This is a genomic window from Paracoccus binzhouensis, from assembly GCF_016446475.1.
Classification (GTDB): domain Bacteria; phylum Pseudomonadota; class Alphaproteobacteria; order Rhodobacterales; family Rhodobacteraceae; genus Paracoccus; species Paracoccus binzhouensis.
Map to the genome: position 1 here is coordinate 1 of NZ_JAEHFP010000027.1, position 42,737 is coordinate 42,737.

37 protein-coding genes are annotated in these 42,737 nt (G+C 68.1%); 23 read left to right on the plus strand and 14 right to left on the minus strand.

Features of this window, described 5'->3' with window-relative positions; all coding sequences use genetic code 11:
- From I9P22_RS08690 to I9P22_RS08700, 3 genes are all read left to right on the plus strand, one after another.
- Positions 1-378: iron chelate uptake ABC transporter family permease subunit (locus I9P22_RS08690; RefSeq protein WP_199259125.1), on the plus strand; the 378-nt coding region annotated here is incomplete at its 5' end.
- A complete protein-coding gene (locus I9P22_RS08695; protein ID WP_199259126.1) occupies positions 375-1,142 on the plus strand; it encodes an ABC transporter ATP-binding protein in 768 nt (255 codons plus the stop codon). The genes I9P22_RS08690 and I9P22_RS08695, both read left to right, overlap by 4 nt.
- Before the next feature lie 20 nt (positions 1,143-1,162).
- Positions 1,163-2,863 carry an ABC transporter ATP-binding protein gene (locus I9P22_RS08700; RefSeq protein WP_199259127.1) on the plus strand — a complete coding sequence of 567 codons (1,701 nt, stop codon included), beginning with the start codon at positions 1,163-1,165 and terminating at the stop codon, positions 2,861-2,863.
- Positions 2,864-2,953: 90 nt separating this feature from the next.
- Here I9P22_RS08700 and I9P22_RS08705 read toward each other — a convergent pair whose 3' ends face one another.
- Positions 2,954-3,172 carry a helix-turn-helix domain-containing protein gene (locus I9P22_RS08705; RefSeq protein WP_199259128.1) on the minus strand — a complete coding sequence of 73 codons (219 nt, stop codon included), beginning with the start codon at positions 3,170-3,172 and terminating at the stop codon, positions 2,954-2,956.
- Between the two features lie 417 nt (positions 3,173-3,589).
- Here I9P22_RS08705 and I9P22_RS08710 point away from each other — a divergent pair, with 417 nt between their 5' ends.
- From I9P22_RS08710 to I9P22_RS08720, 3 genes are read left to right on the plus strand one after another with little or no spacing between them, the layout of a single operon-like run.
- Entirely contained in the window at positions 3,590-4,399 is an 810-nt protein-coding gene (locus I9P22_RS08710; RefSeq protein ID WP_199259129.1) for an ABC transporter ATP-binding protein, read from the plus strand.
- Complete coding sequence (locus I9P22_RS08715) at positions 4,396-5,175, plus strand: ABC transporter permease (protein WP_199259130.1); 780 nt, start codon at positions 4,396-4,398, stop codon at positions 5,173-5,175. The genes I9P22_RS08710 and I9P22_RS08715 overlap by 4 nt, the downstream gene beginning before the upstream one ends.
- A gap of 14 nt (positions 5,176-5,189) precedes the next feature.
- Positions 5,190-6,191 (plus strand): ABC transporter substrate-binding protein, encoded by a 1,002-nt coding sequence (locus I9P22_RS08720; RefSeq protein ID WP_199259131.1) that lies wholly within the window; start codon positions 5,190-5,192, stop codon positions 6,189-6,191.
- Between the two features lie 48 nt (positions 6,192-6,239).
- Here I9P22_RS08720 and I9P22_RS08725 read toward each other — a convergent pair whose 3' ends face one another.
- A complete protein-coding gene (locus I9P22_RS08725; RefSeq protein WP_199259132.1) occupies positions 6,240-7,172 on the minus strand; it encodes a LysR family transcriptional regulator in 933 nt (310 codons plus the stop codon).
- A 106-nt stretch (positions 7,173-7,278) separates the two neighbouring features.
- On the opposite strand from I9P22_RS08725, the gene I9P22_RS08730 reads away from it, so the two are divergent.
- Together I9P22_RS08730 and I9P22_RS08735 are read left to right on the plus strand one after the other, a co-directional pair.
- Positions 7,279-8,466, plus strand: coding sequence for a CaiB/BaiF CoA transferase family protein (locus tag I9P22_RS08730; protein ID WP_199259133.1), 1,188 nt, complete (start codon positions 7,279-7,281; stop codon positions 8,464-8,466).
- Position 8,467: 1 nt separating this feature from the next.
- A complete protein-coding gene (locus I9P22_RS08735) occupies positions 8,468-9,421 on the plus strand; it encodes a hydroxymethylglutaryl-CoA lyase (RefSeq protein WP_199259134.1) in 954 nt (317 codons plus the stop codon).
- 272 nt (positions 9,422-9,693) lie between these two features.
- Here I9P22_RS08735 and I9P22_RS08740 read toward each other — a convergent pair whose 3' ends face one another.
- The 6 genes from I9P22_RS08740 to I9P22_RS08765 are packed head-to-tail and all read right to left on the minus strand — an operon-like array spanning position 9,694 to position 17,187.
- Positions 9,694-10,833, minus strand: coding sequence for an alpha-hydroxy acid oxidase (locus tag I9P22_RS08740; protein WP_199259135.1), 1,140 nt, complete (start codon positions 10,831-10,833; stop codon positions 9,694-9,696).
- A gap of 12 nt (positions 10,834-10,845) precedes the next feature.
- Positions 10,846-11,736 (minus strand): dihydrodipicolinate synthase family protein, encoded by an 891-nt coding sequence (locus I9P22_RS08745; protein ID WP_199259136.1) that lies wholly within the window; start codon positions 11,734-11,736, stop codon positions 10,846-10,848.
- A 17-nt stretch (positions 11,737-11,753) separates the two neighbouring features.
- Positions 11,754-13,517 carry an ABC transporter permease subunit gene (locus I9P22_RS08750; protein ID WP_199259137.1) on the minus strand — a complete coding sequence of 588 codons (1,764 nt, stop codon included), beginning with the start codon at positions 13,515-13,517 and terminating at the stop codon, positions 11,754-11,756.
- Positions 13,517-14,599, minus strand: a complete 1,083-nt coding sequence (locus tag I9P22_RS08755; protein WP_199259138.1) for an ABC transporter ATP-binding protein — start codon at positions 14,597-14,599, stop codon at positions 13,517-13,519. Before I9P22_RS08755 ends, I9P22_RS08750 begins: the two co-directional genes overlap by 1 nt.
- Before the next feature lie 23 nt (positions 14,600-14,622).
- Positions 14,623-15,705, minus strand: coding sequence for an ABC transporter substrate-binding protein (locus I9P22_RS08760; protein ID WP_199259139.1), 1,083 nt, complete (start codon positions 15,703-15,705; stop codon positions 14,623-14,625).
- Between the two features lie 36 nt (positions 15,706-15,741).
- Positions 15,742-17,187 (minus strand): FAD-binding oxidoreductase, encoded by a 1,446-nt coding sequence (locus I9P22_RS08765; protein ID WP_199259140.1) that lies wholly within the window; start codon positions 17,185-17,187, stop codon positions 15,742-15,744.
- Between the two features lie 203 nt (positions 17,188-17,390).
- Here I9P22_RS08765 and proC point away from each other — a divergent pair, with 203 nt between their 5' ends.
- The 4 genes from proC (at position 17,391) to I9P22_RS08785 (ending at position 20,168) form a co-directional block, all read left to right on the plus strand.
- A complete protein-coding gene (gene proC, locus I9P22_RS08770; protein ID WP_199259141.1) occupies positions 17,391-18,197 on the plus strand; it encodes a pyrroline-5-carboxylate reductase in 807 nt (268 codons plus the stop codon).
- Positions 18,198-18,388: 191 nt separating this feature from the next.
- Positions 18,389-18,991 carry a helix-turn-helix domain-containing protein gene (locus tag I9P22_RS08775; RefSeq protein WP_199259142.1) on the plus strand — a complete coding sequence of 201 codons (603 nt, stop codon included), beginning with the start codon at positions 18,389-18,391 and terminating at the stop codon, positions 18,989-18,991.
- A gap of 624 nt (positions 18,992-19,615) precedes the next feature.
- Positions 19,616-20,023, plus strand: a complete 408-nt coding sequence (locus tag I9P22_RS08780) for a cupin domain-containing protein (protein ID WP_199259143.1) — start codon at positions 19,616-19,618, stop codon at positions 20,021-20,023.
- 4 nt (positions 20,024-20,027) lie between these two features.
- The gene (locus I9P22_RS08785) at positions 20,028-20,168 is read left to right on the plus strand and encodes a hypothetical protein (RefSeq protein ID WP_199259144.1); all 141 of its coding nucleotides are present in this window, start codon (positions 20,028-20,030) and stop codon (positions 20,166-20,168) included.
- Positions 20,169-20,979: 811 nt separating this feature from the next.
- Here I9P22_RS08785 and pdxR read toward each other — a convergent pair.
- Positions 20,980-22,446, minus strand: coding sequence for a MocR-like pyridoxine biosynthesis transcription factor PdxR (gene pdxR, locus I9P22_RS08790; RefSeq protein WP_199259145.1), 1,467 nt, complete (start codon positions 22,444-22,446; stop codon positions 20,980-20,982).
- Positions 22,447-22,508: 62 nt separating this feature from the next.
- Complete coding sequence (gene tpa / locus I9P22_RS08795; RefSeq protein ID WP_199259146.1) at positions 22,509-23,888, minus strand: hypotaurine--pyruvate aminotransferase Tpa; 1,380 nt, start codon at positions 23,886-23,888, stop codon at positions 22,509-22,511.
- Between the two features lie 344 nt (positions 23,889-24,232).
- Here tpa and I9P22_RS08800 point away from each other — a divergent pair, with 344 nt between their 5' ends.
- The 8 genes from I9P22_RS08800 to I9P22_RS08835 all read left to right on the plus strand — a co-directional run bounded on the left by I9P22_RS08800 (position 24,233) and on the right by I9P22_RS08835 (position 32,338).
- Positions 24,233-25,444: an ABC transporter substrate-binding protein gene (locus tag I9P22_RS08800; protein ID WP_199259147.1), complete on the plus strand. Its 1,212-nt coding sequence runs from the start codon at positions 24,233-24,235 to the stop codon at positions 25,442-25,444.
- Positions 25,445-25,510: 66 nt separating this feature from the next.
- On the plus strand, positions 25,511-26,365 hold the full coding sequence (locus I9P22_RS08805; RefSeq protein ID WP_199259148.1) for a branched-chain amino acid ABC transporter permease: 855 nt from the start codon (positions 25,511-25,513) through the stop codon (positions 26,363-26,365).
- Between the two features lie 2 nt (positions 26,366-26,367).
- On the plus strand, positions 26,368-27,339 hold the full coding sequence (locus I9P22_RS08810) for a branched-chain amino acid ABC transporter permease (protein WP_233253291.1): 972 nt from the start codon (positions 26,368-26,370) through the stop codon (positions 27,337-27,339).
- Position 27,340: 1 nt separating this feature from the next.
- The gene (locus tag I9P22_RS08815; protein WP_199259150.1) at positions 27,341-28,108 is read left to right on the plus strand and encodes an ABC transporter ATP-binding protein; all 768 of its coding nucleotides are present in this window, start codon (positions 27,341-27,343) and stop codon (positions 28,106-28,108) included.
- The gene (locus tag I9P22_RS08820) at positions 28,105-28,809 is read left to right on the plus strand and encodes an ABC transporter ATP-binding protein (protein WP_199259151.1); all 705 of its coding nucleotides are present in this window, start codon (positions 28,105-28,107) and stop codon (positions 28,807-28,809) included. The genes I9P22_RS08815 and I9P22_RS08820 overlap by 4 nt, the downstream gene beginning before the upstream one ends.
- 9 nt (positions 28,810-28,818) lie before the next feature.
- Positions 28,819-30,078, plus strand: coding sequence for a Zn-dependent hydrolase (locus I9P22_RS08825; protein ID WP_199259152.1), 1,260 nt, complete (start codon positions 28,819-28,821; stop codon positions 30,076-30,078).
- Positions 30,075-31,559 (plus strand): M81 family metallopeptidase, encoded by a 1,485-nt coding sequence (locus tag I9P22_RS08830; protein ID WP_199259153.1) that lies wholly within the window; start codon positions 30,075-30,077, stop codon positions 31,557-31,559. The genes I9P22_RS08825 and I9P22_RS08830 overlap by 4 nt, the downstream gene beginning before the upstream one ends.
- An 8-nt stretch (positions 31,560-31,567) precedes the next feature.
- The gene (locus I9P22_RS08835) at positions 31,568-32,338 is read left to right on the plus strand and encodes a FadR/GntR family transcriptional regulator (RefSeq protein WP_199259154.1); all 771 of its coding nucleotides are present in this window, start codon (positions 31,568-31,570) and stop codon (positions 32,336-32,338) included.
- Positions 32,339-32,412: 74 nt separating this feature from the next.
- Here I9P22_RS08835 and ssb read toward each other — a convergent pair whose 3' ends face one another.
- Positions 32,413-32,925, minus strand: a complete 513-nt coding sequence (ssb, locus tag I9P22_RS08840) for a single-stranded DNA-binding protein (protein ID WP_199259155.1) — start codon at positions 32,923-32,925, stop codon at positions 32,413-32,415.
- A gap of 209 nt (positions 32,926-33,134) precedes the next feature.
- On the opposite strand from ssb, the gene I9P22_RS08845 reads away from it, so the two are divergent.
- Positions 33,135-33,782 (plus strand): lytic transglycosylase domain-containing protein, encoded by a 648-nt coding sequence (locus I9P22_RS08845; protein ID WP_199259156.1) that lies wholly within the window; start codon positions 33,135-33,137, stop codon positions 33,780-33,782.
- A 49-nt stretch (positions 33,783-33,831) separates the two neighbouring features.
- Here I9P22_RS08845 and I9P22_RS08850 read toward each other — a convergent pair whose 3' ends face one another.
- Positions 33,832-34,434, minus strand: coding sequence for a lipid-binding SYLF domain-containing protein (locus I9P22_RS08850; RefSeq protein ID WP_408635175.1), 603 nt, complete (start codon positions 34,432-34,434; stop codon positions 33,832-33,834).
- A 72-nt stretch (positions 34,435-34,506) separates the two neighbouring features.
- Complete coding sequence (gene hemB / locus I9P22_RS08855) at positions 34,507-35,505, minus strand: porphobilinogen synthase (RefSeq protein ID WP_199259157.1); 999 nt, start codon at positions 35,503-35,505, stop codon at positions 34,507-34,509.
- Between the two features lie 162 nt (positions 35,506-35,667).
- On the opposite strand from hemB, the gene I9P22_RS08860 reads away from it, so the two are divergent.
- Positions 35,668-36,234, plus strand: coding sequence for a hypothetical protein (locus I9P22_RS08860; protein WP_199259158.1), 567 nt, complete (start codon positions 35,668-35,670; stop codon positions 36,232-36,234).
- Positions 36,235-36,276: 42 nt separating this feature from the next.
- A complete protein-coding gene (mfd, locus tag I9P22_RS08865) occupies positions 36,277-39,744 on the plus strand; it encodes a transcription-repair coupling factor (protein ID WP_199259159.1) in 3,468 nt (1,155 codons plus the stop codon).
- Positions 39,745-40,069: 325 nt separating this feature from the next.
- On the opposite strand, the gene clpA is transcribed toward mfd, so the two are convergent.
- Positions 40,070-42,391: an ATP-dependent Clp protease ATP-binding subunit ClpA gene (clpA, locus tag I9P22_RS08870; RefSeq protein WP_199259160.1), complete on the minus strand. Its 2,322-nt coding sequence runs from the start codon at positions 42,389-42,391 to the stop codon at positions 40,070-40,072.
- Positions 42,392-42,737 lie beyond the last annotated feature (346 nt).

Here is a 42,737-nt window from a genome sequence, read left to right on the forward strand (position 1 = left end):
GCGCTGCTCGGCGCGGCGCGCTGGCTCGAGATCCTGCCGCTGGGGGCCGAGGTCGGCCGCGCGCTCGGCCTGCCGCTGGCGCAGGTGCGGCTGGGGCTGGTCCTGCTGGCGGGGCTGGCCACCGGGGCGGCGACGATGCTGGTCGGCCCGGTCAGCTTCGTCGGGCTGATGGCCCCGCACCTGGCGCGCAGCCTGGGCCTGGCCCGCGCCGTGCCCTTCTGCGCCGGCAGCTGGCTGCTGGGGGCGCTCCTGATGCTGCTTGCCGCCTTCGGGGCGCGCACCGCCAGCTATCCCTATGACCTGCCGCTGGGCCTGTTCGCCACGCTGATCGGCACGCCCTGGCTGTTCGTCCTGCTGATGAAAAGGACCGCCGCATGACGCTTTTCACGCTTTCGGGCGTCACCTATGACGTGCCGGGCCGCCGGCTGATCGAGGGGCTGGACCTGCAGATCCGCCCCGGCATGGTCACCGCCCTGATCGGGCGCAACGGCTCGGGCAAGTCGACGCTTCTGAAGCTGATCTCGGGGCAGAACCGGCCCTCGGCCGGGCGCATCGCCTATGCCGGCCGCGACCTGGCGGACTGGTCGCCGCGCGACCTGGCCCGCGACCTGGCCTATCTGCCGCAGGTCACGCCGCCGGCCGAGGGGATGCGGGTCGAGGAGCTGGTGGCGCTTGGCCGCTTCCCCTGGCGCGGCGCGCTGGGCCGCTTCCGCCCCGAGGATCACGCCGCCGTCGATGCCGCCATCGCCCGCTGCCATGTCGGCCATCTGCGCCATCGCCTGGTCGACACCCTGTCGGGGGGCGAGCGCCAGCGCAGCTGGATCGCCATGATGCTGGCGCAGGGCGCGCGCACGCTGCTGCTGGACGAGCCGATCTCGGCGCTGGACGTGGCCCATCAGGTCGAGGTGCTGGACCTGGTGCATGGCATGTGCCGCGACGAGGGGCTGTCGGCCGTCGTCGTGCTGCACGACCTGAACATGGCCGCGCGCTATTGCGACCATGTGGTGGCGCTGGGGGCGGGCCGGCTGCTTCTGGACGGGCCCATCGGCGCGCTGATGACGCCCAGGGCGCTGCTGGACATCTACGGCCTGGCCATGCATGTCGCTGCCCATGAGGGCCATGCCTTCGCCCTGCCGCGCTAGAACCCCGGAAGGATCACCGAATGCTGCGCAAGTTCCTGGCCTATTACAAACCGCACAGGCGCCTGTTCTGGCTGGATTTCGGCTCGGCCGTGCTGTCGGGGCTGCTGGAGCTGTCCTTTCCGCTGGCGATCACCCTGTTCATCGACCACCTGCTGCCGCTGGGCGACTGGTCGCTGACCATCGCCGCCGCCATCGGCCTGCTGGCGGTCTATGCCTTCAACACCCTGCTGATGGGCATCGTGATCTATTGGGGCCACATGCTGGGCATCGAGATCGAGACCGAGATGCGCGCCCGCGCATTCAGCCACCTGACCCGGCTGTCCTGGCGCTGGTATGACCGCGCCCGCACCGGCAAGCTGGTCGCCCGCGTCACCCGCGACCTCGAGGAGATAGGCGAGGTCGCCCATCACGGCCCCGAAGACCTGTTCATCGCCGTGATGACCTTCGTCGGGGCGCTGGTGCTGATGATCGCGCTGCATCCCACGCTGGCACTGGTGACGGCGGCGATCGTGCCGCTGACCGTCTGGCTGGTGGTGGTCTACGGCACCCGGATGACCAATACCTGGCGCCAGATCTATGCCCGGGTCGGCAATTTCAACGTCCGCCTGGAAGAGGCGATCGGCGGCATCCGCGTCGTGCAGGCCTTCGCCAACGAAGCGCATGAGGCACGGCTGTTCGAGCATGACAACCGCGCCTATCGCGCCACCAAGCTGGACGCCTACCGGATCATGGCGCTGTCCTCTGCCATCCATTACATGGGCCTGCGCTTCGTGCAGGTCGTGGTCATGGTCGCCGGCGCCGGCTTCGTGCTGCAGGGCAGCCTGACCACCGGCGGTTTCGTGGGCTTCGTGCTGCTGGTCGGCGTGTTCTTCCGGCCGCTGGAGAAGATCGCCGCGGTGATCGAGACCTATCCGCGCGGCATCGCCGGCTTCCGCCGCTACCTGGAGTTGCTGGAGACCGAGCCCGAGATCGCCGACGGCCCCGAGGCCGTTCCGGCGCCGCCGCTGGCGGGGCGGATCGCCTTCGAGAACGTCTGCTTCGGCTATGACCCGGCGCGGCCGGTGCTGCGCGGCATCTCGCTGGAGGTGCAGGCGGGCGAGACCGTGGCCTTCGTCGGTCCCTCGGGCGCGGGCAAGACCACGCTGCTGGCGCTGGTGCCGCGCTTCTACGAGCCCGATTCCGGGCGCATCCGCATCGACGGGCTGCCGCTGGACCGCATGACGCTGGACAGCCTGCGCGGCCAGATCGGCATCGTCAGCCAGGATGTGTTCCTGTTCGGCACCACCCTGCGCGAGAACATCGCCTATGGCCGGCTGGGCGCCAGCGACGACGAGATCATGGCCGCCGCCGAGAAGGCCCAGCTTGGCCCGCTGATCGCCGGCCTGCCCGAGGGGCTGGACACGCTGGTCGGCGAACGCGGGGTGATGCTGTCGGGCGGGCAGAAGCAGCGCGTCGCCATCGCCCGGGCCTTCCTGAAGAACCCGCCCATCCTGATCCTGGACGAGGCGACCTCGGCGCTGGACCGCGAGACCGAGCGCGAGATCCAGGCGGCGCTGGAGGCGCTTTCGGCCGGGCGCACCACCCTGGTCATCGCGCATCGGCTGGCCACGATCCGGGGCGCCGACCGCATCGTGGTGATGGAGGGCGGCCGCATATGCGAAGCCGGCGACCATCACGGGCTGCTGTCGCAAGGCGGGCTTTACACGCGGCTGGCGGGCTGACCTTCCGGTAGCTGCCCCGCCCCGTCCCGCCAAGGCGCCCGGCGGCGCGCGATTGCGGGGGCGATGCCGGTCGGGGCCGGTCAGGGCCGGTCAGGGGCACCCGTCCGGCCTGACCAGATCCACATGGCTGACGCCAAGCGCCTGCGCCAGTTCGTGCAGCGTGATGATGGTCGGGTTCCGCCGCCCTTGTTCCAGCCCGCTGAGATACTGCTGGCTGAAGCCGGAACGGGCCGCGACCTCTTCCTGGGTCAGGCCCTTTTCCCGACGCAGGCGTGCAAAATTCCGGCCGACCAATGCGCGCATGTCCATGCGCGGCAACATCGCGGTTTACATATTATAAGTTTATCAACTATAGTATGTTTCGTTGCTCCGGTATCGGGTTCCCTGGTCAAAGGCCCGGGGGAGGTGGCCGGCGACGATCACCGCCCCCGAGTGCTGCCGCGCCGGAACCGCAACCCGGCCGCCGATCCGACCATGACCCCGGCTCCGGCCCCGATCCTGGGGCGGCGCCTGCAGCGCTGCCTGCCCGCCCGTGCGGGTCCTGGCCGGTGTTGGGACGCTTCTTTCCAGAAATTAGAACAAAACCTATGAAATTATATAATTGTGAGCATGGTTTGGCTTGGATACCGTGTGGGGAACCGCCTGAGGAGGCTTGCGGCGGGGCAATATTCGGTCACCGTGCAGCGGCGCCGGGCGGCCGGTCGCGGGGGCGGTTGGGGAGGATGAATGCAGCACGCGGTGCGTCTGGACAATGTCGACATCAGTTTCGGAGCGGCGGGCAAGCCCCTGTTCCGTGCGGTCGCGGGCGCCGATCTGGGCGTTGCGACGGGGGAGTTCGTGGCCATCGTCGGGCCGACCGGCTCGGGCAAGTCGACCTTGCTGAACGCCGCCGCCGGCCTGCTGAAGCCCTCGGCCGGGACCGTCGAGATCCAGGGCCGGCCGCTGGAGGGGCTGAACCGCAAGGCGGGCTACCTGTTCCAGGCCGATGCGCTGATGCCGTGGAAGACCGCGCGCGACAATGTGGCCATCGCGCTGGAGATCGCGGGCCGGCCGCGGCGCGAGGCGCTGGAACGGGCCGAAGACTGGCTCGGGAAGGTCGGGCTGAAGGGGTTCGGGCACCGCTATCCGCACATGCTTTCCGGCGGGCAGCGCAAGCGCGTGGCCATGGCGCAGGTGCTGATCCGCGACCCGGAGATCCTGCTGATGGACGAGCCCTTCGGCCCGCTGGACGCGCAGACGCGGCTGATCATGGGCGACCTGCTGCTGGACCTGTGGCAGCAGGACCGCAAGGCGGTGATGTTCGTGACCCATGATCTCGAGGAAGCCATCGCGCTGGCGGACCGGGTGGTCATCATGTCGACGGGGCCGGAGGCCAGGCTGATCGGGGATTTCACCATCCCGCTGGCGCGGCCGCGGGACGTGTCCGAGATCAAGCTGTCGGCCGAGTTCCAGGAGCTGCACCGCGACATCTGGCACCTGCTGAAGGAGCAGGTGCTCAAGGCCTATGGCAACCAGAACCGGGAGGAGCGGGCATGAACAGAGCCGTCCTGACGACCCTGCAGGTCCTTGTGGCGGTCATCGCCGTCCTGCTGTGGTGGGTGATCACCCAGACCGCGATCCTGGGCGATCCGGCGCGGATCCGGTTCTTCTTCTCGACCCCCGCCGACGTGTTCCGGCAGATCCTCGCCTGGTTCGAGAGTGGCGAGATCTGGCGGCACCTGTGGATCACGCTGGTCGAGGCGGCGCTGGCCTTCGTCATCGGCGCGGTGGCGGCGATGATCGCCGGTTTCTGGCTGGCGCGCCGGCCGAAGCTGGCGGCGGTGTTCGATCCCTATGTCAAGGCCGCCAACGCCCTGCCGCGGGTGGTGCTGGCGCCGATCTTCACGCTGTGGTTCGGGCTGGGCATCTGGTCCAAGGTGGCGCTGGGGTTCACGCTGGTCTTCTTCATCGTGTTCTTCAACGTCTACCAGGGCGTGAAGGAGGTGAACCGCACCGTGCTGCAGAACGCCCGGATGCTGGGCATGTCCGAGCGGCAGCTGCTGCGCCATGTCTACCTGCCCTCGGCGCTGAGCTGGGTGTTCTCCTCGCTGCATGTCTCGATCGGCTTTGCGGTGGTCGGCGCGGTGGTGGGGGAATACCTGGGCTCGGCGGCCGGGCTCGGCTACCTGATCGCGCAGGCCGAGGGCATGTTCGACATCGCCGGGGTGTTCGCGGGGATGTTCGTGCTGTCGGCCTTCGTGCTGCTGATCGACTGGGGGGTGACGCTGGTGGAACGGAAGCTGCTGGTCTGGCAGCCCGACGACAATCATTGAAGGGAGGAGCAAAGATGACGATGCTCAGGACTATCCTTGCGGCGGCTCTGGTGGCGGGGGCGACGCCCGCGGCGGCCGAAACCGTCAAGATCGCCATCGGCGGATCGAGCTGCATCTGCTACATGCCGGTGGTGCTGGCCGAACAGCTGGGCCTTTACGAAAAGCACGGCGTCGATGTCGAGCTGGTGGATTTCAAGGGCGGCTCGGCGGCGCTGAAGGCGGTGATCGGCGGCAGCGCCGACGTGGTCTCGGGCTATTACGAGCACACGATCACGCTGGCGGCCAAGCAGCAGGAGCTGTCCTCCTTCGTGCTGATGGGGCGGCTGCCCGGCATCGCCGTGGCCGTGGCGCCCGGCAAGGCCGGCGAGGTCAAGACGATCAAGGACCTTGCCGGCAAGACGGTCGGGGTCAGCGCGCCGGGCTCCTCGACCGATTTCTTCCTGAAATACATGCTGTCGCAGAACGGGCTGGCGCCGGATGCGGCCTCGGTCGTGGGCGTGGGCGTCGGCGCGACCGCGGTCGCGGCGCTGGAGCAGGGCCGCATCGACGCGGTGGTCACGCCCGACCCGGCCATCACCCAGCTGCAGCACCGCCATGCCGATCTGCCGGTGCTGGTCGACACCCGCAAGGCGGCGGATACCCATGCCCTGTTCGGCGCCGACTATCCCGGCGCGGCGCTTTACACCCGCACGGAATGGCTCGACCAGCATCCCGAAGAAGCCCAGGGGCTGGCCGCGGCCATCGTCGAGACGCTGCAATACATCCACGCGACCCCCGCCGAGGAGATCGCGGCGAAGATGCCGCCCAACCTGGTCGGCGCCGACCCGAAGGTCTATGTCGAATCGCTGAACAACAGCATGGAAATGCTGTCGGAAACCGGGCTGGTGGATGCGAGGGGCGCCGAAGCGGTGCAGGCGATGCTGAGCTTCAACCTGCCCGAGGTCGCCGGCGCCAGGATCGACCTGGGCAAGACCTATACCAACGCCTATGTCGAAAAGCTCTCGGCGCAGCAATGAGCCGGTGAAACCGATCCGAAAGCCCCGTCCGCCCGGACGGGGCTTTCGTCATTCCGCCTCGATCAGCCTTGCCGGCCAGATGCCGTTCCGGACGGCGCGGACGATCAGGTCGCGGATCAGGCCGCGGATGGTTTCCAGCGCGATGGTCGGCGGCCGGTCGGTCTGCTCGCACAGGTAAAGCGTCCTCGTCAGCGTCGGCGAGACGATCGGCCGCCAGTGCAGACGGCCGGAGCGGATCTCCTCGCCCATGAACAGCGTCGTGCCGATGGTGCAGCCCAGCCCCTCGCGCACCGCGCCCGAGATCGCATGGACCGAGTTCATCTGCAGCTGGCTGGTCGCGTAGATCTGTTCGAGCGTCTTGTGATGGTCCAGCAGCGCCCGCGCCGCCATGCCCTGGCGCAGCATGATGATCTTGAAGCCCAGCAGCTCCGCGACCGTGACCGGCCCGGATCCGCTGCCGATGACCTCGGGCTTGCCGATCAGCACCAGGTCCTCCTCGAGGATCGGCGTGGCCTTGAAAGTGCTGGTCAGCGGCGGGTTGTAGGCCAGCCCCAGATCGGCATCGGCCGAGGACAGGTGCAGCAGGGTGGTGCTGGACAGGCTTTCGATGATGTTGAGCTGCAGGTTCGGGTAATCCTCGACCACGGCCCGGGCCAGCTGGACGCCGATGGCCTGGATGGCGGAATAGGCCAGCGCCAGCGAGATCTCGCCCGAGACATCGTCGCGGAAGGTGGACAGGTCCCGCTTGGCTACCTCGACGGTCTTCAGGATCGACCGGGCATGCAGGCAGAGCCGCTCGCCCGCCGCCGTGGCCTCGAGGCCGCGCGCCTTGCGGATGAACAGCGGCGCGCCGATCTCGGCCTCGAGATTGGAAAGGTGATAGCTCAGCGCCGAGACGGCGACCCGCTCGGCATCCGCGGCCGCCGACAGGCTCCTGTTGTCGTAGATGCTGCAGAAATACCGCAATTGCTTCAGGTCCAAGGCCGCCTCGCACGCATGCTAATTTTTAGAACATATCTGTAAGTATTATATAATTGCAAGAATGATCGGGCAATCCTATCCTTCGGCCATGGAAATGGGAGGCCGCATGACAGCCGAGTTCAAGCCCCTTGCGGGGATCCGCGTCGTCGAGATGAGCCATATGGTGATGGGGCCGAGCTGCGGCATGTTCCTGGCCTTCCTGGGCGCCGAGGTGGTCAAGGTCGAGCCGCCCGGCGGCGACCGGACGCGGCAGCTGACCGGCATGGGCAGCGCCTTCTTCCCGCTGTTCAACCGCCGCAAGAAATCCGTGGTCCTGGACGGCCGCAGCCCGGCCGGCAGGAAGGCGCTGGACCGGCTGCTGGCCTCGGCCGACGTGTTCATCGACAATTTCAAGGACAGCACCCTGCAGGGGATGGGGCTGGATGCCGAGACCCTGCAGGAACGCTTTCCGCAGCTGATCTGCGCCAGCCACAAGGGGTTCCTGTCGGGCCCCTACGAGCGGCGGACGGCGCTGGACGAGGTGGTGCAGATGATGTCGGGCCTGGCCTACATGACCGGCCCCAAGGGCCGGCCGCTGCGCGTCGGCACCTCGGCCAACGACATCATGGGCGGGCTGTTCGGCGCCTTCGCCGTCATCGCGGCGCTGTTCGAGCGCGGCCGCACCGGCGCGGGGCGGACCATCCGCGTCGGCCTGTTCGAGAACTGCCTGCTGCTGGTCTCGCAGCACATGGTGCAGTTCGAGCTCGAGGGCAGGGATCCCGAGCCGATGCCCGAGCGGGCCTTCAGCTGGCCGATCTATGACGTCTTCGCCGATGCCGAGGGCGGCCAGGTCTTCATCGGCGCGGTCAGCGACGGCCATTGGACCCGGCTTTGCGCCCATCTCGGCCTCGACGACCTGCTGCAGCATCCCGCGCTGCAGGACCGGATGGCCCGCATCGGCGCCCGCTCCTGGGTGGTGCCGCTGGTGGCGGCGGCGGTGGGCCGGCGCCGCATGGCCGAGCTTCTGCCGGCGCTGGAGGAGATGGAGATCCCCTTCGCGCCGGTGGCCAGGCCCTCGGACCTGTTCCGCGACCCGCATGTCATGCGGCAGGGCGGGCTGGCCTTGTCGCAGACCGCGGACGGCCGGAGCTTCCGGGCGCCGGCCCTGCCGATCGAGGTGGACGGCGCCGCGCTGGCCGGCGGGGGCGACGTGGACGGCATCGGCGGGCACAATGCCGAGGTTCTTGGCGGCCTCGGCCTGACGCCCGAGGAAATCGCCGCGGCCGCCAGCGCCCCCTCGGGCGAGGCGGCGTGACATGACCGGCCCGGCATCCGCATCGGACAGGCAGGTCGCGGTGACCGAGGTCTCGCCGCGCGACGGCCTGCAATCCGAGCAGGCCTTCGTCCCGACCGAGGACAAGATCCGGCTGGTCGAAGGCCTGATCGCCGCCGGCATCTGCTCGGTCGAGCTGACATCCTTCGTCTCGCCGCGCGCCGTGCCGCAGATGCGTGACGCGGCCGAGCTGGTGCGGCATTTCCGCGGCCGGCCCGGCATCCGCTTCAGCGCCCTGGTGCCGAACCCGCGCGGCGCCGAGGCCGCCATCGCGGCGGGGATCGACGCCGTGGTGATGTTCGCCTCGGCCTCGGAAAGCCACAACCGGAAGAACCTCAACCGCTCGCGCGCCGATTCAATGGCCGGGTTCCAGAAAATCGCAAGAAGCGCAGAAGGGGCCGGGGTCGCGCTGCATGGCGCCATCGCCACGGCCTTCGGCTGTCCCTTCGAGGGTGACGTGCCCATAGGCCAACTGGTCGATCAGGCCATGCGGTATCGCGACATCGGTATCGCGCGGATTACCCTGGGGGACACCACCGGCATGGCGACGCCGGGCAACGTGCTGCCGGCGCTCGACGCCTTGCGCAAGGCGGTCCCCGAGGTCGCAATCGCGCTGCATTTCCACAATACGCGCGGCGTCGGGCTTGCCTGCGCCTATGCCGGCCTGCTGCACGGAATCCGCGATTTCGAGGCCAGCGTGGGCGGAATCGGCGGCTGTCCCTTCGTTCCGCGCGCGACCGGCAATATCGCCACGGAGGATTTCGTCTACATGTGCGAGGAATCCGGTTACCCGACCGGGATCGACCTTGCCAGGCTGATCGAGGCCGCCGGCACCGCCGAGCGGATCCTGGGCAGGGAATTGCCCGGCCAGGTCATGAAGGCCGGCCTGCGCCTGGCGCTTGCCGGCAGCGACACCGTCAGAACGGCAACAGGCTGAGACAGAAGACAAGGGCTTGGCCCGGCCTGTTGGCCGGAATGCGGGGTTGCGGATGCGGGACGAGAAGAATGCGATCCGCCTGGCCAATGACAGCGAATACGGCCTTTTGGCATGGCATCGGCGGAGGGGGCCTGTCCGCTAGCAGCCGGAGGGCTGGAGCAAGGGCTGCGGTGCCTGGGAAAGCTGTCCTCCGCGACGGGCTGACCTGTCCCTCCAGTTGGAAGGGAAGGGATGTCCGCGCGTTCGTTTTGCCGTCTCCGGCTTGGCCGGGTTCAGGTCTCGAAGGGGCAAGGATCGGCAGGCGTCTGCGCGCCAAGAAAGCCCATCGCCGTTCGCATTTCCGAAAGGACGATCGCCAGCAGCGCCGCGGCGCCGGCCTCGCCCCCGGCGGCAAGGCCCCATAGCGGTGCACGGCCCAACTGGACGGCGGTGGCGCCGAGGGCAAGGTATTTCAGCACGTCCGAGCCGCGCCGGACGCCGCTGTCGGCCAGCAGCTCGGGAACCGCGCCGGGATCGGCGGCGATGCGGGGCAGGGCCTCGGCGGTGGTCGGCAGGGCGTCGAAATTGCGCCCGCCATGGGTCGAGACCACGATGGCATCGGCGCCCTCGGCCTTGGCGCGCATGGCATCCTCGGGGGACAGCACGCCCTTCAGGATGATCCGGCCCCGCCAGCCGTCGCGCAGCGCGCGAAAATCCTGCCATGTCAGTGCCGGGTCCAGGCGCAGTTCCTCGGCCATCACGGGCGACAGCAGGCCGGCGCGAAACTCGGGCGGATAGTGGCCATAGCTGGGCATCCCCCGGCGCAGGCCCGGCCGCAGGATCACCGTCCACAGCCAGCGCGGATGGCACAGCATGTCGGCGACATTGCCGGGCGTGGGCCGGAACGGCACGCCGAAGCCGTTGCGCTGGTTGTATTCGCGCTTGGGCGGCATCTGCGTGTCCACGGTCAGCACCAGCGTGTCGCAATCGCAAGCCGCGACCCGGCGCAGCAGCTCGGCCGTGCGGGCGCGGTCCTTCCAGACGTAAAGCTGGAACCACAGCTCGGCCTCGGGGGCGCCGCGGCGGATGGCCTCGATCGGCTCGACCGATTGCGTCGAGACGGTGAAGGGGATGCCGAAGCGGCTGGCGGCGCGGGCGAGTTTCGTCTCGCCCCGATCCGCCACCATGCCGGCCAGCGCGGTCGGCGCGATGACCAGCGGGGTTGGGCGGCGGCGGCCCAGCAGGGTGGTTTCCAGCGAGGCCGGGCAGTCGCCGTTCAGGATGCGCGGCCGAAGCCGGACCCCGTCCAGCGAGGCGCGGATGCGAGAGAGCGCAACCTCGTCCTCGGTGCCGCGGTCGATATAGTCGAACAGCCCCTTGGGCAGGCGCTGCCGCGCGGCCGCGCGGAAATCGTCCGTGTTCAGCAGCGCCATCCCCGGCGATCCCTATGCGGCCAGCAGCTTTTCGACCTCGGCCCGCAGGCGGGCCGAGCGTTCGGGCTGGCAGGCATCCAGCGGCATCAGCACCTTTTGCGCGTCGATGCCGAACAGATCCAGCACCGATTTCATCGGGCCGGGATTGGTTTCGCCGAAAGCCGCGTTCATCATCGGCAGGGCCTGGCGGTGCAGGGCCAGCGCGCCGGCCAGGTCGCCCGCCGCCAGCATGTCGTGCATCCTGACCCAGAAGGCCGGCAGCATCGAGGCGGTGACGATGATCCCGCCCTTCGCGCCCGCGGCCATCTGCAGCGGGAACAGCGAATCCTCGCCGCTGAGGATGGCGAAGTCCTCGCCCACCCCGGCCGCGACCTGCAGGAAGTGATACATGTCGGTGTTGCAGGCCTTCATGCCGATGATGTTGGGGTGCCGCGACAGCTCATGCGTGACCTCGGGCGGGATGGCGATGCGGGTGCGATAGGGGATCTCGTAGAGCAGCACCGGCACCGGCGAGGCATCGGCATAGCGCATGAAGTAATCGCGCAGACCCGTCGGCGTCGGGTTGGTGTAATAGGGCGTCAGCACCAGCAGGCAATCGGCGCCGGCTGCGGCGTAATCCTTGCCCGCCTTGATGGCGTCGTAATAGCCGGCATCCAGCACCCCGGCCATGACGGTCTGCCCATCCTGGCTGCGTTCGGCGCAGACGGCCACGGCATCGACCCGCGTCGCATGTGGCAATGCGCCGTATTCGCCGGTGCCGCCGATGGGCAGCACGCCCGTGCAGCCGCCGGCATGGACGTGATCGACGAGTTTCGCCATGTCGCCGCGCGCCAGGCTGTCGTCGCCGTTCACAAGGGTCGGCAGGGCGGGGATGATCCCGCGAAGGTCTTTCGAAGTCAGCATTGTCTATCCGTTCAAGTTTATTTCTGGCGACGATTGAGCAGTCCGACCGCGACGATCAGCACCGTCACGAACAGGAACAGGCAGGTCGAGACCGCGGCCAGCAGCGGCGAGATCGACAGCGACACCTCGTCCCAAAGCTGCTTGGGCAGGGTCGCGGACATGCCGCCCGAGGTGAAAAGCGCGATGGTCAGCTCGTCGAAGCTGATGGTGAAGGCGAAAAGGAAGGCCGAGAGCATGCCCGCGCCGATGATCGGCAGCGTGACCAGCCGCAGGGTGCGGATCGGCGTCGCACCCAGGCTTTGCGCGGCCAGGTCCAGCCGGGTGTCGTAGTTGCGCAGCACCGACATGACCGTCAGCACCACATAGGGAACGGCGATGACCGTGTGGCCGATGATCAGGCCCAGATTGGTGCCGACCAGCCCGATCCTGGCATAAAGGTAGAACAGCCCGACCGACAGGATCATGTTCGGCATCACCACCGGCATCAGGGTAAAGGCCAGAAGCGCCGTCTTTCCCCGCATCCTGCCGCGCACCATCAGGAAGGCGACGGGCGTGCCGATCAGCAGCGCCAGGACCGCGGTGCTGAAGCCGACGACCAGCGAGCGGGTCAGCGCGTTCATCCAGATCGGCGAGCTGAAGATCTGCTGATACCATTTCAGGGTAAAGCCCTGCGGTGGCCAGTTCAGCCCGCTTTCCGCGAAGGACAGCGGTATCATCAGCAGCACCGGCAGCGTCATCACCACCAGCAGCACGATAACGAAGCCCAGCAGCGGGCGCGGGGCGCCTTCGCGCGCGCGGCGCCGCGGGAACAGTCCGATGATCGCGTCCGAGGCATGGCCCAGGCCGGTCAGAATCGCGTCACCGATGCGCGAGAAGATCCCCTTGCGGCCGGGCCGGCCTTTCCTGGCCGAGGATTCGCCGGTCATGGTCGAAAGCCCGACGGCGCGGTCGTAGAGCACGAAGACCAGCAGCACGACCGCCAGCAGCAGCACGGCGACGGCGCTGGCAAAGCCCCAGTTCATGGTCTGGATGATCTGCTCGATGATGATCTGGGTGATCATCGTCTCGCGACGGCCGCCAAGCAGGGCCGGGAAGATGAAGAAGCCGATGGCGGTGACGAAGACCATCAGCGCCCCCGAGGTCACGCCGGGAAAGGACAGCGGGAAGTAGATCTTCCAGAAGGCCATGCCGGGCTTGGCGCCCAGGGTCGAGGCGGCGCGGGTCAGGTTGCGGTCGATGTTCTCCATCACCGACAGCATGGTCAGCACCGCCAGCGGCAAGAGCGCGTGGACCATGCCGATGACCACGGCCGAGAAATTGTACATCAGCGCGATGGGCGCGTCGGTGATGCCCAGCGTCTGCAACAGCTTGTTCACGACGCCGTTGCGGCCCAGAAGGATGATCCAGGCGAAGGCGCGCACCAGGAAGGATGTCCAGAAGGACAGCAGGATCCAGAACAGGATCCGGCCCTTTTTCGCTTTCGGCAGGATCGAGATCAGATAGGCCACCGGATAGCCGGCGATGACGGCAAAGATCGTGGTCACGACCGAGATCTTCAGCGTCAGCATCATCACCGTCAGATAGACCGGCGTGCCAAGCAGGCGCTGGTAGTTTTCCAGCGAGAAGCTGCCGCCTTTCTGGAAGGACAGCAGGAAAAGCTGCGCCGAGGGGTAGATCAGGAAGGTCACCAGCAGCAGCACCATCGGCGCCGCCATCAGCATCTGCCTGCTCCTGCGGCTCATCGGCCTGCGGGTCGCGGCCGGGGCGGGGATGGCGCTCATCAGGCGGCCTCGTCGGCGGGGATGGCGACGGCATCGCGCGGATCGAAGCTCAGGCGATAGTCGCGGCCGGGCTCGGGGGCATGGGCGCTCATCGCGGTGGCGCGGGTGGCGATCAGCGGTTCGGAGCCGAGCGCCGGCGCGTCGAGGAAGAACTTGGTGCTGGCGCCGGTCACGCTCCAGCTGCGCAGCCTGGCATTCAGCCCCTCGCCGGGCGTGTCCTCAAGGCGGATGTTCTGCGGCCGCAGCATGACCTTGACCGCCGCGCCATGGCCCAGCGGCCGGGGCAGGGTGACGCGGATCTCGCTGGCATCGCCCAGCCGCACCACGCCTTCGCCGTCCGTGCCCGAGACGAGGCGGCCTTCCAGCAGGTTCGCCTCGCCCAGGAAATCGGCGACGAACAGCGATTGCGGACGGAAATACAGGTCGGCCGGGCTGCCCAGTTGCGCGATCCTGCCGCCGTTCATCAGGCAGATCCGGTCCGACATGGTCATCGCCTCTTCCTGGTCGTGGGTGACATAGACGATGGTGCCGCCGATCTCCTCGTGGATGCGCAGGATCTCGAACTGCATCTGGTCGCGCAGCTTCTTGTCCAGCGCGCCCAGGGGCTCGTCCATCAGGATGACCGAGGGGCGATAGATGGTGCAGCGCGCAAGTGCCACGCGCTGCTGCTGCCCGCCGGACAGCTCCTTGGGGAAACGGTCCGCGATATGGGGCAGGCGGACCATGTCCAGCGCCTCCTGCACCAGCCGCCTGATCTCGGATGCCGGCGTGCCGCGCATCTTCAGCGGAAAGGCGATGTTCTCGGCGATGGTCATGTGCGGGAACAGCGCATAGTTCTGGAACATCATGCCGATGTCGCGCTGATAGGGCGCGGCATGGGTCACGTCCCGGTCGTTCATCAGGATGCGCCCGCTGTCGGCCTCGGCCAGCCCGGCGATCAGGCTCAGCAGCGTGGTCTTGCCCGAGCCGGAGGGCCCGAGCAGCGTCAGGAACTCGCCCTTCTCGACCTTCAGGTCGGTCGGTGCCAGGGCGACGAAGTCGCCATAGACCTTGCCCAGGCCCTGCGTTTCCAAAGTGCTCATGTCGCGATCCGTTTCCCCGGGGCCTAGCCGATGAACCAGCTGTTGAAGCGCTCGATCACCGGGTCGGCGTTCTCCAGCCAATAGGCGGCGTCGATCTGCAAGCCGGTCTCGATATTGGCCGGATAGGTCGGGCAATTCCTGGCCACCTCCGCCGGGATGGTCTCGAAGGCCGCCGGCTGGACGATGCCGGCCGGGAAGAACTTGACCAGCTGCGCCATGCGCGCCGGGTCCGAGGCGAACTTGATCAGCTCGCGGCAGGCGTCGGCATTGGGCGTGCCCTTCAGGATCGACCAGCCGTCGCAGCCCCAGATGTTCTGGTTCCAGACGATCTCGACCGGAGCGCCGGCCGCCTGTGCCGATTGCGCGCGCGACACCCAGGTCGAAAGCAGGTCGACCTCGCCCGAGATCAGCAGCTGTTCGGCCTGCGCGCCGCTGGTCCACCAGACATCGGTTGCCCCCTTCGCCTTGTCCAGCCGGGCGAAGGCGCGGTCCAGGTCCAGCGGATAGACCTGGTCCGCCGGCACGCCGTCGGCCATCAGCGCCTGTTCCAGCGTGTCGTAGGGGTGGCGGCGCAGGGCGCGGCGGCCGGGGAACTTTTCGGGGTCGAACAGGTCGGCCCACGACTTGGGCGCCTCGCGCCCCTCGAAGGCGTCGCGGCGATAGGCCAGCACGGTGGTATAGACATTGGTGCCGACCTGGTATTCGTTGCGGAAATGCGCCGGGATCGACTGGATCACCGCTTCGGCATCCAGTCCGATGGGCTCAAGATACTTGGTCTCGCCCGTGGTCAGTTGCAGCACCGCCGGGACCGAGATCTTGCCCATGTCCCAGGTATAGGTCTCGGTTTCCACCATCGAGCGGATCTGCGCGGTCGGCTCGGCCTGGGCCTGGGCGGGCACGACCTCGATCCCGGTCGCCTCGGTGAAGGGACGGTAGAAGATCTCGGTATAGGCCTGGGTATAGATGCCGCCGTCGTCGCGCACCACGATGCGGGTGGACTGGGCGCGCGCACCCGAGGGGCGCCAGATCGCCGGCGCGGCCAGCCCTGCGGCCGCCCCCAGCAGAAGGGTCCGACGCTTGATCGTCGGCATGGTGGGTTTCGTCATGTCACGTCTCTCCTGTTGGTTGGTCTTGTCGGGTCGTCAGGCGGCCGGGCCGATGACGCGGTCGCGGTTCATCAGGCCGTCGGGGTCGATGCAGCGCTTCAGCGCGCGCATCAGGTCGAGCTCGGGGCCGGCCTTGTAGCGCTCCATCAGCCCGGTCATGGTCTGGCCGACGCCGTGCTCGGCGCTGAAAGTGCCGCCAAGCGCGATGGCGATGTCGTTGACCGCGTTGCGCAGCTGCGTCTCGATGGCCTGGCGGTCGGGCAGCGCCGCCCAGAGATCATGCGGGAACAGCGCGATGAAATGGATGTTGCCGTCGCCGACATGGCCCACCACGGTCACGAGGATGCCGGGATGGACCTGCATCACCGCATCCGTGGCGCGGGCGATGAATTCGGGGACGCGGGCCACCGGAACCGCCGTGTCCGAGGTGATGCTGACCCCGACCCGCGCATTCGATTCCGTCACGCTGTGGCGGATCGCCCACATCGCCTCGGCCTGCGTCAGGTTCTGCGCGATGCTGCCGTCAAGGACCAGCCCGGCCTCGAACGCCTGCTCCAGGATCCCGACCATCAGCGCGTCGAGATCGGCCGAGGCGGTATCGGCCAACTCGACCATCAGGTGCCAGCCCTCGCGCCCTTCGACCGGCGCGGCGTGGCTGCCGTGGTCCAGCACATTGGCAAGCTGCTGGGCGTTCATCAGCTCAAAGGCGGCCAGACTGCGCCCGGCCTGGCGACGGAACAGCTGCAGAAGCTCCAGCGCCTCGGCCGGCCCGGCGATGCGCAGCCAGCACATGCCGATCGCCGAGGTGGCGGGATAAAGCCGCATGACCGCGCCGGTGACGATGCCCAGCGTGCCCTCGGCGCCAATGAACAGCTGCTTCAGGTCGTAGCCGGCGGTGTCCTTGTGCAGCGCCCGCATCATGTCCAGCACCCGGCCGTCGGGCAGCACGACCTCCAGCCCCAGCGTGTTCGCGCGCGTGGTGCCATAGCGCAGCACCGCCGTGCCGCCGGCATTGGTGGCGATGGTGCCGCCCAACTGGCAGCTTCCCTCGGAGCCGAGGCTGACGGGATAGAGCAACCCCTCGGCGTCGGCCGCCTCTTGCAACTGGGCGATGGTGCAGCCCGCATCGGCAGCGATGGTCAGCCCGAAGGGGTCGACGGCGCGCAGCTTGTTGAGACGTTCGGTCGAAACGATCACCGGCAGGCGGTCGTCGGGCGTCGCCCCGCCGCACAGGCTGGTGTTGCCGCCTTGCGGCAGCATCGGCCAGCCATGCGCATGCAGCAGTTTGACCAGCGCCGCGACCTCGGCCGTGTCGCGCGGCTTGCAGACGCAAAGCGCGGGTGCGTGGAACTTGCGCCTTGCGTCGGTGCAATAGCCCTGGATCTCGGCCGGGTTCTCCAGCACGGCGCCGCGGCCGAGCAATGCGCGGATCTCATCCATCAGAAGCGTGCGAGAGGTCTCGTGCCGGGTCGCAGACGTCATATGATTTCCTCCAGACCCTTGGGGGCGACATCTTCGCGATGCTTCGTCCGCAGAATCGTTCCTTCTGTTCTCCTAGCTCAAATTCTCGAGCAATGATAGAAAAAATTATCGTATAGGAAAAATTAGGCACTTTAGTAGAGAAACTTTATCCGCTAGACAAGGAGCAGGGCTGTCGATGGTCCGCGGCACAAGGAGCGATCCCGATGAAAGATCTGAACGATGGCGGCGTGCTGGTGGTCGGCTGCGGCCGGATGGGCGGGGCGCTGCTGGACGGATGGATCGCGCAGGGATTGCAGCCCGCCAGCCTGTGGATCGAGGATCCGCGTGCCGGTGACCGGCTGCAGGCGCTTGCCGCGCAGGGCGCGCATGTCAACGCCCCCCGGCCCGCCCGGCCCGCAGTCGTGCTGCTGGCGGTCAAGCCGCAGATGATGGCGGGGGTGCTGGCGGATCTGGCGGCGCTGCCCGGGGACGTGCCGATTCTGTCGGTCGCGGCCGGGGTCTCGCTGCAGCAATATGGCGCGGCGCTTGGCGACCGCCCGATCATCCGGGCGATGCCCAATACGCCTGCGCTGGTCGGTCGCGGCATGACGGCGATCATCGGCAATGACCATGCCGGGCCCGGGCATCTGGCGCTTGCGGTGCGGATGTTCTCGGCGGTGGGCGAGGTCGTCGCCCTTGAGACCGAGGCGCAGATCGACGCGGTGACGGCGATTTCGGGCTCGGGCCCGGCCTATCTGTTCCATCTTGCCGAGGCGCTTGAGCAGGCGGCGCGTAGCCTGGGCCTGCCCGGGGCGCTGGCACGGCAGCTTGCCCGCGGCACGGTCGGCGGCGCGGCCGCGTTGATGGTGGCCAGCGGCCGCGATGCGGCCGAGCTGCGCCACGATGTCACCAGCCCCGGCGGCACCACGGCGGCCGCGCTTGCCGTGCTGATGCGGCCGGACGGCCTGTCGAAGCTGATTGCGCAGGCGGCAGAGGCGGCCCGTGACCGCTCGGTCGCGCTGGGACAATAGGTGCGGGGGATCTTGCCCGCGCCTTATCGAGGCTGCGCCGCCACCCTATGTTTACAGGGCATCAGGGCGCGGGAAAGTTCGGAGCGAGGGGAATTCGCGCGGGACAGGGATGCCGCGCAGCGGATAACGTGACGTCGGGAATGCAAGGCTGGAGAGACATGCCGATCGTGAACCAGATTGGTGACATCGCAATGAGGCAGCGCCGCACGGCCCGTCCCCGGAGGGAGCGGCCGCTGGAGCTTGGCCCGCGGCTGAAGGCGCTTCGCAAGGGCCAGCAGCTGACCTTGCAGGAGGTCGCGCGCCTGACCGGGGTATCGACCTCGGCCCTGTCCAAGATCGAGCGCAACGACCTTTCGCCGACGCTGACCACCCTGCAGCGCATCGCCAGCGGCCTTCAGGTCGAGCTGTCGGCCTTGCTGGGCGACGAGCCCGGTCACGCGCCCACCACCGGCCGCCGCAGCATCGCCCGGGCCGGGCAGGGCGACAACCTGAACAACGCCACCTGCAACAACAAGCTGCTTTGCGCGGATCTCAAGGACAAGTGCTTCACGCCCATCCGCACCGTGGTCAAGGCCCGCTCGCCCGAGGATTACGAGGCATGGGGCGTTTCGGACGGCGAGATCTTCCTGACCGTCCTCAAGGGGGAACTGGTCATCCACAGCCGGATCTATGAGCCGCTGGTCCTCTATCCCGGCGACAGCATGTATTACGATGCCTCGACCGAGCATTGCTGGACCTCGCAAGGCGATGTCGATGCCGAACTGATCTGGGTGCTGGGCACGCGGACGGCTTGATCCTCGCAGGCTCTGCCGCAGGCGCCGCGGCCGGGGCGGCCGGCGGCAGATTCCGTCATGGGCCAGCGCTCTTCAGATCGCCATGAAGGTGACCACCCCGCAGGGTGATGATGTTGAGGCGGGGTCCATGTGTTGCCGGTCGCCGGCATCAGGCGAGGAGCAGCCTTGGACGTTCATGCAAGCATTGACGTGCCTCTTGAGCAGAGGCGTGCTTGCATCGTGGAGGGTTCGGGGAAAAGCGCTCGGGAGACGAAAATGGCGAGCGGGCCGGAGGCGCGGTCCCGCCATTCTGCCGAACTCGGATTTCCGGTTGTCAGGATTGGTCTCGAGGCGGGTCCGCTGGCGTCAGTCTCGACGGCCGGCAGATCTGGTTCGCCAGCGGCGAACGGCTGGGGGCGCTCGACCCCGCCACCGGCGCGGTGTTGGAGCGGCTGGAGATGCCGGCGGGCACTGGGGTCTCGGGGCTGGAATCCGATGGTGGCGCGCGGTTCTTCTGCGGCGGCGGCAGCAGTGGCAGGCTGAGGGTCGTTCTGCGCAAGGCGGGCTCTGGGCGCCGGACCTGACAGTGGGGCCTCGGCAGGCTATGCTGTCGGGGTCCTTTCCACCAGCCACCGGGAGGCGGCGATGAGCGACGATCACACCGGCAAGGGCGTCCTGCATCTGCCGCCGGGCGAGGGACGGCGCTACGCCCTCGGCCGGATGACGGCGGTGTTCAAGGCCGACGAGGACGAGACGGCTGCGCGCTACAGCGTCTCGGAATGGTGGCTGGAGCCCGGTGCCGACGGGCCGGGCGCGCATGCGCATGAGGGCAATGACGAGATCTTCTACGTGATCGCCGGCACGGTCAGCTTCCTTGCCGGCGAGGACTGGCTGGACGCGCCGCAAGGGACGTTCCTGCGCATCCCGGCCGGCGTGACGCATGACTTCCGGAACCGCACCGCCGAGCGTGTCGGTGTCCTGAACGTCTTCATCCCCGGCGGGTTCGAGCGCGACATGCCCGCCATCGCCGACTGGTTCGGGGACAATCCCTAGGCCGATGCGCAGCAAGGCCACGCTCACGGCGGACCTTCGGCGGCTTGGCCTGCGGCCGGGCGATCTGGTGATGGTCCACGCCTCGCTGAAGGCGCTCGGCCCGGCCGAGGGTGGCGGGGCCGGGGTCGCGCTGGCGCTGCTGTGATCCACCCCTATCGAATGGGTCCGCCTTGAAGCATGGTTTGGGCCATGACAATTGCGCTTTGCATCTGATATGTGCCTGTCCTGCTGTGGCCGGATGCGCCCTTCGCCACAGCGACCATGCGATGGCGCGGGCGGGCTGGATCCGGCGCTGTGCCCTGTGGCTGGCCCTGCGGCGGCTTTCCTGGATGGACCATCGGATCAAGGGGGCGGGTGCGGCAATGGCGCGATGGCGGCGACTGCCATCATGGCGAAGGCCGGCGTGACCAGGGAAACATGGCGATGCCAGCCGTGCCTACCTGCGCGCCTCGTCTTGATCGCGGTCTCGAAACTGTCTTCGATCGCCCATCGGTGGTCCTCGATCCGCGCCCGTGTCTCCATGGGCGTGCCTTGCGGGCCGCCGGTGGAGAAGAAGGCCAGATCGCCATCGGCGATGCCGCGCCGGATCCACCGGTCTCGTGCCCGAGCTCGCCGGAAGGCAGCGCCAGGTCGGCGGTGGCAGGTCCGCGGCGATATGCTTCGTGGTTCCGGCAATGGCATGAGGCCTGTCCCAGGGGCCGAACGCATGCCTTGCGCCGACCCCGGGGCGCATATCCCCTGCCGGCCCGTCGCAGCGCCATCCCGATATCGCCGGCCCCGTAGACTCCATCGGCGGCTGGCCGGGAAAACGGCACCCGCAGCCCCGACTGCACGTCCCGATGCGACACAGCCCAAAGCTCCGGCATTTCCTCGACATGCCGTCCCGGCATCCCGGACCGCACCCACATCCTGGGAGCCCAGCCATGCGGAGGTCGGAAACAAGCGCCATCGCAAGGCTAGACGGCCGGGTCCCGCAGAGCCTCGGCGATGCGGCGGATGCCCTCGGGGATGCGCTCGGCCGAAATCGAGGAATAGGCGAGGCGGAAGAAGCCCCGGCCACGCGCCGGGTCCGCGAAGAAGGGCGCGCCCGGCTCGATCAGCACCTCGCGCGCCTTGAGCCGCGCTGCCAGGGCCGCGGAATCCACCCCCTCGGGCGCCGCCAGCCAGAAGCTCGAGCCGCCGGTCGCCTGGGGCGAGGCCAGCTGCAGCCCCTGCTGCGCGATGGCGGCCAGCATCACCTCGCGCCGCCGGGCATAGGCGCGGCGCATGCGGTTGGCCTGCGCGTCGTAATGGCCCAGCGACAGGAAATGCGCCAGCGTGCGCTGCATGTGGCCGGGCGGGTGGCGCAGCACCATGCCGCGCAGCGCCCGCGCCTCGGCGATGAAGCGCGGATCGGCCACCAGATAGCCCAGCCGCACGCCTGGGAACACCGATTTGGAAAACGAGCCGATATAGATCACCGCCCCGGCCCGGTCGATGGCCTTGAGCGCCGGCGAGGGCGCGCCGGCGAAGGACATCTCGAATTCGTAATCGTCCTCGACCACGGCGAAGCCCTGGGCCTGGGCGCGGGCCAGCAGCTGCTTGCGCCGGGCCAGCGGCATGGTGGAATTGGTCGGGCATTGGTGGCTGGCGGTGGTGAAGACCGCGGCGACTCCGGGCGGGATGGCGTCGGGCGGCAGGCCGCGCGCATCGACCGGAACCGGCAGGATGCGGGCGCGGCTGGCCAGCAGGATCTCGCGCTGGCCGGGATAGGAAGGATCCTCGACGGCGCAGGAGACGCCGGGGCGCAAGAGCACCTGCGCCACCAGCCACAGCGCGTTCTGCGCCCCCATGGTCAGCAGGATCTCGTCGCGCCCGGCGCTGATGCCGCGCCGGGGCAGGATCTGGCGAGCGATGTGATCGACCAGTTCCGGGTCGTCGGCGTCATAGAGATCGCCGGTCAGGCTGTCGAATTCGCGCCGCCCCAGCGCGCGCATGGCGCAGTCGCGCCACGCGGCATGGTCGACCAGCGTCGGATCGGCCTGGCCATAGACGAAGGGATAGGCGAAGCGGCGCCAGTCGCGCTCGCGGTCCGTGCGCTGCGCGCGGGCGAAGCGGCCTTCCAGCTGGCTGTCCCAGTCGAAGCGCGGCGTGTCCGGGGCGGGGGGCTCGGCCTCGAGCCGCCGCTCGATGCTGTCCGAGATGTAATGGCCCGAGCGGTCGCGGCTGGTCAGGTAATCGGTCGAGACCAGTTCCGCGAAGGCCTGCGCCACCGTCACCCGCGCCACGCCCAGATGCCGGGCCAGGGCACGCGTCGAGGGCAGCTTCTCGCCCGCGCGGAAGCGGCCGGCGGTCACCGCGGCGATGATCTGGCGGCGCAGCTGCACCTGCAAGGGCAGCCCGGCGGCATGGTCCAGGAAGAAGGCGTCGGGAGGGATGGGCATGGCTGATCCGCGGCGGCTGTCGGAAGATCACTCCCCCGAATGCCGCCGCGGATCAAGTCCCGTCAGCCAAAGACCTTGCTCAGCGCCCGGTCGATGGTGTCGGTGATGCGGTCGATGTCGTCCGCCGTGGCGATCAGCGCCGGCGACAGGCAGAGCGTGTTGTTGAAGCCCGGCAGCGAGCGGTTGGTCGCGCCGATGATGACGCCCTGCGCCAGGCATTCGGCGACCACGGCCTGCACCTTCTTCTCGTCCATCGGCTCCTTGCTGGCGCGGTCGGCGACCAGCTCGGCGCCGCAGAACAGGCCCTTGCCGCGCACGTCGCCGATGACCTTGTGCTTCTCCATCAGCGCGTTGAGGTTCGCCAGCGTGCGCTCGCCCATGGCGACGGTATTCGCCAGCAGGCCCTCGTCCTCGATGATGCGCATGTTCTCGATCGCCGCCACCGGCCCCGAGGTGCAGCCGCCGAAGGTCGAGATGTCGCGGAAGAAGCTCATGCCGTCCTCGGGCGCGTCCTTGAACATCTCGAAGACGCGCTCGGTGGTGACGGTGCAGGAGATCGCGGCATAGCCCGAGGCGACGCCCTTGGCCATGGTGACGAAATCCGGCTGAATCCCGTAATGCTGATAGCCGAACCAGGTGCCGGTGCGGCCAAGCCCGCAGACCACCTCGTCGATATGCAGCAGGATGTCGTATTTGCGGCAGATCTCCTGCACGCGCTGCCAATAGCCCTCGGGCGGGGTGATGACGCCGCCGCCGGCGGTCACCGGCTCCAGCACGATGGCGCCGACGGTATCGGGGCCCTCGCGCAGGATCACCTCCTCGATGGCGTCGGCGGCGCGCTCGCCGTAGTTTTCGACGTCCCATTGCTTGCGGTATTCAAGGCAATGCGGCACCCGCACGAAGCCGTCGGGGAAGGGGCCGTAGGCGATGGCGCGCTGGTCCTGGCCGCTGGTCGCCAGCGTGCCGATGGTGGTGCCGTGATAGTCGCGGTCGCGATAGAGGATCTTCCATTTCTTGCCGCCATGGTGGCGTGCCGCGATCTGGCGCACCATCTTGTAGACCTTCTCGTTCGCCTCGGAGCCCGAGTTCGAGTAATAGACCCGGCTCATGCCCGGCATCTTCTCGATCAGCTTCTGCGCGAAGATCGCACCCGGCACGGTGCCCGCCGCGCCGGCGTAATAGTTCAGCTTGACCAGCTGGTCGCGGATCGCATCGGCGATGCTTTCGCGGCCGTAGCCGACGTTGACGGTCCAGACGCCGCCCGAGACGGCATCGAGGAATTCGCGCCCGGTCGCATCCCAGAGCTTCATCCCCTTGCCTTCGACGAAGACGCGGGGGTCGATGGTCTCATACTGCTTGTGCTGGCTCAGGTGGTGCCAGACATGGGTGCGGTCGGCCGCGACCACATGGGACATGTCGTTGGGATTCAGATCGAGCGTCATGGCCGGACTCCTGCGGATAAGGGCGTTTCCTCCTGACTGCGCCCGAATGCGGCAAAGGGATAGAGCCAGATCGGGCGCATAGATGGGGCCAGCTGGGAAGCTGGACGGCTTTGCGGACCGAATCGGCGTGGTCGGTTGCGCGGAAACCGGCGCTTGCCGCGGCCTGTTTCTGCGAATGCGAGATTCATGCTGCGCCGCAGATTTTGTTTATTTCATTGTTTTGTATGAAAAATATCAGGATCTCTATGACAAGCATCGTTATAGACAGATAATCCTATCTATACGTATAGTTTTGAAAGTTGCCGCATCAGACAAATGCAACGCCAACAACAGGGTTTCCTCTCATGCTCAATCGTCGTCGCTTCCTGACCACTTCCACGCTGGCCGCCGCCACGCTGGCCGCGCCGGGCCTCGTCACCCGCGCCCTCGCCCAGGGCGAGGCGCTGAAGATCGGCGTGCCGGTGCCGATCTCGGGCGCCTTCGCCGCCAACGGCAAGTTCGCCACCATCGGCGCGCTGATGGCCGCCGAAGAAGTCGCGGCCGCGCATGGCGTCGCGGTCTCGACCCTCGACCTCGATACCGAGGGCAAGCCCGCCACCGCGGTGCGCAAGGTCCAGGACGCCATGGCGCAGGAGGGCGTCAAACTGTTCGCCGGCGGCATCCTGTCGTCGGAATCGCTGGCCATGGGCAAGGAGATCGAGCGCGGCGGCGGCGCCTTCATGACCACCGCCGGCGCGGACGAGATCACCGGCGTCGACTGCAACAAGGCTACCTTCCGCTGGTCGGTGCCGACCTATGGCGCGATCAACGAGACGGTGCGCCCGATCATCGACGCGCTGCCCGATGCGAAGAAATGGTACACGATCACCCCGCAATACGTCTTTGGCGACGGGTTGCTGAACGCCGCCAAGGACGTGTTCGCGGAAAAGGGCATCGAGCATGTCGGCAACAGCTATCATTCGCTGACCGACAAGGAATTTTCCGGCTACCTGACCAACGCCATCGCGGCGCAGCCCGACGTGCTGCTGCTGCTGAACTTCGGGGCGCAAAGCTCGGACACGCTGCGGCAGGCGGTCAGCTTCGGCCTCAAGCAACGCATGACCATCGTCGTCGCCTGGGCCTCGGGGCTGGAGCAGTTCGAGGCGCTGGGGCCCGACATCTGCGAAGGCGTCTATTTCGGCGCGCAATACTGGCACGGCGCCGACTCGGCGCTGAACCGCGAGCTGGTCAAAAAGGTGCAGGAGAAGCACGGCTTCAATCCGAACTATTCCTTCGCCGGCTCCTATATCTGCGCGAAGCTGCTGCTGGAAGCAGCGGTCAAGGCCGGCTCGCCCGAGGGCGGGGGCGTCGCAGCGGCGCTGGCCGGGCTGAAATACCAGGGCCTGACCGGCGAGGAGGAGATCCGCGCCGCCGACCACCAGGTCATCAAGGATTACTACCTGCTCAAGGGCAAGGCCAAGGCCGACATGGCCGACAAGGACGATTACGCCGAGATCATCAGCGCCGGCAAATCCTTCCTTGCGCCCGAGGATGCCGGCTGCACCATGCCCGCCTGATCCCCCGCCTCCCCGCGCGGCCGCCGGTCGCGCGGGGCCTTTTCGCCCGGTTTCAGGGAGAAGCCCGTGATCTACCTTTTCCAGGTTCTGAACGGCATCGGTCTGGGGATGCTGTATTTCCTGCTCGCCGTCGGCCTCAGCGTCATCTTCGGCCTGCTGCAGTTCGTGAACTTCGCCCATGGCGCCTTCTACCTGCTGGGCGCCTATCTGACCTATGACCTGACCACACGCGGCTTTGGCTTCTGGGCCGCCATGCCGCTGGCGACGCTGATCGTCGCCGGCATCGCCGCGCTGATCGAGGCCTTGCTGCTGCATCGCATCTACAAGCTGCCGCATACCTTCCACATCCTGGTGACCGTGGGCCTGGCGCTGGTCGTGCAGGAACTGATCATCATCGCCTGGGGGCCGCTGGGCGGCTCGGTGCCGGCGCCCGAGGGGCTGCAGGGCGTCGTCATCCTGGGCGATTTCATCTATCCGCAATACCGGCTGTTCACCATCGGCTTCACCGCCGTGCTGGCCGGGCTGCTGTGGTGGCTGCTCGAGGGCACGCGGCTGGGCGCCATCGTGCGCGGCGGGTCCGAGTCGCCGGCGAACATGGCGCTTCTGGGCTACAACACGCTGCGCATCAACACCGCCGTCTTCGGCTTCGGCGCCGGGCTGGCCGGGCTGGCCGGTGCGCTGGCCGCGCCGATCCGGGGCGTCGAGCCCTTCATGGGGATCGAGGCGCTTTCCGTCGCCTTCGTCGTCGTCGTGATCGGTGGCATGGGCAGCTATACCGGCGCGCTGGTCGCGGGCCTGCTGGTCGGGGTTGTGCAAAGCGTCATGACCACGCTCTGGCCCGAGGGCGCGCGGCTGATGATCTATGTCGGCATGGCGCTGGTCATCGCGCTGATGCCGCGCGGCCTGCTGGGGAGGGCATGAGCATGAACCCGCTCGACAAACCCTGGGCGCAACTGGCGCTGGCGCTGCTGACCGTCCTGATCCTGCCGCTGTTCCTGAAATCCGGCATCCTCGCGACCGAGATCCTGATCTTCGCCATGGTCGTTGCCGCCTGCAACCTGCTTCTGGGCTACACGGGGCTGCTGTCCTTCGGCCAGGGCATCTTCTTCGGCATCGGCACCTATGCGGCGGGGATCTGCCTGACGCGCTGGTCGGTCCCGGTGCCGCTGGTGCTGGCCGGCGCGGCGGTGCTTGGCGCGGCCACGGCCACGCTGGTCGGCTGGCTGTCGATCCGCCGGCAGGGGGTCTATTTCGTCATGCTGACGCTGGCCTTCTCGCAGCTTTTCTACTTCATCGCCTATACGTTCAGCGGCCTGACCGGCGGCGATAACGGGTTGCTGGGCGTGCCGCGCCCCTCCATCGGCGGCACCGCGCTGGATGCGCCCTGGTCCTATTACACCTATGTCGCGGTCTGCTTCGTCGCCGTCTTCGCGCTGCTGGTCATGGTCACGCAATCGACCTTCGGCCGCACGCTGCTGGCGATCCGCGAGAACGAGGGGCGCGCGGCCGCCATCGGCTTCCCGACCCGGCTGTTCAAGATCGAAGCCTTCGCCATCTCGGGCGCGGTCACGGCCTTCGGCGGCGCGCTGCATGCCATGCTGATCGGCGTCGCGCCCTTGTCGAACATCGAATACCACACCAGTGAGCTGATCCTGATCATGACCATCATCGGCGGCAGTTCCAGCCTGTTCGGCTCGGTGTTGGGGGCGGGGTTCTATCTGCTTCTGGCCGATGCGCTCTCGACCGTCTGGCCGCGCTGGCTGCTGCTTCTGGGGCTGGTGCTGGTCACGGTGGCGCTGTTCCTGCAACGCGGACTCTGGGGATTGGTCGAGCGCGGCTACGACCTGGCCTTCCGCCGCGAGCGCGCGCCCGAAACCCCGGCCGAGGAGCATTGAGATGACCGACATCGCCTTGCAGACCCGCGGCCTCGGGGTCAAATACGGCACCTTCCACGCGCTGGCCGAAGTGGATCTGCAGATCCGCCGCAACTCGGTCCATTCGATCATCGGCCCGAACGGTGCCGGCAAGACCACGCTGTTCCACGCGCTGACCGGACGGGTGCGGGCATCCTCGGGCCGGATCGAGCTGGACGGGCGCGACATCACCGACACCTCGGACGACGACCGGGTGCGGCTGGGGATCGCGCGGTCCTTCCAGGTCACCAGCCTGTTCCCGAACCTGGTCCTGCGCGAGAACCTGCGCTTGGCGGCGCAGGGCCGGACGCCCTGGCAGGCGCTGGCGCCCTGGCGGCGGGCGGAATCGAATGCCGAGGCGCTGGCCATCGCCGACGAGGTGATCCAGCGGCTGGAGCTTGGCCCGGTCGTGAACCGGCTGGCGGGCGAGCTGTCGCATGGCCAGCAGCGCCGGCTGGAGGTCGGCATGGCCATGGCGGCGCGGCCTCGCGTCATTCTGCTGGACGAGCCGACATCCGGCATGGGCATCGACGATATCGAGGCGATGAAGCAGCTGATCCGCGACCTGGGCCGCGACCATACCGTGCTGTTCATCGAGCATAACATGGGCATCGTCATGAACATCTCGGACGTGGTCACGGTGATGCGGCTGGGTCGCAAGCTGGTCGAGGGCACACCCGCCCAGGTCCGCGACGACCCCGAGGTGCAGCGCGCCTATCTGGGCAACATGATCACGGGGGACATCGCATGACCGCCGCGCTGAAACTGACCGAACTGCACAGCTATTACGGCAAGAGCCACATCCTGCAAGGCGTCACGCTTGAGGTCGGGCAGGGCGAGATCGTCACCCTGCTGGGCCGCAACGGCGCCGGCAAAAGCACGACGCTGAAGACCGCCGTGGGCCTGATCGCGCCGCGGCAGGGCCGGGTGGAACTGGCCGGCCGCGACGTGACCGGCCAGCCCGCGCATCGCATCGCCGCTGCCGGGCTGTCGCTGGTACCCGAGGATCGCGGCATCTTCCAGCTGCTGACCGTCGAGGAGAACCTGCGCATCGCCCAGCGTCGCGGTTCTCCCTGGGCGCTTGACGACATCTATCGCATCTTCCCGCGGCTCGAGGAGCGCAGGAAGAACGGCGGCGGCCAGCTTTCGGGGGGCGAGCAGCAGATGCTCTCGATCGCCCGCGCGCTGCTGAACGGCCCCAAGGTGCTGATGCTCGACGAGCCGGTCGAGGGGCTGGCCCCGATCATCGTCGAGGAGATCGTCGCCCAGATCCGCCTGATCCGCGAGGCCGGCGTGCCGATCCTGCTGGTCGAGCAGAACCTGGCCGTCTGCAGCCAGCTTGCCGACCGGCATTACATCCTGGAACTGGGTCGCATCGTGCATTGTGCCACGGCTGCGCAGTTCCGCAGCGACCCCGAGACCATCGACCGCTATCTGGGCGTCAAGGCGTAAGGAAAACCCATGTCCAACCTGAATATCGACGCTGCCCGGCTGTGGGACAGCCTGATGGAGACGGCGCAGATCGGGGCCACGCCCGACGGCGGTATCGCCCGGCTGACGCTTTCGGACGAGGACCGCCGCGTGCGCGACTGGCTGCGTGCCCAATGCGACGCGCTGGGGCTGGAGATGGTGGTGGACGAGGCCGGCAACATGTTCGCCACCCGCCCCGGCGTCCGCGCGGACCTGCCTGCCATCGCCATGGGCAGCCATCTGGACACCCAGCCCACGGGCGGCAAGTTCGACGGCGTGCTGGGGGTGCTGGCGGGGCTCGAGGTGCTGCGCACGCTCGACGCCGCCGGCTACCAGACCGAGGCGCCCCTGATGCTGGTCAACTGGACCAACGAGGAGGGCTCGCGCTTTTCGCCGGCCATGCTCGGCTCGGGCATCTGGGCCGGGGTCTATAGCCGCGAATACGGCGACGGACGGACGGACGCGCGCGGCGACAGCTTCGGCGCCAGCCTCGACCGCATCGGCTATCGCGGCGAGGCCAGGGCGGGTTCGGTCCGTTTCGGCGCCATGTTCGAGCTGCATATCGAGCAGGGCCCGATCCTCGAGGCCGAGGGCGCGCAGATCGGCGTGGTGCAGGGCATCCAGGGCATGCGCTGGTTCGAACTGACGCTGACCGGCACGGCGGCGCATACCGGCTCGACCCCGATGGGGATGCGCCGCAACGCGCTGCTGGGCATGGCGCGGGTGATCGAGGGCATCGACCGCATCGCCAAGGCGCACCCGGACGCCGTGGGCAGCATCGGCTTCCTGGAAATCAGCCCGAACTCGCATAACGTGATCCCCGGCCAGGTGCGCGCCACCATCGACCTGCGCCACCCTTCGGACGCGGTGCTGGACCGGATGCAGGCCGAGGTCGAGGCGCTGGCGCGGGATGCCGCCGCAGCGGCCGGGCTGGAGCACCGGCTGGAGCAGATCTCGCGCACCGCGCCGGTGGCGTTCGACGCCGAATGCATCGCCTCGGTCAGGGCGGGGGCGAAGGCGGCGGGCTATGTGACTCGCGACATCATCTCGGGCGCCGGCCATGACGCGGCCCATGCGGCGGCCCTGGCGCCGACGACGATGATCTTCGTGCCCTGCAAGGACGGGCTGAGCCACAATCCCGCGGAATCGACCGAGCCGGAAGAATGCGCCGCCGGCGCGCAGGTGCTGCTGGAGGCGGTGCTGGACTACGACCGTCGCCTGGCCGAGGCCCGCAAGGAGGCCGCCGCATGACCCGCCTTGTCCTGGCGCGGCTGAACCACGAGACCAACAGCTTCTCGCCGGTCAAGACGCCCTTGGCCGCCTTCGCCCCGAAATGGGGCGGGGAGGCGCAGGCCGCGGCCGGGAATTATCCTGCCGCCATCGGCGCCTTCCATGCCTTCGCCCGCCGCATCGGCGCCGAAATCGAGGTGCCGCTGGTCGCCCATGCCATGCCCTCGGGGCCGGTCGAGGACGACGCCTTCGAGGCCATGGCCCAGGCGATTCTGGCCGCGGTTGAAAAGGGCTGCGACGGCATCCTGCTGGACCTGCACGGCGCCATGGTCACCCGCAGCCATGACGATGGCGAGGGCGAGCTTCTGCGCCGCATCCGCGCTGCCGCGCCGGGGGTGCCCATCGGCGTGGCGCTGGACCTGCACGGCAATATCACCCAAGCGATGCTGGACCATTGCGACGTGATCGTCGGCTTCAAGACCTATCCGCATGTGGACATGGTCGAGACCGGCGAGCATGTCGCGCGCCTGTTCGAGCCGCTGCTTTACGGCGCCCCGCGCCCGGCGATGGCGCTGTGCCATCCACCGATGCTGGCGGCGACGCTGTGCATGAACACGACGACCGACTGCGCCATGGCCGACCTGATCGCGCTGGCCCGGCAGGCCGAGGCGCGGCCCGGCGTGCAGGCGGTGACGGTCTTCGGCGGCTTTCCGATCTCGGACCTGGCCGAGACCGGCCTCTCCATCGTCAGCGTCGCCGACACGCCCGAACTTGCGCGCGAGGTGGCCCGGGAGCTTGGCCGCGAGGCATGGCGGCGGCGCGCCGAATATGTCTATGCCGAGGAACCCCTGCCGCAATCCATCGCCCGCGCCGCCGCGCTGGCGGACGGCTCGGCACCGGTGCTGCTGCTGGACCATGGCGACAATTGCATGTCGGGCGGCAGCTGCGACGTGATGGACGTGCTGGAGGAATTGCTGGCCGCAGGCCATGACGGGATCATGGTCGGCCCGATTGCCGACCCGCAGACCGTGGCCCGGCTTTTCGCCGCGGGCGAGGGGGCCGAGGCCGAGATCGCGCTCGGCAACAAGACCCCGGCCGAGGGCCTGCCCGCGCCGCGCCCGCCGCTGCGGCTCAAGGGCCGGGTCGCGGCGCTGTCGGACGGGCGCTATCGCGTCGCCGGGCCGATCTATCACGGGCAGGAGCTGTCGATGGGCCGCGCCGCCGCCTTCGACACCGGCGTCGCCCGCATCGTCATCTGCGAGCAGCCGCACGAGCCGCTGGACCTGGGCTGCTTTGCCTGCCTGGGCCTCGACGCCGCCCGGGCGCGCTTCCTGCACCTGAAATCGCGCATGTATTGCCGCCCGGTCTTCGAGCCGCTGGCCAAGGCGGTGGTGGAATGCGCCAGCTCGGGCGTAACCGCCTCGGATTACCAACTGTTTGCTTTCAAAAAACTCGCCCGGCCCATATATCCGCTGGACCTGGGGACAACCTGGCACGATTGAAGGACCGCATGGATCAGGACGCGCCGGCAGGCAAGGAACGCAGGCTGACCCGCATCAAGCTGTCGGACCAGGTGGCCGAGGACATCCGCCGCCGCATCGCCCGCGACGGCCTGCGTCCCGGCGACCGCCTGCCGCATGAGCGCGCGCTGATGGAGCATTACGGCTGCTCGAAAGGCACCATCCGCGAGGCGCTGAAGGCGCTGGAGGTCGAAGGGCTGGTACGCATGCTGTCCGGGCCGAATGGCGGGCCCGAGATCCAGCCCGCCTCGATCGACATCGTTACCCAGCAGCTGCGGCAATACCTGCATTTCCAGAAGATCGACTTCGCCCAGGTCTACGAGCTGCGCCAGTCGCTGGAGGTCAGCCTGGCACGCAACGTCATCGGCAAGCTGACTCCGGCGCATTTCCGCCGGCTCGAGGAGAACATCCGCATCTGCGAAGCGGCGAACGCGGCGCAGGACCGTGCCGTGGTCCGCCGGGCCGAGACCGAGTTCCACGACATCCTCTGTGAGGCCTCGGACAACGTGATCCTGGTCTTCATGTGCCGCTTCCTGAACAGCATGCTGCGCGACCTGGTCAGCTATCGCAGCGAAAGCATGCGCGAACACGAGATCTTCGGCGAGGCGAATATCGAGAGTCACCGGCAGCTGCTGGCCGCCTTCCGCGCCGAGGACGGCGACGTTGCGGCCCGCATCATGCATGACCACATGTGCTGCGCCGAAAGCTACATGCGCCGGCTGGATGCCTCGTTCCGCTCGGACCTGCTGAGCCGGTTCTGAAACGGCAAATCCCGGCCGCACGGGACCGGGATTCGTGGAATCGGAATCTGGGGACCGGAATCTGGGGAGCGGGATCAGAACGGGATGTCGTCGTCGAAATCGGGGCGGTTCTGCGACTGCCCGCCGCCCGAGGAACTGCTGCCCGAAGCACCACCCGAGGCGCCGCCGCCATAGCCGCCGCCACCGTAGCTGCCGCCGCCATAGCTCTCGTCGCGGCCGCCGCCGCCCGGGCCGCCGCGGCCGTCCAGCATGTGCAGTTCACTGCGGAAGGGGCGCAGGGCGACCTCGGTCGCGTAGCGGTCGTTGCCGTTCTGGTCTTGCCATTTGCGGGTTTCCAGCTGACCCTCGACATAGACCTTGGAGCCCTTCTTCAGATATTGCTCGGCCACGCGGACCAGCGGTTCGGAATAGATCACCACCGTGTGCCACTCGGTGCGCTCGCGCCGCTCGCCGGTGTTGCGGTCCTTCCATTGCTCGCTGGTGGCGATCCGCAGATTGGCGACCTTGCCGCCGTTCTGGAAGCTGCGGACTTCCGGGTCCTGACCCAGATTGCCGACCAGGATCACCTTGTTCACGCTGCCTGCCATGCCGCGGGGCCCTTTCGTTGCTTTCGTTAGCCGCGGGTGTAGCGCGTCCCGGCCCGCTGGGGCAAGCGGAATGGCATGCCGCGCCATAGGCGGAAATCCGCCGAAGAATTCAGCGCCGGCCGGCGCGCGCAATCCTCTTGCGGAGCCGGCCCGGCTTTGCGCTATAGTGCGGCACAAAAAAACACGACGGCATGCATGAGGGACCAGAGATGCTTTCACGCAATCGGGCGATGCTGCGCCAGTTTGGCCGGGCGGTGATCGCCTTGGCGATTTCGGCCGGGCTGGCCGTGCCGGCCGCGGCCGAGGGGTTGCGGCTGCAGGTGAAAAGCGGCAAGTCGCGGCTGGCGCAGTTCGAGCGGCAGACGCGGTTGATGGATTCGCGCCTGGCCGGGCAATACCAGCAATCGGCGCGGCTGCGCCCCGGCGGCACCTCGACGAAAAGCGTGGTCGAACTGGACCTGCCGACCGCCGTGCCCGCCTATCGCGGCAGCCGGCGCAGCCAGTATCTGCCCCATGCCCGCGCCATGGCCCGCAAGCACGGCATCCCCGAAGACCTGTTCCTGCGGCTGGTGCAGCAGGAATCGGGCTGGAATCCCTCGGCGCGCTCGCACAAGGGGGCGCGGGGGCTGGCGCAGCTGATGCCGGGCACCGCGGCCAGGCTGGGCGTCGATCCCAACGACCCGATCCAGAACCTGGAAGGCGGGGCCCGCTACCTGCGCATGATGTACAACACCTTCGGCAGCTGGCGGCTGGCGCTGGCGGCTTATAATGCCGGGCCGGCGGCGGTGGCGAAATATGGCGGCGTGCCGCCCTATCGCGAGACGCGCAACTACGTCCGCATCATCCACGGCAGCTGAAGCACAAAGGCCGGGCAGGAGCCCGGCCTTGTCGATTCCGGCCGCGGCCTCAGAAGGTCGAGGGGATGATGCGGGTGTATTTCGTCCCGGCGATCGAGGCGCCGGCCATCAGCCCGGACTGGCCGAAGACCATCGCCACCACCGGCTGCTGCGAGGTGATGGTGTCGGCGCCCATCGACACGCCACCGGCGGGCAGGGCGTAATAGGCCCCGGCCTCGGCCACCCAGCCCGGCGCGCGGCGGAAATCGGCCAGCGCGGCATCGGTCTGGAAGATCAGCACATGGGCATATTGCTGGGCGCCGATCTGGAAGCCGACGCTGGCCTGGGTTGCCGAATAGTAATCCACCGTCACGTCGTTGATGCGCAGCGCGCCCTGGCCATAGGCGCCGCCCACGCCGAACCCCGCCTCGGTCATCAGCGGCATGTAAAGCACGCCCTTGGCGTTCTGCACCATGGGCGCGACATTGGGATAGGTGCGCAGCAGGTAGTCCCGGGTCGCATCGACCCGCGCGTCCAGCCGCGAGGGCGCGTCCTGTCCGACGGCGTTCGAGCAGCCGGCAAGCCCCAGCACCGCGCCACCCAGCAGCAGCCCGCCCCGCGCCAGGCCGCCACGCAGCAGCAGGCGCCGGCTCATCCCGTTGGAATTCGTCATGTTTCGCCCCTCGTTCCCTGTTCGGCGGCTGGCCCGCCTGTCAAGGCGGCGATGATAAAGGACGACCCGCCCTCATGCCAGCCTTTCGGCGACCTGCGGCGCGTAATAGGTCAGGATGCCGTCGCAGCCGGCGCGGCGGAAACCCAGCAGGCTTTCGGCCACCACGTCGCGCGACAGCCAGCCGTTGCGGATCGCGCCCTCGATCATGGCGTATTCGCCGCTGACCTGATAGGCGAAGGTCGGTGCCGCGAACTGGTCCTTCACCATGCGGCAGATGTCCAGATAGGGCATGCCGGGCTTGACCATCACCATGTCGGCGCCCTCGGAAAGGTCGCGGGCGACGCAGCGCATCGCCTCCTCGCGGTTCGCCGGGTTCACCTGATAGGTCTTCTTGTCGCCGACCAGCCGCCCCGAGGCGCCGACCGCGTCGCGGAACGGCCCATAGAAACCGCTGGCGAATTTCGCCGCATAGGACAGGATCGCCACGTCCTTGTGGCCATTCGTCTCCAGCAGCCCGCGCAAGGCGCCGATGCGCCCGTCCATCATGTCCGAGGGGCCCAGGATGTCCGCCCCCGCCTCGGCCTGCACCAGCGCCATGCGGCCAAGCGCCTCGACCGTCTCGTCGTTCAGGATCACCCCGTCGCGTACCAGTCCGTCATGGCCGTTGGCGTTATAGGGGTCCAGCGCGATATCGGTCATTACCGCCAGTTCGGGCGCGACCTCCTTGATGGCGCGGATGGCGCGGTTGCCGATGTTCTCGGGATCCCAGGCGCGCTCGCAGCCCTCGGTCTTCAGGTCCGGGTCGGAATGCGGAAAGATGCAGATCGCCGGGATGCCCAGTCGCATCGCGGTTTCCGCGGCGCGTTTCGCGCCCTCCAGAGTCAGCCGCTCGACCCCGGGCATCGAGGGGATCTCGCCCGCGCCGCCGGCGATCTCGGTCACGAAGATCGGCCAGATCAGGTTGGCGGGGGTCAGCGTCACCTCGGTCACCATCGCGCGCAGCGCCGGCGTGCGGCGCAGCCGGCGCAGGCGGGCGGCGGGGAAGGGGGCGGCGATCGGGGTCGGGGACATGGCGGGGCCTGTGGCTGCGGGGATCTGGGCCCGAAACTGCACCTTGGGCCGACAGGGCGCAACCCCCGCGCTACCCTTCAGCACGGGCGCGGGAAAATCGTGGTTTTCCTTTGCGTCACGCCCGGTTAGTTTGCCTGTCGCAACCGATGCAAGGAAGAAGACGTGCTTCGACCCGAGGGAATTCTCGCCCTGCTGGACAGCCGGTCCTTCGGCTCGATCTGGTTCTGGGTGATCCTGATGCTGGCCTGGACCATGGCGGGGCGACGCATTCTCGGCGTGCCCTCGGACGTGATCGCCGGGGCCATCGGCGCCGAGCCCGGCCCCGAGGACGACCCGGCGGCGCTGGCGCTGCTCGACTGGCTGTCGCTGACCCTGCCGCGCTGGCGCATCGACCAGCGCGAAGGCGCGATCCTGCTGGGCCTGGGCACCTTCCTGCTGACGGCGCTGGCCGTCCTGGGCTTCGGCTACGGGCTGGAGATGGCGCAGGCGCTGGTGGTGCTGATCCTGCCCTTCGCCCTGCTTTTCGCGCTGGAACTGCGGCTGGCGCGGCGGCTGCACGCGGTGCTGGCCCGGGCCGAGGTCGGCCAGCCGGTGAACGAGGCCGGGGCCGAGGCCGCGCGGCTGATGCGCCATCACAAGAGGGTGGTCGCGGCCATGTCGATCCTGGCGGTGGCGCTGACCGCCTTCTACGGTGCGCTCTGGATGATCGCGCATCCCTTCGGCTTCTGAACCGGACTTGACTTCGCCCGTGCCGGCTTTACCTCGGGGCGCATGGCATCGCATCCCGAACACCTGATCCTGTCCGGCGCGCCCGAGGGCATGGACGCCGCCCTGGTCGCGCGCGAACTGGCCCGTGGCAATCCCGTCATCCACATCGCCCGCGACGACCGGCGCATGGCCGCGATGCGGGCGGCGCTGGCCTTCTTCGCGCCGCAGGCCGCGGTGCTGGAGTTTCCGGCCTGGGACACCACACCCTATGACCGGGTCTCGCCCGCCGGGGGCGTGATGGCGGCGCGCATGGCGGTGCTGACGGCGCTGGCGCATGGTGCGCAGAAGGGGCCCTTCGTGCTGCTGACCACGCTGTCGGCCGCCATGCAGCGCGTGCCGGCGCGCGAGGCGCTGCGCGACGCCGGCTTCTCGGCCGCCGTGGGCGACCGCATGGATGAGGCCGCGTTGCGCGCCTTCCTGGCCCGCATGGGCTTCTCGCAGGTGCCGACCGTGACCGAGCCCGGCGATTTCGCGGTCCGGGGCGGCATCATCGACATCTTCCCGCCCGGCGAGTCCGGGCCGATCCGGCTGGACATGTTCGGCGACGTGCTGGAGGGCGCGCGCAGATTTGACGCGGAAACTCAGCGCTCCATCGAAAAGCTCGACCGCATCGAGCTTGCGCCCATGTCCGAGGTGATCCTGGACGAGGACGCCATTACCCGCTTTCGCCGGAACTACCGTGCCGAATACGGCGCCGCCGCCAACGATCCGCTTTACGAAGGCATCACCGCCGGCCGCAAGATGGCGGGGATGGAGCATTGGCTGCCCTGGTTCCATGCCCGGCTGGAAAGCCTGTTCGACTACCTGCCCGGCGCTTCGGTGGTGACGGACGACCACCTGGACCAGGTCCGGGACGCGCGCTGGCACACGATCGCCGAACAGTTCGAGGCCCGGCGCGAGGCGCTGGCCCGCAAGACCGGCACCGACACGGTCTATCGCCCGGTTCCGCCCGCCCAGATGTTCCCGGACGAGGCGGAATGGACGCGCTGGCTGGCCGCACATCGGATGCTGCGCCTGTCGGTGCTGCCGCGCCCCCCCGGTCCGGGGGTGCTGGATGCCGGCGGCCGGGTCGGCCGCAACTTCGCCCCCGAGCGGCAAGCCGAAAAGGGAAATCTGTTCAAGGCGCTTTCTGATCATATTCGAAACCTTCAGACCTCGCGCCGGGTGGTGATCGCCAGTTTCTCGGAAGGCGCACGCGAGCGGCTTGCCGGGCTGATCGCCGACGAGGGTATCAAGGACGCCAAGCCCATCGCCGATCTGCGCGATCTGCCGGCCGCACCCGGCGCGCTGGGGCTGGCGGTCTGGCCGCTGGAGGAGGGCTTTGTCTCGGACGGCGCGGCGACCGGGCCGCTGGCGGTGATCTCCGAGCAGGACGTGCTGGGCGACCGGCTGATCCGGGGCGCGAAGCGCAAGCGCAAGGCCGAGAACTTCCTGCGCGACACCACCACTCTGACCCCCGGCGATCTGGTGGTGCATGTCGAGCATGGCATCGGCCGCTATACCGGCCTCGAGACCGTCAAGGCGCTTGGCGTGCCGCATGATTGCGTGGCGCTGGAATATGCCGGCGGCGACCGGCTTTACCTGCCGGTGGAAAACATCGAGCTGCTCAGCCGCTACGGGCACGAGGAGGGGCTGCTCGACAAGCTGGGCGGCGGGGCCTGGCAGGCGCGCAAGGCGCGACTGAAGGAGCGTATCAAGCTGATCGCCGACCGGCTGATGCGCGTCGCGGCCGAGCGGCTGCTGCGGCCTGCCCCGATTCTCGAGCCCGAGCATCACGAGATCGAAAGCTTCGCGGCCCGCTTCCCCTATGCCGAGACCGAGGACCAGGCAGCAGCGATTTCCGACGTGGCCGAGGATCTGGCCGCCGGCCGGCCGATGGATCGGCTGGTGGTGGGCGACGTGGGCTTCGGCAAGACCGAGGTCGCCATGCGCGCGGCCTTCATCGCCGCCAGCCAGGGCCGGCAGGTTGCGGTGGTGGCGCCGACGACGCTGCTGGCGCGGCAGCATTTCCGCACCTTTGCCGAGCGCTTCCGCGGCACGGCGATCAATGTCCGACCGCTGTCGCGCTTCGTCTCTGCCAAGGATGCCGCAGAGACCCGCAAGGGCCTGGCCGAGGGCACGGTCGACATCGTCGTCGGCACCCACGCCGTGCTGGCGAAGCAGGTGCGCTTCAAGAACCTCGGCCTGCTGATCGTCGATGAAGAGCAGCATTTCGGCGTCGGCCACAAGGAGCGGCTGAAGGAACTGCGCAGCGATATCCACGTGCTGACCCTGACCGCGACGCCGATCCCGCGCACCTTGCAACTGTCACTGACCGGGGTGCGGGACCTGTCGATCATCGGCACGCCGCCGGTGGACCGGCTGTCGATCCGCACCTATGTGTCGGAGTTCGACAGCGTCACCATTCGCGAGGCGCTGCTGCGCGAGAAATATCGCGGCGGGCAGAGCTTCTTCGTCGTGCCGCGCCTCTCGGACCTGCCCGAGGTCGAGGAATGGCTCAGGGAGCACGTGCCCGAGGTCAGCACCATCGTCGCCCATGGCCAGCTGGCGGCGGGCGATCTGGACCAGCGGATGAACGCCTTTTACGATCGCGGCGCGGATGTGCTGCTGGCGACGACCATCGTGGAATCAGGTCTGGATATTCCGACCGCCAACACCATGGTGGTCTGGCGCGCCGACATGTTCGGCCTGGCGCAGCTCTACCAGATTCGCGGCAGGGTCGGGCGTTCCAAGACGCGCGCCTATTGCTACCTGACCACCAAGCCGCGCGCGCCGCTGACGCCGCAGGCGATGCGGCGGCTGAAGTTCCTGGGCGCCATCGACAGCCTCGGCGCGGGTTTCAACCTGGCCTCGCAGGACCTCGATTTGCGCGGGGCGGGGAACCTTCTGGGCGAGGAGCAGTCGGGCCATATCAAGGAGGTCGGCTTCGAGCTTTACCAGCAGATGCTGGAGGAGACCATCGCCAAGCTGAAATCCGGTGAGATCGAGGGCACGCCCGAGGACGAATGGGCGCCGCAGCTGAACCTGGGCGTGCCGGTGACGATTCCGGAAAGCTATGTGCCCGACCTGGACGTGCGGCTGGGCCTTTATCGCCGGTTGGCGGAACTGACCAGCAAGGTCGAGTTGGAGGGATTCGCTGCCGAGTTGATCGACCGTTTCGGCCCGCTGCCGCGGGAGGTGAACACGCTTCTGCTGGTCATCCGCATCAAGGCCATGGCCAAGCGGGCGAACATTGCCAGGCTGGACGCGGGGCCCAAGGGTGCGACCATCCAGTTCCACAACGACAAGTTCCCGAACCCGGCCGGGCTGGTCGAGTTCATCCACGACCAGCGCGGCCAGGCCAGGGTCACCGACAACCGGATCGTGGTGCTGCGCGACTGGCCCACGGATGCCGACCGGATCAAGGGCAGCTTCGCCATCGCCAAGGAGCTGGCGGCGAAGATCCGGGAAGGCAAGGGTCGGAAGACATGAGCTTGTTCCCGGCCGCGCGGCCGGAGGGGGGGGGGGGGGGGGGATCCGGGAAGGCAAGGGTCGGAAGACATGAGCTTGTTCCCGGCCGCGCGGCCGGACCGGGGGCGCTGCCCCCGGACCCCCGGAGTATTTGGGCAACGAAGAAGGTAGGGCGGGTGGCGAAGGGTGCCGTGCCCTTGGCGGTCCGGGCTCTGGTGCCGAAGTGCCGGCGGAGGGCCAGGTCCGGAGGCTTGCTGCGGAATCCGGCGGGCTGGCACGCGGCAATGGTGGCCGCGGTCCGAGACGGAAAAGGGCGACGCCGGTCGGCATCGCCCCTGGGGCTGGATCAGTCGGCCGTCAGCAGCGGCGGCTTGGAATTGCTGATCTTGGGCGTCTCGGGGCCGGTGATGTCGAAGACCGGCTTGTCGTCCTCGATCCGCACCCGCACCACGCCGCCCTTGGTCAGGCGACCGAACAGCAGTTCCTCGGCCAGCGGCTTCTTGATCGATTCCTGGATCACCCGGCCCAGCGGGCGGGCGCCCATCTTCTCGTCATAGCCGCGTTCGGCCAGCCAGTCGGCGGCTTCGGGCGTCAGCTCGATATGCACGCCGCGGTCGATCAGCTGCGCTTCCAGTTGCAGCACGAATTTCTCGACCACATGGACGACCACCTCGCGCGAGAGTGGCGCGAAGCTGATCACCGCATCCAGCCGGTTGCGGAATTCGGGCGTGAAGGTGCGCTCGATGGCGGCGGTATCCTCGCCCTCGCGGCGGTCGCGACCGAAACCGAAGGCGGCCTTGGCCTGATCCGCGGCGCCGGCGTTCGAGGTCATGATCAGGATCACGTTGCGGAAATCCACCTGCCGGCCGTTATGGTCGGTCAGCTTGCCGTGGTCCATGACCTGCAGCAGGATGTTGTAGACATCCGGATGCGCCTTTTCGATCTCGTCCAGCAGCAGCACGCAATGCGGATGCTGGTCCACGCCATCGGTCAGAAGCCCGCCCTGATCGAAGCCGACATAGCCCGGAGGCGCGCCGATCAGCCGGCTGACCGCGTGCTTCTCCATGTATTCGGACATGTCGAAGCGCAGCAGTTCCACCCCCAGCGACGAAGCGAGCTGCTTGGCGACCTCGGTCTTGCCGACGCCGGTCGGGCCCGCGAACAGGTAATTGCCGATCGGCTTTTCGGGTTCGCGCAACCCGGCCCGGGCCAGCTTGATCGAGGATGCCAGCGCCTCGATCGCCTTGTCCTGGCCGAAGACCAGCCGCTTCAGCGTCGCTTCCAGGTCCTTCAGCACCGCCGCGTCGTCCTTGGAGACGCTTTTCGGCGGGATGCGGGCGATCTTGGCGACGATGGCCTCGATCTCCTTGGGGCCGATGGTCTTGCGGCGCTTGCTTTCGGCGACCAGATGCTGCGCGGCGCCGGCCTCGTCGATCACGTCGATGGCGCTGTCGGGCAGCTTGCGGTCGTTGATGTAGCGCGAGGCCAGTTCCACCGCCGACTTGATCGCATCATTGGTATAGCGCAGGTCGTGGTGCTTTTCGAAGCTGGGCTTGAGGCCCATCAGGATCTTGACCGCATCCGGCACCGAAGGTTCGTTCACGTCGATCTTCTGGAAGCGGCGCGACAGCGCGCGGTCCTTCTCGAAATGCTGGCGGAACTCCTTGTAGGTGGTCGAGCCCATGCAGCGCAGCTTGCCGCCGGCCAGCGCCGGTTTCAGCAGGTTCGAGGCGTCCATCGCGCCCCCGGAAGTCGCGCCGGCGCCGATCACGGTATGGATCTCGTCGATGAACAGGATGGCGTCGGGATGCTCTTCCAGCTCCTTGACCACGGCCTTCAGCCGCTCCTCGAAATCGCCGCGATAGCGGGTGCCGGCCAGCAGCGCGCCCATGTCGAGCGAGAAGATGGTCGAGCCGGCCAGCACGTCCGGCGTCTCGCCCCGGGTGATCTTCAGCGCCAGCCCCTCGGCGATGGCGGTCTTGCCGACGCCGGGATCGCCCACCAGCAGCGGGTTGTTCTTGCGCCGGCGGCACAGCACCTGGATGCAGCGCTCGACCTCGTCGGCGCGGCCGATCAGCGGGTCCACGTCGCCCTTGCTGGCCTTCTTGTTCAGGTCCACGCAATATTTCGACAGCGCGGATTCGTCCTTGGCCTGGGCCTGTTCGGCCTGGACCTGCTCGCCCTGCTGCTCGGCGCCCTGGACCGGACGGTTTTCCGAGAAGGAGGGGTTCTTGGCGACGCCATGGGCGATGAAGTTCACCGCGTCATAGCGGGTCATGTCCAGTTCCTGCAGGAAGAAGGCGGCGTTCGATTCCCGCTCGGCGAAGATGGCGACGAGGACGTTGGCGCCCGTCACCTCGGTCCGGCCCGAGCTTTGGACATGGATCGCCGCGCGCTGGATCACGCGCTGGAAGGCGGCGGTGGGGACGGCCTCGGAACCCTCGACATCGGTGATGAGGGTCGAAAGGTCGTCCTCGATGAACTCGACCAGCATACGGCGCAACTCGTCCAGATCGACATTGCAAGCCCGCATCACCTTCACGGCATCGGGCTCCTCCGTCAGCGCGAGCAGCAGGTGCTCGAGCGTGGCAAGCTCATGGCGATGTTCGTTGGCCAGCGCGAGCGCGGCATGGATGGCCTGTTCCAGGGAGGTCGAAAAGGACGGCACTTCAAGCTCCTGTCAGTCGGCTGGCGGTATGGGCCGCCAGATTTAGCGGTCCACCTGACCAGACTGTCACGATACAGTTAAGAATCGGTGGATTTTCGCGCAATTCAAGCGGTATTTGCTTTCGCCCGTGCCGAATTTCCGGTGGTTGAGGCAGATGTGATGATCGGGTGAGGAAATTTCAAGCATCGGATCCCTGCCGGCCACGCTTGGCAAACGAATGTCGCGGCAATGCAGAATCCCCTTGCCCCGATGCCCGGCGGCCTAGGTCATGTTGACAAATGGCGAAGCCAGAGCCTGATGCAGGCGATGTCGATGAAGCCGAGGAAACTGTCTGCGGTTTTGTCGT

What these genes read in the sequence shown, in the direction of transcription:
- I9P22_RS08695 (WP_199259126.1), top strand. Translation starts at nt 375, where the DNA reads ATGACGCTTTTCACGCTTTCGGGCGTCACCTATGACGTGCCGGGCCGC.
- I9P22_RS08700 (WP_199259127.1), top strand. Translation starts at nt 1,163, where the DNA reads ATGCTGCGCAAGTTCCTGGCCTATTACAAACCGCACAGGCGCCTGTTC.
- I9P22_RS08705 (WP_199259128.1), bottom strand. Translation starts at nt 3,172, where the DNA reads ATGGACATGCGCGCATTGGTCGGCCGGAATTTTGCACGCCTGCGTCGG.
- I9P22_RS08710 (WP_199259129.1), top strand. Translation starts at nt 3,590, where the DNA reads ATGCAGCACGCGGTGCGTCTGGACAATGTCGACATCAGTTTCGGAGCG.
- I9P22_RS08715 (WP_199259130.1), top strand. Translation starts at nt 4,396, where the DNA reads ATGAACAGAGCCGTCCTGACGACCCTGCAGGTCCTTGTGGCGGTCATC.
- I9P22_RS08720 (WP_199259131.1), top strand. Translation starts at nt 5,190, where the DNA reads ATGACGATGCTCAGGACTATCCTTGCGGCGGCTCTGGTGGCGGGGGCG.
- I9P22_RS08730 (WP_199259133.1), top strand. Translation starts at nt 7,279, where the DNA reads ATGACAGCCGAGTTCAAGCCCCTTGCGGGGATCCGCGTCGTCGAGATG.
- I9P22_RS08735 (WP_199259134.1), top strand. Translation starts at nt 8,468, where the DNA reads ATGACCGGCCCGGCATCCGCATCGGACAGGCAGGTCGCGGTGACCGAG.
- I9P22_RS08740 (WP_199259135.1), bottom strand. Translation starts at nt 10,833, where the DNA reads ATGGCGCTGCTGAACACGGACGATTTCCGCGCGGCCGCGCGGCAGCGC.
- I9P22_RS08745 (WP_199259136.1), bottom strand. Translation starts at nt 11,736, where the DNA reads ATGCTGACTTCGAAAGACCTTCGCGGGATCATCCCCGCCCTGCCGACC.
- I9P22_RS08750 (WP_199259137.1), bottom strand. Translation starts at nt 13,517, where the DNA reads ATGAGCGCCATCCCCGCCCCGGCCGCGACCCGCAGGCCGATGAGCCGC.
- I9P22_RS08755 (WP_199259138.1), bottom strand. Translation starts at nt 14,599, where the DNA reads ATGAGCACTTTGGAAACGCAGGGCCTGGGCAAGGTCTATGGCGACTTC.
- I9P22_RS08760 (WP_199259139.1), bottom strand. Translation starts at nt 15,705, where the DNA reads ATGACGAAACCCACCATGCCGACGATCAAGCGTCGGACCCTTCTGCTG.
- I9P22_RS08765 (WP_199259140.1), bottom strand. Translation starts at nt 17,187, where the DNA reads ATGACGTCTGCGACCCGGCACGAGACCTCTCGCACGCTTCTGATGGAT.
- proC (WP_199259141.1), top strand. Translation starts at nt 17,391, where the DNA reads ATGAAAGATCTGAACGATGGCGGCGTGCTGGTGGTCGGCTGCGGCCGG.
- I9P22_RS08775 (WP_199259142.1), top strand. Translation starts at nt 18,389, where the DNA reads ATGAGGCAGCGCCGCACGGCCCGTCCCCGGAGGGAGCGGCCGCTGGAG.
- I9P22_RS08780 (WP_199259143.1), top strand. Translation starts at nt 19,616, where the DNA reads ATGAGCGACGATCACACCGGCAAGGGCGTCCTGCATCTGCCGCCGGGC.
- I9P22_RS08785 (WP_199259144.1), top strand. Translation starts at nt 20,028, where the DNA reads ATGCGCAGCAAGGCCACGCTCACGGCGGACCTTCGGCGGCTTGGCCTG.
- pdxR (WP_199259145.1), bottom strand. Translation starts at nt 22,446, where the DNA reads ATGCCCATCCCTCCCGACGCCTTCTTCCTGGACCATGCCGCCGGGCTG.
- tpa (WP_199259146.1), bottom strand. Translation starts at nt 23,888, where the DNA reads ATGACGCTCGATCTGAATCCCAACGACATGTCCCATGTGGTCGCGGCC.
- I9P22_RS08800 (WP_199259147.1), top strand. Translation starts at nt 24,233, where the DNA reads ATGCTCAATCGTCGTCGCTTCCTGACCACTTCCACGCTGGCCGCCGCC.
- I9P22_RS08810 (WP_233253291.1), top strand. Translation starts at nt 26,368, where the DNA reads ATGAACCCGCTCGACAAACCCTGGGCGCAACTGGCGCTGGCGCTGCTG.
- I9P22_RS08815 (WP_199259150.1), top strand. Translation starts at nt 27,341, where the DNA reads ATGACCGACATCGCCTTGCAGACCCGCGGCCTCGGGGTCAAATACGGC.
- I9P22_RS08820 (WP_199259151.1), top strand. Translation starts at nt 28,105, where the DNA reads ATGACCGCCGCGCTGAAACTGACCGAACTGCACAGCTATTACGGCAAG.
- I9P22_RS08825 (WP_199259152.1), top strand. Translation starts at nt 28,819, where the DNA reads ATGTCCAACCTGAATATCGACGCTGCCCGGCTGTGGGACAGCCTGATG.
- I9P22_RS08830 (WP_199259153.1), top strand. Translation starts at nt 30,075, where the DNA reads ATGACCCGCCTTGTCCTGGCGCGGCTGAACCACGAGACCAACAGCTTC.
- I9P22_RS08835 (WP_199259154.1), top strand. Translation starts at nt 31,568, where the DNA reads ATGGATCAGGACGCGCCGGCAGGCAAGGAACGCAGGCTGACCCGCATC.
- ssb (WP_199259155.1), bottom strand. Translation starts at nt 32,925, where the DNA reads ATGGCAGGCAGCGTGAACAAGGTGATCCTGGTCGGCAATCTGGGTCAG.
- I9P22_RS08845 (WP_199259156.1), top strand. Translation starts at nt 33,135, where the DNA reads ATGCTTTCACGCAATCGGGCGATGCTGCGCCAGTTTGGCCGGGCGGTG.
- I9P22_RS08850 (WP_408635175.1), bottom strand. Translation starts at nt 34,434, where the DNA reads ATGACGAATTCCAACGGGATGAGCCGGCGCCTGCTGCTGCGTGGCGGC.
- hemB (WP_199259157.1), bottom strand. Translation starts at nt 35,505, where the DNA reads ATGTCCCCGACCCCGATCGCCGCCCCCTTCCCCGCCGCCCGCCTGCGC.
- mfd (WP_199259159.1), top strand. Translation starts at nt 36,277, where the DNA reads ATGGCATCGCATCCCGAACACCTGATCCTGTCCGGCGCGCCCGAGGGC.